The organism is Halarcobacter sp., from assembly GCF_963676935.1.
Lineage (GTDB): Bacteria > Campylobacterota > Campylobacteria > Campylobacterales > Arcobacteraceae > Halarcobacter.
Genome location: NZ_OY781470.1, coordinates 288,357 through 346,027, shown reverse-complemented (window position 1 = coordinate 346,027; position 57,671 = coordinate 288,357). Strand labels below are relative to the sequence as shown.

The 57,671-nt window shown below is 29.1% G+C and carries 60 protein-coding genes (2 of these 60 cut by a window edge); 28 read left to right on the top strand and 32 right to left on the bottom strand.

The genetic code is table 11. The features are described 5' to 3' along the window. Positions 1–308, bottom strand: partial view of a RecB-like helicase gene (locus ACKU4C_RS01725; RefSeq protein WP_321314113.1) — the 5' end (the start) only. It extends 2,431 nt beyond the left edge of the window; only the first 308 of its 2,739 coding nucleotides appear in the window; it begins with the start codon at positions 306–308; the stop codon falls past the left edge of the window. 114 nt (positions 309–422) lie between these two features. On the opposite strand from ACKU4C_RS01725, the gene ACKU4C_RS01720 reads away from it, so the two are divergent. The 7 genes from ACKU4C_RS01720 to ACKU4C_RS01690 all read left to right on the top strand — a co-directional run bounded on the left by ACKU4C_RS01720 (position 423) and on the right by ACKU4C_RS01690 (position 7,924). Further along, complete coding sequence (locus tag ACKU4C_RS01720) at positions 423–2,267, top strand: GGDEF domain-containing protein (RefSeq protein WP_321314112.1); 1,845 nt, start codon at positions 423–425, stop codon at positions 2,265–2,267. A 45-nt stretch (positions 2,268–2,312) separates the two neighbouring features. Further along, positions 2,313–3,212 (top strand): acetylglutamate kinase, encoded by a 900-nt coding sequence (gene argB, locus ACKU4C_RS01715; protein WP_321314111.1) that lies wholly within the window; start codon positions 2,313–2,315, stop codon positions 3,210–3,212. Between the two features lie 8 nt (positions 3,213–3,220). Then, complete coding sequence (gene thrC / locus ACKU4C_RS01710) at positions 3,221–4,699, top strand: threonine synthase (RefSeq protein WP_321314109.1); 1,479 nt, start codon at positions 3,221–3,223, stop codon at positions 4,697–4,699. 148 nt (positions 4,700–4,847) lie between these two features. Next, the gene (locus ACKU4C_RS01705; protein WP_321314107.1) at positions 4,848–5,348 is read left to right on the top strand and encodes a ubiquinol-cytochrome c reductase iron-sulfur subunit N-terminal domain-containing protein; all 501 of its coding nucleotides are present in this window, start codon (positions 4,848–4,850) and stop codon (positions 5,346–5,348) included. Between the two features lie 10 nt (positions 5,349–5,358). Beyond that, a complete protein-coding gene (locus ACKU4C_RS01700) occupies positions 5,359–6,606 on the top strand; it encodes a cytochrome bc complex cytochrome b subunit (protein WP_321314105.1) in 1,248 nt (415 codons plus the stop codon). Next, complete coding sequence (locus tag ACKU4C_RS01695) at positions 6,606–7,490, top strand: c-type cytochrome (RefSeq protein ID WP_321314103.1); 885 nt, start codon at positions 6,606–6,608, stop codon at positions 7,488–7,490. Before ACKU4C_RS01700 ends, ACKU4C_RS01695 begins: the two co-directional genes overlap by 1 nt. Positions 7,491–7,525: 35 nt before the next feature. Beyond that, on the top strand, positions 7,526–7,924 hold the full coding sequence (locus tag ACKU4C_RS01690) for a hypothetical protein (RefSeq protein WP_321314102.1): 399 nt from the start codon (positions 7,526–7,528) through the stop codon (positions 7,922–7,924). A 30-nt stretch (positions 7,925–7,954) separates the two neighbouring features. Here the strand turns inward: ACKU4C_RS01690 and ACKU4C_RS01685 are convergent, their stop codons facing one another. Together ACKU4C_RS01685 and ACKU4C_RS01680 are read right to left on the bottom strand one after the other, a co-directional pair. Beyond that, positions 7,955–8,626 (bottom strand): 16S rRNA (uracil(1498)-N(3))-methyltransferase, encoded by a 672-nt coding sequence (locus ACKU4C_RS01685; RefSeq protein ID WP_321314100.1) that lies wholly within the window; start codon positions 8,624–8,626, stop codon positions 7,955–7,957. After that, a complete protein-coding gene (locus ACKU4C_RS01680; RefSeq protein ID WP_321314099.1) occupies positions 8,626–9,030 on the bottom strand; it encodes a hypothetical protein in 405 nt (134 codons plus the stop codon). The genes ACKU4C_RS01685 and ACKU4C_RS01680 overlap by 1 nt, the downstream gene beginning before the upstream one ends. A gap of 70 nt (positions 9,031–9,100) precedes the next feature. Between ACKU4C_RS01680 and ACKU4C_RS01675 the strand changes: the two genes are divergently transcribed. The 8 genes from ACKU4C_RS01675 (at position 9,101) to accA (ending at position 15,714) form a co-directional block, all read left to right on the top strand. Next, complete coding sequence (locus ACKU4C_RS01675) at positions 9,101–10,327, top strand: molybdopterin molybdotransferase MoeA (RefSeq protein WP_321314097.1); 1,227 nt, start codon at positions 9,101–9,103, stop codon at positions 10,325–10,327. Beyond that, entirely contained in the window at positions 10,317–10,988 is a 672-nt protein-coding gene (gene queC / locus ACKU4C_RS01670) for a 7-cyano-7-deazaguanine synthase QueC (protein WP_321314096.1), read from the top strand. Before ACKU4C_RS01675 ends, queC begins: the two co-directional genes overlap by 11 nt. A gap of 2 nt (positions 10,989–10,990) precedes the next feature. Continuing rightward, positions 10,991–11,524 (top strand): 6-carboxytetrahydropterin synthase, encoded by a 534-nt coding sequence (locus ACKU4C_RS01665; RefSeq protein WP_321314095.1) that lies wholly within the window; start codon positions 10,991–10,993, stop codon positions 11,522–11,524. After that, complete coding sequence (locus tag ACKU4C_RS01660) at positions 11,517–12,266, top strand: 7-carboxy-7-deazaguanine synthase QueE (protein WP_321314093.1); 750 nt, start codon at positions 11,517–11,519, stop codon at positions 12,264–12,266. The genes ACKU4C_RS01665 and ACKU4C_RS01660 overlap by 8 nt, the downstream gene beginning before the upstream one ends. A 54-nt stretch (positions 12,267–12,320) precedes the next feature. Next, on the top strand, positions 12,321–13,064 hold the full coding sequence (gene fabG, locus ACKU4C_RS01655) for a 3-oxoacyl-ACP reductase FabG (RefSeq protein ID WP_321314092.1): 744 nt from the start codon (positions 12,321–12,323) through the stop codon (positions 13,062–13,064). Between the two features lie 62 nt (positions 13,065–13,126). After that, complete coding sequence (acpP, locus tag ACKU4C_RS01650) at positions 13,127–13,357, top strand: acyl carrier protein (RefSeq protein ID WP_129061150.1); 231 nt, start codon at positions 13,127–13,129, stop codon at positions 13,355–13,357. Positions 13,358–13,486: 129 nt separating this feature from the next. Beyond that, positions 13,487–14,746: a beta-ketoacyl-ACP synthase II gene (locus ACKU4C_RS01645; RefSeq protein ID WP_321314090.1), complete on the top strand. Its 1,260-nt coding sequence runs from the start codon at positions 13,487–13,489 to the stop codon at positions 14,744–14,746. A gap of 23 nt (positions 14,747–14,769) precedes the next feature. Then, entirely contained in the window at positions 14,770–15,714 is a 945-nt protein-coding gene (gene accA, locus ACKU4C_RS01640; RefSeq protein ID WP_321314088.1) for an acetyl-CoA carboxylase carboxyl transferase subunit alpha, read from the top strand. Positions 15,715–15,740: 26 nt separating this feature from the next. On the opposite strand, the gene ACKU4C_RS01635 is transcribed toward accA, so the two are convergent. Beyond that, a complete protein-coding gene (locus tag ACKU4C_RS01635; RefSeq protein WP_321314087.1) occupies positions 15,741–16,070 on the bottom strand; it encodes a histidine triad nucleotide-binding protein in 330 nt (109 codons plus the stop codon). Between the two features lie 115 nt (positions 16,071–16,185). On the opposite strand from ACKU4C_RS01635, the gene pheS reads away from it, so the two are divergent. The 7 genes from pheS (at position 16,186) to efp (ending at position 25,640) form a co-directional block, all read left to right on the top strand. Beyond that, complete coding sequence (pheS, locus tag ACKU4C_RS01630) at positions 16,186–17,178, top strand: phenylalanine--tRNA ligase subunit alpha (protein ID WP_321314085.1); 993 nt, start codon at positions 16,186–16,188, stop codon at positions 17,176–17,178. Next, positions 17,175–19,502, top strand: a complete 2,328-nt coding sequence (gene pheT, locus ACKU4C_RS01625; protein WP_321314084.1) for a phenylalanine--tRNA ligase subunit beta — start codon at positions 17,175–17,177, stop codon at positions 19,500–19,502. The genes pheS and pheT overlap by 4 nt, the downstream gene beginning before the upstream one ends. A gap of 9 nt (positions 19,503–19,511) precedes the next feature. Further along, positions 19,512–20,792 carry a 3-phosphoshikimate 1-carboxyvinyltransferase gene (aroA, locus tag ACKU4C_RS01620; RefSeq protein ID WP_321314082.1) on the top strand — a complete coding sequence of 427 codons (1,281 nt, stop codon included), beginning with the start codon at positions 19,512–19,514 and terminating at the stop codon, positions 20,790–20,792. A gap of 106 nt (positions 20,793–20,898) precedes the next feature. After that, the gene (locus ACKU4C_RS01615; protein ID WP_321314080.1) at positions 20,899–21,732 is read left to right on the top strand and encodes a 4-hydroxy-3-methylbut-2-enyl diphosphate reductase; all 834 of its coding nucleotides are present in this window, start codon (positions 20,899–20,901) and stop codon (positions 21,730–21,732) included. A gap of 73 nt (positions 21,733–21,805) precedes the next feature. Continuing rightward, positions 21,806–23,458 (top strand): 30S ribosomal protein S1, encoded by a 1,653-nt coding sequence (locus tag ACKU4C_RS01610; protein ID WP_321314079.1) that lies wholly within the window; start codon positions 21,806–21,808, stop codon positions 23,456–23,458. A gap of 19 nt (positions 23,459–23,477) precedes the next feature. Further along, positions 23,478–25,064 carry a phosphoglycerate dehydrogenase gene (serA, locus tag ACKU4C_RS01605; RefSeq protein WP_321314077.1) on the top strand — a complete coding sequence of 529 codons (1,587 nt, stop codon included), beginning with the start codon at positions 23,478–23,480 and terminating at the stop codon, positions 25,062–25,064. Positions 25,065–25,076: 12 nt separating this feature from the next. Next, positions 25,077–25,640: an elongation factor P gene (gene efp, locus ACKU4C_RS01600; protein WP_321314073.1), complete on the top strand. Its 564-nt coding sequence runs from the start codon at positions 25,077–25,079 to the stop codon at positions 25,638–25,640. A 139-nt stretch (positions 25,641–25,779) separates the two neighbouring features. Here efp and ribD read toward each other — a convergent pair whose 3' ends face one another. From ribD to nadA, 13 genes are read right to left on the bottom strand one after another with little or no spacing between them, the layout of a single operon-like run. After that, positions 25,780–26,784, bottom strand: a complete 1,005-nt coding sequence (ribD, locus tag ACKU4C_RS01595) for a bifunctional diaminohydroxyphosphoribosylaminopyrimidine deaminase/5-amino-6-(5-phosphoribosylamino)uracil reductase RibD (protein ID WP_321314069.1) — start codon at positions 26,782–26,784, stop codon at positions 25,780–25,782. After that, positions 26,784–27,410 (bottom strand): LysE family translocator, encoded by a 627-nt coding sequence (locus ACKU4C_RS01590; protein ID WP_321314067.1) that lies wholly within the window; start codon positions 27,408–27,410, stop codon positions 26,784–26,786. The genes ribD and ACKU4C_RS01590 overlap by 1 nt, the downstream gene beginning before the upstream one ends. A gap of 13 nt (positions 27,411–27,423) precedes the next feature. After that, a complete protein-coding gene (gene rimP / locus ACKU4C_RS01585) occupies positions 27,424–27,852 on the bottom strand; it encodes a ribosome maturation factor RimP (RefSeq protein WP_321314065.1) in 429 nt (142 codons plus the stop codon). Then, positions 27,849–28,202 (bottom strand): 30S ribosome-binding factor RbfA, encoded by a 354-nt coding sequence (gene rbfA, locus ACKU4C_RS01580; protein WP_321314063.1) that lies wholly within the window; start codon positions 28,200–28,202, stop codon positions 27,849–27,851. The genes rimP and rbfA overlap by 4 nt, the downstream gene beginning before the upstream one ends. A gap of 11 nt (positions 28,203–28,213) precedes the next feature. Further along, on the bottom strand, positions 28,214–30,880 hold the full coding sequence (gene infB, locus ACKU4C_RS01575; RefSeq protein ID WP_321314061.1) for a translation initiation factor IF-2: 2,667 nt from the start codon (positions 30,878–30,880) through the stop codon (positions 28,214–28,216). Then, positions 30,870–31,148, bottom strand: a complete 279-nt coding sequence (locus ACKU4C_RS01570) for a DUF448 domain-containing protein (protein WP_321314059.1) — start codon at positions 31,146–31,148, stop codon at positions 30,870–30,872. Before ACKU4C_RS01570 ends, infB begins: the two co-directional genes overlap by 11 nt. A gap of 35 nt (positions 31,149–31,183) precedes the next feature. Next, entirely contained in the window at positions 31,184–32,065 is an 882-nt protein-coding gene (gene thrB / locus ACKU4C_RS01565; protein WP_321314057.1) for a homoserine kinase, read from the bottom strand. A gap of 10 nt (positions 32,066–32,075) precedes the next feature. Continuing rightward, a complete protein-coding gene (locus ACKU4C_RS01560; RefSeq protein WP_321314055.1) occupies positions 32,076–32,528 on the bottom strand; it encodes a hypothetical protein in 453 nt (150 codons plus the stop codon). A 3-nt stretch (positions 32,529–32,531) separates the two neighbouring features. Further along, entirely contained in the window at positions 32,532–33,437 is a 906-nt protein-coding gene (gene lpxC / locus ACKU4C_RS01555; protein WP_321314053.1) for a UDP-3-O-acyl-N-acetylglucosamine deacetylase, read from the bottom strand. Then, the gene (locus ACKU4C_RS01550) at positions 33,434–34,810 is read right to left on the bottom strand and encodes a M23 family metallopeptidase (RefSeq protein ID WP_321314050.1); all 1,377 of its coding nucleotides are present in this window, start codon (positions 34,808–34,810) and stop codon (positions 33,434–33,436) included. Before ACKU4C_RS01550 ends, lpxC begins: the two co-directional genes overlap by 4 nt. After that, positions 34,791–35,780, bottom strand: a complete 990-nt coding sequence (locus ACKU4C_RS01545; protein ID WP_321314048.1) for a bifunctional oligoribonuclease/PAP phosphatase NrnA — start codon at positions 35,778–35,780, stop codon at positions 34,791–34,793. The genes ACKU4C_RS01550 and ACKU4C_RS01545 overlap by 20 nt, the downstream gene beginning before the upstream one ends. A gap of 38 nt (positions 35,781–35,818) precedes the next feature. Next, positions 35,819–36,640 (bottom strand): carboxylating nicotinate-nucleotide diphosphorylase, encoded by an 822-nt coding sequence (gene nadC, locus ACKU4C_RS01540; RefSeq protein ID WP_321314046.1) that lies wholly within the window; start codon positions 36,638–36,640, stop codon positions 35,819–35,821. Next, a complete protein-coding gene (gene nadA, locus ACKU4C_RS01535; protein WP_321314044.1) occupies positions 36,637–37,626 on the bottom strand; it encodes a quinolinate synthase NadA in 990 nt (329 codons plus the stop codon). Before nadA ends, nadC begins: the two co-directional genes overlap by 4 nt. Positions 37,627–37,746: 120 nt before the next feature. Between nadA and plsY the strand changes: the two genes are divergently transcribed. The 5 genes from plsY to prfB all read left to right on the top strand — a co-directional run bounded on the left by plsY (position 37,747) and on the right by prfB (position 42,112). Further along, positions 37,747–38,370 (top strand): glycerol-3-phosphate 1-O-acyltransferase PlsY, encoded by a 624-nt coding sequence (gene plsY, locus ACKU4C_RS01530; protein WP_321314043.1) that lies wholly within the window; start codon positions 37,747–37,749, stop codon positions 38,368–38,370. 50 nt (positions 38,371–38,420) lie between these two features. Further along, complete coding sequence (locus ACKU4C_RS01525; RefSeq protein WP_321314040.1) at positions 38,421–38,738, top strand: dihydroneopterin aldolase; 318 nt, start codon at positions 38,421–38,423, stop codon at positions 38,736–38,738. Between the two features lie 196 nt (positions 38,739–38,934). Then, positions 38,935–40,218: a major outer membrane protein gene (locus ACKU4C_RS01520; protein WP_321314039.1), complete on the top strand. Its 1,284-nt coding sequence runs from the start codon at positions 38,935–38,937 to the stop codon at positions 40,216–40,218. Positions 40,219–40,360: 142 nt separating this feature from the next. Further along, positions 40,361–41,014: a cytochrome c gene (locus tag ACKU4C_RS01515; RefSeq protein WP_321314037.1), complete on the top strand. Its 654-nt coding sequence runs from the start codon at positions 40,361–40,363 to the stop codon at positions 41,012–41,014. Between the two features lie 3 nt (positions 41,015–41,017). Next, complete coding sequence (gene prfB, locus ACKU4C_RS01510; protein WP_321314034.1) at positions 41,018–42,112, top strand: peptide chain release factor 2; 1,095 nt, start codon at positions 41,018–41,020, stop codon at positions 42,110–42,112. 34 nt (positions 42,113–42,146) lie between these two features. Here prfB and ACKU4C_RS01505 read toward each other — a convergent pair whose 3' ends face one another. The 12 genes from ACKU4C_RS01505 to ACKU4C_RS01450 form a co-directional block, all read right to left on the bottom strand. Beyond that, positions 42,147–44,495 carry a PD-(D/E)XK nuclease family protein gene (locus tag ACKU4C_RS01505; RefSeq protein WP_321314032.1) on the bottom strand — a complete coding sequence of 783 codons (2,349 nt, stop codon included), beginning with the start codon at positions 44,493–44,495 and terminating at the stop codon, positions 42,147–42,149. Further along, positions 44,485–45,048, bottom strand: a complete 564-nt coding sequence (locus tag ACKU4C_RS01500; protein WP_321314031.1) for a hypothetical protein — start codon at positions 45,046–45,048, stop codon at positions 44,485–44,487. The genes ACKU4C_RS01505 and ACKU4C_RS01500 overlap by 11 nt, the downstream gene beginning before the upstream one ends. A 12-nt stretch (positions 45,049–45,060) precedes the next feature. Then, positions 45,061–45,687 (bottom strand): hypothetical protein, encoded by a 627-nt coding sequence (locus ACKU4C_RS01495; protein WP_321314028.1) that lies wholly within the window; start codon positions 45,685–45,687, stop codon positions 45,061–45,063. 102 nt (positions 45,688–45,789) lie between these two features. Continuing rightward, complete coding sequence (locus tag ACKU4C_RS01490) at positions 45,790–46,029, bottom strand: DUF4006 family protein (RefSeq protein ID WP_321314026.1); 240 nt, start codon at positions 46,027–46,029, stop codon at positions 45,790–45,792. A gap of 2 nt (positions 46,030–46,031) precedes the next feature. After that, positions 46,032–46,922, bottom strand: a complete 891-nt coding sequence (locus tag ACKU4C_RS01485) for a c-type cytochrome (RefSeq protein ID WP_321314024.1) — start codon at positions 46,920–46,922, stop codon at positions 46,032–46,034. Between the two features lies 1 nt (position 46,923). After that, on the bottom strand, positions 46,924–47,148 hold the full coding sequence (locus tag ACKU4C_RS01480; RefSeq protein ID WP_321314022.1) for a CcoQ/FixQ family Cbb3-type cytochrome c oxidase assembly chaperone: 225 nt from the start codon (positions 47,146–47,148) through the stop codon (positions 46,924–46,926). Positions 47,149–47,157: 9 nt separating this feature from the next. Continuing rightward, positions 47,158–47,841, bottom strand: a complete 684-nt coding sequence (ccoO, locus tag ACKU4C_RS01475) for a cytochrome-c oxidase, cbb3-type subunit II (RefSeq protein WP_321314020.1) — start codon at positions 47,839–47,841, stop codon at positions 47,158–47,160. A 14-nt stretch (positions 47,842–47,855) separates the two neighbouring features. After that, positions 47,856–49,322, bottom strand: a complete 1,467-nt coding sequence (gene ccoN, locus ACKU4C_RS01470) for a cytochrome-c oxidase, cbb3-type subunit I (RefSeq protein ID WP_321314018.1) — start codon at positions 49,320–49,322, stop codon at positions 47,856–47,858. 144 nt (positions 49,323–49,466) lie between these two features. Next, positions 49,467–49,940, bottom strand: coding sequence for an SsrA-binding protein SmpB (smpB, locus tag ACKU4C_RS01465; protein ID WP_321314016.1), 474 nt, complete (start codon positions 49,938–49,940; stop codon positions 49,467–49,469). Then, a complete protein-coding gene (locus tag ACKU4C_RS01460) occupies positions 49,933–50,697 on the bottom strand; it encodes a 4-(cytidine 5'-diphospho)-2-C-methyl-D-erythritol kinase (RefSeq protein WP_321314015.1) in 765 nt (254 codons plus the stop codon). Before ACKU4C_RS01460 ends, smpB begins: the two co-directional genes overlap by 8 nt. Further along, positions 50,690–51,544: a tRNA pseudouridine(55) synthase TruB gene (gene truB / locus ACKU4C_RS01455; RefSeq protein WP_321314013.1), complete on the bottom strand. Its 855-nt coding sequence runs from the start codon at positions 51,542–51,544 to the stop codon at positions 50,690–50,692. Before truB ends, ACKU4C_RS01460 begins: the two co-directional genes overlap by 8 nt. 8 nt (positions 51,545–51,552) lie before the next feature. Further along, positions 51,553–53,607, bottom strand: a complete 2,055-nt coding sequence (locus tag ACKU4C_RS01450) for a UvrD-helicase domain-containing protein (protein WP_321314011.1) — start codon at positions 53,605–53,607, stop codon at positions 51,553–51,555. Between the two features lie 117 nt (positions 53,608–53,724). Between ACKU4C_RS01450 and ACKU4C_RS01445 the strand changes: the two genes are divergently transcribed. Further along, a complete protein-coding gene (locus tag ACKU4C_RS01445; protein ID WP_320035972.1) occupies positions 53,725–54,621 on the top strand; it encodes a LysR family transcriptional regulator in 897 nt (298 codons plus the stop codon). Positions 54,622–54,639: 18 nt separating this feature from the next. Here the strand turns inward: ACKU4C_RS01445 and ACKU4C_RS01440 are convergent, their stop codons facing one another. The 3 genes in view from ACKU4C_RS01440 to dapB are tightly spaced (at most 11 nt apart) and all read right to left on the bottom strand, a layout consistent with a single transcriptional unit that may run on beyond the window. Continuing rightward, entirely contained in the window at positions 54,640–55,632 is a 993-nt protein-coding gene (locus ACKU4C_RS01440; protein ID WP_321314008.1) for a TIGR01212 family radical SAM protein, read from the bottom strand. Further along, positions 55,607–56,953: an amidophosphoribosyltransferase gene (gene purF, locus ACKU4C_RS01435; RefSeq protein ID WP_321314007.1), complete on the bottom strand. Its 1,347-nt coding sequence runs from the start codon at positions 56,951–56,953 to the stop codon at positions 55,607–55,609. The genes ACKU4C_RS01440 and purF overlap by 26 nt, the downstream gene beginning before the upstream one ends. 11 nt (positions 56,954–56,964) lie before the next feature. Beyond that, on the bottom strand, positions 56,965–57,671 hold the 3' portion of the coding sequence (gene dapB / locus ACKU4C_RS01430; protein WP_321314005.1) for a 4-hydroxy-tetrahydrodipicolinate reductase. It continues 64 nt past the right edge of the window; 707 of the gene's 771 nt are visible here — the last part of the coding sequence; its start codon lies beyond the right edge, outside the window — the gene reads right to left on this strand; its stop codon occupies positions 56,965–56,967.

Sequence of the window (57,671 nt, the reverse complement as noted above, 5' to 3'; positions counted from 1 at the left end):
TCAATAGTAAAAATTGACAAACTTGCATTTGTATAATTATTTATTAATTTATCTTTTTTTTCTAAGATATTCTCTTTTGATAACCCAGACTCTCTTGAAATCTCTTCTAAATACGCTTTATCACTACCTAAATTAAGAAGAGTATTATAAATCCTCTCACTCATCTCATTAGCAGCTTTATTAGTAAAGGTAAGAGTTAGTATCTCTTTAGGTTTTGCGTTTAATAATAGTAGGGAAATATATCTTACTGTCAAGGCAAAAGTTTTCCCACTTCCTGCACTTGCTTTTAATGCTAAAAACTGTTTCATATTGAAATAATACATTATTAAAATTAATTTTTCCAATAAATTAACTTAAGATTAACTTTAATTAAATTTTTTATTGATATAATAAATCTATTTTTAAATTATGAGTAATATTCAATGAAAACAAAAAACAAAATTATCTTATTAGTTATTTCAATTATAAGTTTTATGTTTATCCTTATAATTGCAGATATGGTATATAACTTTAGAGAATATGGTATTAAATCCATTGATGATAAAGCACATGCCATTGCAAAAACTGTTGAACACTCTTTAACTTCACAAATGGTTTCTGGTGTTATCGATGATAGAGAATTATTTTTAAGCCAATTAAAAAACATTCCAAATATTGATAAAATCTGGTTAAGTAGAGGTCAAAAAGTTATTGAACTTTATGGTGTTGGTTTACTTAACGAACATGTAAAAGATAACATTGATGAAGAGGTATTACGTACAGGTAAAACAAAAAGAGTTATAGATGAAAATATTTTTTCTGAGAGTAATTATAGAATTACAATCCCTTATAATGCTACAAGCACAGGTAAAATCAATTGTATCTCATGTCATAGTAATGCTCAAGAAGGTGATACCTTAGGTGCAATTACTATTCAGATGTCAATTGATGAATCTAAGCAAGTAGGTATAAAAACTATGACAAATACCATTACAATTGCATTAATACTTATGATAGTAATTATTTTCATATTAAATATAATAATATCTCCATTTTTAAGTCTTTTTGATTCAATTAGAAAAGTTATGAATAAAGCTCAAAAAGGTGATTATTCATATCGTATTATTGGAGTTAAAGGTAAAGAATCAGAAGATGTATCTACTTGGATTAATGGATTTTTGGAAAAACTAGAGATTACTTTAGATTCTATTGATGCTAAGATATCTATTTTTCTTTCAGAAAACCAAAGAAAAATAGATAAAGATCATTTAATAAATGTAAAAAATACAGTTGAAAGACTTTCAGATGTTTATAAATTTAGAAAAACAATCGAATATGATGAAACTATAGACCAAGTTTATGATAGATTAGCCCAAATTATCAAAGATAAAACTGGTATAGAAAATTTTAACTTTTTTGAAGCAAATACAGTTAATGGTGAGATTACAGTAGTACATAAAGAAAAAAATATTTTTTGTAATATTTTTGAAGAGGGTTGTAGAGCAGATAGAACAAATACAATGATTGATTCTACGCAGTTTAAAGATATATGCCCAGCCTGTCACTCATGTGAAAAATACAACTACTTTTGTATTCCTTATTCTATTTCAAATGAGTTAGACCTTATTATCTCAATATTCACAGAGAGTGAAAAAGAGGTTAAAAGAGTACAAAATCTAACTCCATATATTCAAGATTATGTAGATGTTGCAAAAACTGTAATAGTAAGTAAAAAATTAATGCACATACTAGAAAAAAATGCACAAACAGATGCATTAACAGGACTTTTTAACAGAAAATATTTAGAAGATATAATTCCAAAAATAACTGCTCAAACAAATAGATTAAAAGTTGAATATGGTATTTTGATGTTAGATATTGATTTCTTTAAAATTATCAATGATACTTATGGGCATGAGATTGGAGATAATGCGATAAAAATAGTTGCTGAAATTTTAAATCAAAATATTAGGGAATCAGATATTGCTATAAGATATGGTGGAGAGGAATTTATGATTCTTCTATATAATTGTGATGAAAAATCGATTATAGAAGTAGCTCAAAAAATCAGAATGAATTTTTCAAAAGCAGAAATTCCAACTGGTGGAATAACCACAGTTAGAAAAACTTTAAGTATTGGTGTATCTATGTATCCTAAAGATACTGATGATATAAAAGAAGCAATTAGATTTGCTGATTTAGCCCTCTATAAAGCAAAAAACAATGGAAGAAATACAGTAGTTAGATTTACAAAATCTATATTTGTACTTCAAAATAAATCTAAGTAAATTTTAGATATAATCGCCCTTTCTAAAATAGTACTAGGATTTTCTATGCAAAAAAAACAACATAAAGTACAAACGTTACTAGACGCTATTCCACATATAAAAAAGTTTTATGGAAAAACTATTGTGATTAAATATGGTGGTTCGGCACAAACAAGCCCCGAATTAAAAGAAAAGTTTGCTGAAGATATTGTTCTTCTATCACTTGTAGGTATTAAACCTATTATTGTTCATGGTGGTGGAGCAAGAATTTCAGAACTTTTAGATAAATTAGAGATTCATTCTGAGTTTGTAGATGGACATAGAGTTACTTCTGAAGATACAATGAGAGTTGTTGAAATGGTTCTTTCTGGAGAAATAAATAAAAATATAACTTCTCTTTTAAATTATCATGGTGCAAAAGCCATTGGTATTTCTGGAAAAGATTCAGCAATAATAAAAGCAACTCCAAAAGAAAATGGTAAATTTGGTTACACAGGGGTTATCACTGAAGTAAATGGTGGAATGATTAACAATCTTATAAAAGAGGGTTTTATTCCAGTAATTGCTCCAATAGCAGATAGTGCAGAGCCAAATCATCCTGGATATAATATCAACGCAGATGTGGCTGCTTCAAAAATAGCCCAAGCTGTAAATGCACAAAAAGTTTTATTTTTAACTGATACTGTTGGTGTATTAGATAAAGAGGGAAATCTACTTAATTCATTGGATAAAAAAGATGTCCAAGGGTATAAAGATAATGGTACTATAGCTGGAGGTATGATCCCAAAAGTTGATTCATGTATAGATGCAATTTATAACGGTGTAAATAAAGCTCATATTATCGATGGAAGAGTTGAGCACTCTATTTTATTAGAACTATTTACTAGTGATGGTGTAGGAACACAATTTTTAAGAAAAGACAATCCAAACAATGGGATTGATATGGAAAAACTTTTAAACGACTAAGGAAAAAAATGAATTTTATTGAAACTAGAGGAAATGATAATAATAGAGCTCAAGAAGTTACTTTTAGTGAAGCAATTTTAAATCCAAGTGCTTCTTTTGGTGGTCTTTATGTACCAAAAGATTTACCTAAATTAGATGACAACTTCATTTTAAATCATCTTAACTCTTCATATAAAGAGTTAGCATATGATATTTTAAAAGCATTTGAGATTGATATTGATGAGGATGAGATAAATAAAGCTTTAGATTTATATGATAAATTTGATGACCCAACAAATCCATGTCCAGTCGTAAAAGTAAAAGATGATCTTTTTGTACATGAACAATATCATGGACCAACAAGAGCTTTCAAAGATATGGCATTACAACCATTTGGTTCTATATTAAGTTCAATAGCAAAAAAGAAAAATGAAAAATATTTAATTCTTGCTGCAACTTCTGGGGATACAGGTCCAGCTGCACTTAATACTTTTAAAAATAAAGAAAATATTCAAGTTGTGTGTCTTTATCCAGATGGTGGTACATCAGATGTACAAAGACTACAAATGGTTTGTGAAGATGGAGAAAATCTAAAAGTAATTGGTATCAAAGGGAACTTTGATGATGCACAAACTGCATTAAAAAATCTACTTGCATCAGAAAGCTTTAAAAAAGAATTAGAAAATGATGGAATAAAACTAAGTGCTGCAAACTCAGTTAACTTTGGAAGAATTATATTTCAAATTATTTATCATTTTTGGTCATATATACAACTTCTAAAACAAGAAGAGATTAAATATGGTGAAAAAATATATTTAGTAGTTCCAAGTGGAAACTTTGGAAATGTTTTAGGTGGTTTTTATGCCATGCAAATGGGAGTACCAGTAGAAAAACTACTTGTTGCTTCAAATGAAAATGATATTCTAACACAATGGATAAATACAGGTATTTATGATATTAGAGATAAAGAATTGAAACTTACGAAATCTCCTGCAATGGATATTTTAAAATCATCAAATATTGAAAGAGTAATATTTTCTATTTGTGGTGCTACTAGAACAAAACAATTAATGGAAGATTTAAATAATAATAAAATATTTAAAATGAATGAAGAAGAAACAGAAAAACTTCAAAAATATTTTTCTGCGATAAACTCTGATGATAAATATGGCGCACAAATTATAAAAGAATTCTTAGATTTAAAATATTTAATGGATCCACATACAGCAACTTGTATAAAAGCTTATCAAAATTTAAAAGAAAAAGATTTAAAAGTGGTTATTTATTCTACAGCTGAGTGGACAAAATTCTCACCAACAGTTCTTCAAGCGTTGCATGAAAATAGCATTTCACACCCAGATAAAGAGGCTTTAGATATTATTTCTAAAGAATATAATGCTAAACTTCCTGAATCAATTAAGGGGTTATTTTCTTCTGAAATAAGACATAAAGTTATTGTTGAAAAAGAAAACATTGAAGAAGAAATTGTGAAATTTATTAGAGATTAATAAATCTCTAATAAGCTCAGCTTATAATTATTGTGTGTAGATAATCTACATTTGCTCTCATAAATTGGCACTTTTTGACCAATATCATTATCTTTTAAGAAAATTATCAATATAATTAACAGATTTAAATTTAAAATAAGGAAGCTAAATGTCTAACGAAACTAATAGACGAGATTTTCTAGGTTATACATTTGCAGCTGTTGCAGCTGTCGGTGGTGCAGCTTCGCTTGTAGGTATGAAACAAGCATGGGATCCACTTCCAAGTGTATTAGCTGGAGGTTTTACGACTGTTGAACTTAGTGGAATAAAAGCTGGTGAGCCGATTGTAGTTACATGGAGAGGTAAGCCAATATTTATTCTTAAAAAAACTCCTGAAATGGAAGATAACAAAAGAGATCTAGTTGTTAATGGTGAAAGATTTACTGTTGCAATTGGATTATGTACTCACTTAGGTTGTATTCCTGCATGGAAAAAAGATAAATGGAAATGTGCATGTCACGGTGGTGAATTTAACCCTAGTGCAGAGCAAGTATTTGGTCCTCCTCCAAGACCGCTTGATTTACCACCTTTCAGTGTAAAAGGTACAGAAATTGTTCTTGGGGAAGAGGGTCCTGAGTACAAAAAAATCGCAACAGCGATGATGGCATAAGGAGAAGAGTATGGCAAAGATTACTAAAGCTAACTCTGTTGGAGAGTGGTTAGACCAAAGATTAAACACTACTACATTTAATAAAGTAATGATGACAGAATACTGGATTCCAAAAGATATTAACTTCTTATGGGCGATGGGTGTTCTTTTAGCAACTACTTTTGGTATCCTTATTATTTCTGGTATCTTCTTAATGATGTATTATAAACCAGATGTAAATTTAGCATTTGATTCTGTTAACTATACAATTATGCAAGAGGTTGCATTTGGATGGTTATTTAGACATATGCATGGTGTAGCAGCTTCGGTTGTATTCTTAATTATCTATATTCACATGTTTACAGGTATCTATTATGGTTCTTATAAACAAGGTAGAGAGATGATTTGGATTTCTGGTATGTTATTATTTATGACATTCTCAGCTGCTGGATTCTCAGGATATATGTTACCATGGGGACAAATGTCTTACTGGGCTGCTATGGTAATTACTAACCTTTTTGGTGGTGTTCCAGTTATTGGTGATGCACTTGTTGTGTGGATTAGAGGTGACTTTAACGTTGCTGATGCTACATTAACAAGATTCTTTATGTTACACGTATTCTTATTACCAATTGTAATTATGGGTCTTATAGGATTACATTTCTATACATTAAGAATTCCTCATGTTAATAACCAAACTTCTGAAGATATAGATTATGATGCAGAAGCAGAAAAATATCTAAGTGGAAATAAAAAAGAGTCAAAAGTTATTCCTTTCTGGCCAATTTTTATCTCTAAAGATTTAGCTGTATTAGGTATCTTCTTAATTTTCTATTTCTATTTAGTATTCTTCCATTATAATTTTGCAATGGATCCAGTTAACTTCGATCCAGCTGATAACATGGTTACTCCTGCACATATTTATCCAGAATGGTATTTCTTATGGTCGTATGAAGTGTTAAGAGGATTCTTCTTTGATGTTGGTCCAATTAAAGCATTTGATATTGGTCTTGCTGCATTTGGATTTGCAAATGCAATTTTCCTAGTATTACCTTGGTTAGATAGAGATACAAAAATTTTACCAGCACACAAAAGACCTGCTTTCTTTGTATGGTTCTGGATTTTAATGGTTGACTTAATAATATTAACAATTTGGGGTAAATTACCTCCAACAGGAACAAACGCATGGATTGGATTCTTTGCTGCTACGGCATTTATCCTATTATTTGTGATACTTCCAATTGTTACAAAAATTGACGTTAAAAAGAGAGGTGAGTAATGAGAGAATTAAAAATATTAGCTGTAGTAGTTGTATTAACACTTGTTACTTACTGGGGTGTTGAACCATTTGCACACTCACAAATGCACCCACATGTTGAGGCACCTGATTATACATTTGAAGATGTACAAGCAGATATTACTGATGTAAAAGCCTTAACAGGGAATGCTGAAAATGGTGCTATATTAGTACAAACAAACTGTACAGCTTGTCACTCAATTGAAGCACAAGGGTTTCCTCAAATTATGGATGATGCTAGTTCAGCTGCAGCTTATGGCGTAGTTCCACCTGATTTAGGAACATCAGGTAAACTTTATAATCCTGATTATCTAGCTGCATTTATTAAAGATCCAGCAAAAGCTTCTAAAACTTCGCATAAATTTGTTGATGGGAAAGTTCATCCAATGCCAGGTTATGGTTGGATGCAACCTCAAGAGATTGCTGATATGGTAGCTTACTTACAATCTATTGCTCCAAAAGAGATGACAGACAAAGAAGTATTCAAAGATGCTTGTCAAAGATGTCATGGTATTAAATATGGAGATATGAAAAATGGTACAATGAGTGCAAAAACTCCAGTTGAAAATATCAAAGCATATATGGGGAAAATTCCACCAGATTTATCTCAATACATTAGATCTAGAGGTGCAGAATATATTCATGAATTTGTAAATGATCCACAAAAACATTTAGAGGGTACAGCTATGCCTAGAGTTGGTTTAACTCATGATGCTGAAAAACAAGTTGTATCTTATATGGAAAAAGTTGGAGATTCTAAGAAACAAGAAAGAGAAGAATTAGGACCAAAATTCTTAATTTACTTAGTAATTTTTGCAATCTTTGCATGGTTATGGAAAGCAAGTAAATGGAGAGAAGTTCATTAAGAACTTCTTCTCTTAAAAAATATCTAGGGGAAAAAATGAAATTTATAAATATTTTAACTGCTGCAGCTTTAACGATTTCAGTTGCATCTGCTCAAGATGATGTTATGCAAAAATCTATGTCAATTATGGAAGAGGGAATGACTCAAATCCAAAAAGGATTTTTAAATAACAATGTTGAATTAATTAAAAGTGGTGCTAAGTTAGTAAAAGAAGGTAATAAACTATTCTCTAACAAAAACATTATCACTGTATATTTACCAGAAAATAAAAAACATATGGTTAATGTTGCTGAAAATGCTGCAAAAAGAATTGAACTTGATGTAAGTGTTTTAGAACTTAACTTAGAAGAAAAAGCATATATTAATGCTGCAAATGCATACTCAGATGTATTAAATGCATGTGCTAGATGCCACTCTATTGTTAGAAGTTGGTAACTAAATTAAAAGTAGAGATTAACTCTACTTTTATATCAATATTTTTGAAACTGCTGAGATTGCAGCTGTTTCACTTTTTAAAATCAAATTAGATTTAAAACCAATTACTTTTTCTCTATTAAACTTATCTCTTTCAAAATTTGAAAAACCACCTTCACAACCAAGTATTATTGTCTCTATATTTCCACTCACTTCATCAATTGATTTTTTTGAAAAATCTAAAATATAAGATTCTGGATTCTCATTTAAAAATTCATCTAATGAAGATTTTTCCTCTAATTTTATAATTGAACTTCTTCCACATTGAGAAGATGAATTTATTAATATTTTGTTTAATTTATCAAAATTGATTTTAAAATTCTTTTGAGAATATTCACAATATATAAAAGTGATTTTATCAAGACCTAATTCGTTTAAAGAAGCTATAGATTTTTCAATAGTTTTAGGGTCAACAACACACCAAGCAAGATGAAGTTTATTACTATTCTCGACGATTTTTTCTTCACTAGATTCTAAAGTTAAAAAAGCCTTTTTTCTATCAATAGAAATAATTTTGTAAAAATAGATAATATTGTCTAATAGATTTCTAAAAGGTATAGTTTCATCTACTTTATGTCTTCTAGCTTTTATTAAATATTTATATAAATCATCTATTATTTCAATATTTTGTTCCCCTGCTTTTTCATGAAAAGAAAACTGCATTAAAATACCTTACTTATTATATATACTAAAATTAAAACTGCAATCTCAATAGTATAAATCTTTTTAGCATAAGTTCTAAATTCTTCTTGAAGCTTTGTATCAGTAGATTTAATAACTCTCATCTTTTTATATCTTTTAATCTCAATTACCATCAAAAATATTGAAGTAGGTATCATAAGAGCTATTGTTACTGAAAAAGTATTTGCATAAGCTGCAATAATAGCTCCTGTATACATAACAATAGCATTTGAAAGATGATAAATAGGAGTCATAAACTTTAATCTTTTTGCTAATTTAATATGTTTATTTATACTTAAAACAGAATATAAATTAAAAAACATAATTAATAAAAAAACATATATAGCATAAACGTGTGTTACTACAGCACTGCCCATCAATTCCATGTTAATCTCACTTTTAAAAAATTTTGGTATTATACCTCAAATGTCATAAGGTGTTAGTAAAAGGATTATTATGGCCATAAATATGGACGAAGTAATAAATATAATAAATAATTTAGAAATAAAAACAAATTTTGAAATACTACCTATTGAAAACTCTATTGGAAGAATATTAGCTCAAACTATTAAAGCCAAAGTATGTTTACCAAAGTTTAATAATTCAGCAATGGATGGATATGCTGTTTTATATGAAGATGGGGGAGAAATACTAGAGATAAAAGATACAATCTTTGCAGGTGATGATAATAAATCACTTTTAGAAAAAGGTACCACTGTAAAAATAATGACAGGTGCACCTACACCAAAAAATTGTACAGCTGTAATTCCCAAAGAAGATTGCAAAATAATTAATGAAACCCAAGTTAAAATCCCAACTAACATTAAAAAGAATCAACATATCAGATTTATAGGTGAAGATATAAATCAAGATGAAATTTTAATCCATAAATATGATGAAATTGATTTTTCAAAAATCACTCTATTAGCTAGCCAAGGTATAAGCCATATAAAAGTTTTTAAAAAACCAAAAATTATAGTTTTTGCTAGTGGTGAAGAGTTAAAACTCCATTATGAAAAAGTTGAAGATTATCAAATATTCAACTCAAATACTCCAACTTTAATAAGTAGATGTTTAGAATTAGGCTGTCAAGTTGACTTTATTGGACAAGCTCATGACTCAATTGATTCAATAAAAGAATTAATTGAAAACTCTACTGATGCTGATTTGATTATAACCTCAGGTGGTGTATCAGTTGGAGATGCAGATTTTACAAAAGATGCTTTTAAAGAATTAAACTGTGAAAATATTTTTGATGGAATAAAAATTAAACCAGGAAAACCTACAGTTTTAGGAAAAATCAAAAATACTTATATATTAAACCTACCAGGTAATCCTTTGGCTAGTGCACTTATTTTTGAACTTTTTGGAAAACTAATTATTCAAAAGCTATTAGGTTCAAATAGAACTTATCATAATTTTATTTTTGCAAAAATAGGTGAAGAATTAAGAAATAAAAAAGGAAGAATCACTATAATTCCAGGCTTTTTTGATGGTGAATATTTTATAAGTGAACAAAAAAGAAGTCCAGGTATGGTTTCTACCCTTTCAAAATGTAATTCAATTATTGTATTAGATGAAAACGTTTCTTTATTAAAAAAAGATTCACCAGTAAAAGTTCTTCCAATTTCATGGAAGTTTTTTGAAAAATATAATAAGGATTTTTTAACAAATGAACAATAAAAAAGCAGTTTGTATATTAAGTGGTGGAATGGACTCAACTTTAGCATCATATATAGCCAAAAATGAAGGTTATGATATTATTGCAGTTCATTTTAACTACGGACAAAGAACAGAAAAAAGAGAGCTTCAAGCTTTTAGAAATATCTGTGAAGATTTAGAAATAAAAGAAAAATATGAGATTGATATTCCATTTTTTTCTCAAATTGGAGCTAGTGCATTAACTGACAAAACTATAGATGTACCAACAGAAGGTGTAAAGCCAGGTGTTCCTATAACATATGTGCCTTTTAGAAATGGTATTTTCTTATCAATTGCTAGTGCAATTGCAGAAAAAGAGGAAGCCCAAGCTCTTTTTATAGGTGTTGTTGAAGAGGATAGTTCAGGGTATCCAGATTGTACAGATTCATTTATATCAAAAATGACAAATGCAATAAATGAAGGTACAAAAGAATCAACAAAACTAGAGATAAAAACACCTTTAGTAAAACTGATGAAAAGTGATATTGTAAAAGAAGCTATAAAGTTAAATGTTCCTTTAGAACACACTTGGTCATGCTATAAAGAAGAGGAAGAAGCTTGTGGAGTTTGTGATTCTTGTAGATTAAGACTTAATGGCTTTAAAGAAGCAAATACAACTGATCCTATACCATATAAGGCATAATTTTGACTTGGAAAATATCTAAATCATTTGACTTTTGTTATGGTCATAGAGTTTGGTCGCAAGAGTTAAATCCAGACTATTCCCTTGACCCATGTTTAAAGTGTCGACATCTACACGGACATCAAGGTAAAATTAAAATATTCCTTGAAGCTAGTGAATTAAAAAATGGTATGGTAACAGATTTCAAACATCTAAATTGGTTTAAACAATTTTTAGATGACGTTTTAGACCATAAATTTATTATTGATATCAATGATCCACTATTTGAAACTTTACTTCCACACTATAAAAAAGATGAGTTATTAGAGTTTGAAGAGGGTTATAAGTTGGTTGATTTAACAAAAATTAAAGATGAGCCAATACATATAAAAGAGATGTATGAGGGTTATGTATTAGTTGATTTTGTACCAACAAGTGAAAATCTTTCAGCATGGTTTTTACAAATAGCCTCAAATAAAATGGAAAAAATTGGTATAAAAGTTGCTAGTGTAGAGTTTGCTGAAACACCAAAAAGCAAAAGCCACGTATATGCTTGAGATAAATGAAATATTTGGACCTACTATTCAAGGTGAAGGAAAACTAGTAGGGACACCTTCAATATTTATACGTTTTGGTAAATGTAATATGAAATGTGTTGGGTTTAATGTTGAATATGAAACTCCAAGTGGTATAAAAAAATGTTCTTGTGATTCATATTATGCAGTTGATACTGCTTTTAAAGAACAATGGCACAAAATGTCAACACAAGATATTATAAAAAAAGTAGAAGAACTAAAGCCTAATTACAATGTTGATATTGTTATTACAGGTGGAGAACCTCTTCTTTATTGGAATAACATAGAATTTCAAAACCTATTAAAATATTACATTGAAAACAATTATAAAATTACAATTGAAACTAATGCTTCTTTGGATATTGAGTTCACAAAAGAGTATCAAAAAAAGATTCTTTTTTCTATGAGTGTGAAACTATCTAACTCTTTGGAACCACTAAAAAAAAGAATAAATAACAATACATTAACAAAAATATTAGAAAATACAAGGGATTCGTATTTAAAATTTGTTATTGACAAAAAATTTATAAAAGAAGATACAAAAGAGATTGACTCTATATTAAATCAAATCCCTAAATCGGAAGTTTATCTTATGCCTAGGGGAGACACTGCTGCACAAATAAATGAAAATAGTGAGTCAGTAATCAATATGGCTATTCAAAAAGGTTTTAAATACTGTGACAGGCTTCATATAAGGGTTTGGGACAATAAAAGAGGTGTTTAGCTAATTGTAGCTATAATGTCTCTTTAAAAGATTATAATTATCAAAAGGATTTAAATGAAATTTACTGGATCTAATGTATTAGTAACAGGTGCAAGTAGAGGAATTGGTGCAGAGATTGCAAAAACTCTTGCTGATTTTGGACTAAAAGTTTGGATTAATTATAGAAGTGGTGCAGAGGCTGCTGAAGCTATTAAAGCTGAGATTGAAGCTAAAGGTGGGAAAGCTGCAATTATAAAAGCCGATGTGACTAAGGAAGATGAATTTAATAATGCAATAAAAACAATCATTGATGCAGATGGTGAAATCTCATACTTAGTAAATAATGCAGGTATCACAAGAGATAAATTAGCTTTAAGAATGTCTGTAGAGGATTTCAATGATGTAATTTCTGCAAACTTAACATCAGCATTTATAGGTTGTAAAGCTGCTCTAAAAAATATGGGTAAAAAAAGATTTGGTTCTATAGTAAATATCTCTTCAATTGTTGGAGAGATGGGAAACCCTGGTCAAACAAACTATTCAGCTAGTAAAGGTGGTTTAAATGCAATGACTAAATCATTTGCAAAAGAGGCAGCTGCAAGAGGTATTAGATATAATGCAGTAACTCCTGGTTTTATTCAAACAGATATGACTGATGAATTAAAAGATGAAGTTAAAGCAGAATATGAAAAAAATATTCCTTTAAGTAGATTTGGTCAACCAAAAGAGATAGCCGATGCTGTAGCTTTTTTATTGAGTGATCATTCATCATATATTACTGGTGAAATCTTAAAAGTAAATGGTGGATTATACGTTTAAAAAAGATTAATTAAATCTTTTTGTGATATAATTTGGCGATAATTTTATTAAAGGAAAAAAATATGGCATTATTAGATGATGTAAAAGAAGTAGTAGTTGAGCAACTTGATTGTGATCCAGCTGAAGTTAAAGAGGAATCAAAATTCATCGAGGACTTAGGTGCTGACTCTTTAGACGTTGTTGAATTAGTTATGGCTTTAGAAGAAAAGTTCGATATTGAGATCCCTGATGAAGACGCAGAAGGTATTTTAACTGTAGCTGATGCTATTAAATACATCGAAGATAACGCGTAATTTAACGCTTTATTAAAAACAATAAGCCAGTATTTTTTACTGGCTTTTTTTCTATCTTTTTTTTATTTATATTATTGAATTTTTTTTTAAAAATTGAATTATATAAATATTTATTTTGGAGCATATGTGATGAAAAGAGTTGTAATAACTGGTCTTGGTACGATTAATTCTGTAGGACATTGTGTAGAAGATTCTTTTAAAGCTGTTGTTGCAGGTGAATGTGGTGTTGATAAAATTTCACTTTTTGATGCAAGCAATTATTCTGTACAAATAGCAGCTGAAGTTAAAGATTTCGATCCTACTACAGTTATGGATAAAAAAGAGGTAAAAAAAGCTGATAGATTTATTCAATTAGGAATTAAAGCAGCATTAGAAGCAATGATTGACTCTGGATATGTAACAGGTGAAAATAAAAAAGTTGAAGACTCTATAGCAGATAGATTCGGTATCATTTCAGCGTCAGGTATTGGTGGACTATCAACAATTGAAAAAAACTCAGTAGTTTGTGAAACAAGAGGACCAAAAAGAATTTCACCATTTTTTATTCCATCTTCGTTAGTAAATATGCTTGGTGGATTTATTTCAATTGAACATGGTTTAAAAGGACCATCTTTATCTCATGTTACTGCTTGTGCAGCATCAACTCATGCATTAGCTGATGCTGTAAAAACTATTATGACTAATGGTGCAGATAGAATATTAGTTGTAGGTGCAGAAAGTGCTATTTGTGGTGCTGGAGTTGGTGGTTTTGCTGCAATGAAAGCATTATCTACTAGAAATGATGACCCAAAAACTGCTTCTAGACCATTTGATAAAGACAGAGATGGTTTTGTAATGGGAGAAGGTGCTGGAGCATTAGTTGTTGAAGATTTAGATTCTGCATTAGCAAGAGGTGCAAAAATTTATTGTGAGATTATTGGTATTGGTGAGAGTGCAGATGCAAACCATATTACAGCTCCAGTTATGAATGGTCCATTAAGAGCTATGAAAGCTGCTTTAAATATGGCAAAAAATGTAATGGGTGGAGATATTAAAGTTGATTATATAAATACTCATGGTACTTCTACTCCAGTTGGAGATGTAAATGAATCAAAAGCAATAGTTGAACTATTTAATGGAATTGAAAACTGTCCTCCTGTTACTTCAACTAAAGGTCAAATTGGACACTGCTTAGGTGCAGCTGGTGCAATTGAAGCGATATTTGCAATAAAAGCATTAAATGAAGGAATTATTCCTCCAACAATAAACATTAAAAACCAAGATGAAGAGTGTATTTTAAATTATGTACCTGATACAGCAATAGAAGCTGAATTAGACATTGTTATGAGTAACAATTTTGGTTTTGGTGGAACAAATGGCTCAATAATTTTTAAAAAATATAGTAAATAATAGAGCCTAAAAGGGATATTAATTTGGCAACATATTTAGACTTTGAAGATAAAATCAAAAAACTAGAAGAGGATATTACAATTGCAAGGACAAAATCAGATGACCATGCAGCTGAAATATTAGAAAAAAAACTAGAAAAAGAAGTTGAAAAAACATTTAAAAATTTAAACGATTATCAAAAGCTTCAACTTGCACGTCATCCAGATAGACCATATGCTTTAGACTACATTAGAGGTCTAATGACAGATTATTATGAGATTCATGGTGATAGACATTTCAATGATGATAGTGCAATAGTTTGTTATCTAGGTTATATTGGTAAAGAAAAGGTAATGGTTATTGGTGAACAAAAAGGTAGAGGTACAAAGAATAAATTAAAAAGAAACTTTGGTATGCCTAATCCTGAAGGTTATAGAAAAGCTTTAAGAGCAGCAAAAATGGCTGAAAAGTTCAATATTCCAATTTTAATGTTAGTTGACACTCCCGGTGCATATCCAGGTTTAGGAGCGGAAGAGAGAAACCAATCTGAAGCAATTGCTAGAAACCTTTATGAATTTTCTGATTTAACTACACCAACAATCTCTGTTGTTATTGGAGAGGGTGGTTCAGGTGGAGCATTAGCAATATCTGTTGCTGATAAATTAGCAATGATGAGATACTCTGTTTATGCAGTTATTTCACCAGAGGGTTGTAGTGCAATTTTATGGAATGACCCAGCAAAAGTTGAAACTGCTGCTAATGCTTTAAAGATTACAGCTGAAGCTTTAAAAGAACTAGAACTAATTGATGATGTAATAAATGAGCCACTAATTGGTGGTCATAGAAAAAAAGAAGAAGCAATTAAAGCTTTAGGAGATTATTTTTTAACTACTTTAGAGCAATTAAAACAATTAACACCTGCTCAAAGACTTCAAATGAAATATGAAAAACTAATGAATTTAGGAAACTTTCAAGAAGATAAAAAATAAGAGATTTGTAGTTTAACTACAATCTCCTATCTAACTAATTTGCCTACTGGCTCTCCACCCAATATATGAAAATGTAAATGAGGTACTTCTTGTCCTCCATCACTACCAATATTTGTAATCAGTCTATATCCAGATTCTCTTATTCCAAGTTTTGAAACAACTTTATGAATAAATTCAGTCATATTACTCATCACTTTTGGAGGGATTACATCAAAAGAATCATAATGTTCTTTAGGAATAACTAATACATGAATTTTTCTAGCTGGATTAATATCATTAAATGCTAAAAAATTTTCATCTTCAAGTACAGTTTGATTAGGAATTTCACCTTTTACAATTTTACAAAAAATACACATCTATTTTCCTTTACCTAGTTTAAAAAAAATTATAACCAAACTCTAATAAATTTTTAAGTATAATCCCCAAAATTAACAACAAATAAACATATAAAAATCAGGGGAGAAACTAGTAGTGACTGAATGGCTAGAAAAAATAGATAACGCTGATTCACTCCAAGTTTTAGAAAACTTAAGAGTGGAAACATTAGGGAAAAAAGGTGTAATTACTGCACAATTTGCAAAAATGAAGGATATTCCAGGTCCTGAAAAAAAAGATTTTGCAGCAAATTTAAATAAACAAAAAGCACAAATTACAGAAGCTTTAGAGAATAAAAAAATTGTTCTGGAAAAAGAAGCTTTAGAAGCAAAATTAAAAAATGATAAAATAGATGTTACAAGATTTAATAATGAAATAACATCAGGTGCGGTTCACCCTGTAATTGATACAATGGATAGAATTGTTACATATTTTCAAAATCTAAACTTCTCTGTTGAAGAGGGACCATTAGTAGAAGATGATTTTCATAACTTTGAAGCATTAAATCTTCCAAAATACCATCCAGCTAGAGATATGCAAGATACTTTTTATAACAAAGACTTTTCACTTTTAAGAACACATACTTCACCTGTGCAAATTAGAACTATGTTATCGCAGCCAACTCCAATTAGAATGATTGCTCCAGGAACAGTTTTTAGAAGAGATTATGATATTACTCACACTCCAATGTTCCATCAAATTGAAGCATTAGTGGTTGACGATGCAGATAAAATCTCTTTTGCTAACTTAAAACATGTATTAGTAGAATTTTTACATCATATGTTTGGAGAAGTAGATGTTAGATTTAGACCATCTTTTTTCCCTTTTACAGAACCTTCAGCTGAAGTAGATATCTCATGTGTATTTTGTGGTGGAGATGGATGTAGAGTTTGTTCACATACAGGATGGTTAGAGATACTTGGTTGTGGAGTTGTAGACCAAAATGTATTTGATGCAGTTGGATACGAAAATAAATCAGGATACGCATTTGGTCTAGGGATAGAAAGAGTTGCAATGTTAACGCACAATATTGGAGACTTAAGATCTTTATTTGAAAGTGATTTAAGATTATTAGGACAGTTTAAATGATAGTTACAAGAAATTGGTTACAAGAATACGTTGATATTTCCAAAATATCTACAGATGATATCTGTAAAACATTAAACTCTATTGGATTAGAGGTTGATAGTTTAGAACTTCAAAGAGTACCTGCTAAAGTAGTAGTTGGAAAAGTTTTAGAAAAAGAGAAACATCCTGATGCAGATAAACTAAATATCTGCCAAGTTGATATTGGTGGAGAAACTGTTCAAATTGTTTGTGGTGCTAAAAATGTTGATGCTGGACAGTTTGTACCAGTTGCTGTTGTAGGATGTAAACTAGGTGATGATTTTAAAATCAAAAAAGCAAAACTAAGAGGAGTTGAATCAAATGGTATGATTTGTTCATCTACTGAGATTGGTTTAGCTAAATTAAATGATGGAATTTTAGAACTAGATTCTTCAATAGGTGAACTTGTAATTGGTAGAGAATTAAAAGATTACCCACTTTTCAATGATGATGTAATCGAGATAGAATTAACTGCTAATAGAGGTGACTGTTTAAGTATACATGGTGTTGCAAGAGAATTATCTGCATTTTATAATATTCCATTAACGGAACAAGAGTATGGCTTAGAATTAAACAATTTAGGTATAGGTCAAACTTTAGAAGTTGAAAGTACAAATGAAATTGATAGCAAATATATTTATAAAGTTGCTGCACTAGAAGATTTCAAACTTCCTTTAGTATATAAACTAAGAGTTGGTATTATAGATAAATTTGAAGAGTGTGATTTAAGAGATATAGTAAATTATGTTACACACGCTACAGGTGTAATTTTAAATGCTTATGCAAAATCTGACTTAAAAACTAAAGATGATAATATCTCAGTTTTAAGTATTAAAAAAGATCCTCAAGGTTTTGATATAGTTGAGGGTGAAGAGCAATTAAGTACGATCTCTATTAATCAAGAAAAAACAAATGATGACAAAAACAGTGAATATATTATTGAGGCAACTTATATTGATCCTGAATTTTTATCAAAAAAAGTTTTTGAAACAAAAAAGAAAACTGGAGATATATATTACAGATCTTCAAGAGGGAGTGAACCATGCCTAGAGTTTGGTATAGATGTTTTCTGTTCACTGATTTCAAAAGCTGGTGGAAAACTTTATAATGGTACAGAAGCTTACAATGATTATAATGAAAAACATACTTTAGATGTAAATGTAAATAAAATCAATTCAATTATTGGGCAAGAGATAGAAAAAGCAACAATTGAAAAAATCTTAAGTTCATTAGGTTTTATTGTTAAAGATGTTGCAAATGGTGTACTATCATTACAAATTCCTACATTTAGACATGATATTAAAAATATTGCTGATGTTACAGAAGAGATTGTAAGAATAATTGGTATTGATAATATTAAAGCTAAACCTTTAGCTATTGATGAAGCAAGCAGAGCAAATACTACTTCAATCAATCTAATTAAAAGAAATAAGTTAAGATTTAAAGCTATTGAAAATGGTTTTTATGAAACTGTAACTTATGTATTTGCAGATAAAGAAAAACTTCAAAAATACTCAATTGCTACAGTAAAAGAATCATTAGATATTTTAAATCCTATTGTAAAAGAGTTAGATACATTTAGAACTACAATAAGTTTAAATCTTATAGAAGCATGTTCAAATAATATGAAACTTGGATTTAAATCAGCAGCATTTTTTGAAATTGGAAAAGTGTTTGATATAAATAGAGTTGAAAAGAGCGTAATATCTTTTATCTTTAGTGGACAAAAAGAACTTGAGTCTTTCTTTAATGCAGGTAAACCACAAAATATTGAATTTTTTGAATTTGCAAAAAAAGTTTTAAATACAGTTGGAAAGTTTGATTTAGAACCAATGACAAAATTACCAAATGATTTAGTTCATCCATATCAAAATGCTTCAGTTATAATTGATGGTGAAAAGGTAGGATTTATCTCTAAACTACACCCTAGTGTCGCAGATGATTATGATTTAAGTGATACTTTTATTGCAGAGATTGAATTTGATAAGATTTGTAACGAATTAACAAAAGTTGATGCATACTCTAAATTTCAAGCATCAAAAAAAGATTTAAGTATAATTGTTCCTAAAAATATGGAATATAGTGAAATCAAAAAAACAATAAACTCAATTGGTGATAAAAATATAAAACAATTTAATCTAATTGATATTTATAGTGATGAAAAACTTAGAGATAAAGAGAGTTTAACAATTAGATTTGTTTTACAAAACAATGATAAGACATTAGAAGAAGAAGATATAACTTCTTCTATGAATAATATTTTAGAAGCATTAAATGAAAAACTTGGAATTGGATTAAGAGACTAAGAGGATAAAATGGAAAATTTCAACATAGAAAAATTAGTTAAGCCCTTTGATATAGAGATAGATTCTATTGCAAGTGATAAATCTATTTCTCATAGATGTGCAATGTTTTCGATATTTTCAGACAAAACATCACACATAAACAACTTTTTAACAGCTGAAGATACTTTAAACTCTTTAAGTATTGTAGAGCAACTTGGAGCGAAAGTTGTTAGAGATGGAAAATATGTTGAAATTACTCCAACAAAAGAATTAAAAGAACCAAAAGATGTTTTAGACTGTGGAAATGCAGGAACTGGAATGAGATTGTTTTGTGGACTTTTAGCTTCTATAGATGGAGCTTTTACTTTAACAGGTGATAAATACCTTAGAGAAAGACCAATGAAAAGAGTAGCTGTTCCTTTAAGAAGTATTGGTGCAAATATTGATGGTCGAGATAATGGAAATAAAGCTCCACTTTTTATACGAGGAGTTAAAGAACTCAAACCTTTTGTATATACTTCTCCTGTAGATTCTGCCCAAGTTAAATCAGCTATGATTTTAGCAGCATTAAGAGCTACAGGAGTATCAAAATATAAAGAGAATGAACTTACACGTGACCATACAGAAAGAATGCTAAAAGGTATGGGAGCAAAAATCGAAACTGATAAAGAGGGATTTATAAATATTCATCCTCTAAAGGGACATTTAAAACCTCTAAATATTACAGTTCCCACTGATCCTAGTTCTGCATTTTTCTTTGCTGTTGCAGCTGCAATTACACCTAATAGTAGAGTATTACTAAAAAATGTAAGTTTAAATCCTACAAGAATTGGTGCATATAAAATTTTACAAAAAATGGGTACCCAGATAAACTTTATTGAAAAAGAAAATATTTATGAACCTATTGGGGATATTGAAGTTAAATACAATGAGTTAAAAGGTGTAGTTGTTGAAGAACATATCTCTTGGTTAATTGATGAGTTACCTGCTTTATCTATTGCAATGAGCTTAGCAAAAGGTAAATCAATAGTTAAAAATGCTGCCGAATTAAGAGTAAAAGAATCAGATAGAATTAAATCTGTCGTGTCAAATTTAGAAAAATGTGGTGTAGAATATACTGAGTTTGAAGATGGTTATGAAATAATTGGTGGGAGTTTAAATAGAGCAAGTATAAACTCTCATGGTGACCATAGAATTGCAATGAGTTTTTCAATTGCAGGATTGATTTGTGGAATGGATATCGAAGATGTAGATTGTATTTTAACTTCATTTCCAAACTTTAAAGAGATTCTAGACTCACTTAGAAATTAAAAGTAATATAGATTATTTATTTTTAAATTTACTTCTTTAAATAGAATCAGATTTTAAAAAAGTAAATATAAATACCCAAAATATTGGGACTAGTTAAGGATAAGGAATGAAAGTAAAATTAGCTTCTAGCTATGGCTTTTGCTTTGGAGTAAAAAGAGCAATAAAAATTGCAGAAGGTTATGAAAACTCTGCAACAATGGGACCATTAATACATAATCAAAATGAGATAGATAGATTAAAAAATGATTATAATGTTGGTTTATATGAAAATCTTTCTGATGTAAAACCTGATGATACTGTAATTATTAGAACACATGGTATTCCCAAAAATGATTTAAAAGAATTAAAAAAAAGAAGTGAAAAAGTTATTAATGCAACTTGTCCTTTTGTTACAACTCCTCAACAAAATGTTAAAAAAATGTCTGAAGAAAACTATTCAATTTTAATCTTTGGAGATGAAAATCATCCTGAAGTAAAAGGTGTGAAATCTTATGGAAAAGATGAAGGTGATGTTCATGTTGTTTTATCTAAAGATGAATTAAAAAATATAAAATTTAAATATGACAAAATTGCTACAGTTGCTCAAACAACAAGAAAAAAAGAGATTTATTTAGAGATTGTAAATGAACTTATTTTAAAAAATAAAGAAGTTAGAGTATTTAATACCATTTGTGATGCAACATTTGAAAATCAGGATGCCGCAAGAGAGCTATCAAAAGAGGTTGATGTAATGGTTGTTATTGGTGGGAAAAACTCTTCAAATACAAAACAACTTCATTCAATCTGCTTAGAAAATTGTAAGGATTCTTACCTAATAGAAAATGTAAGCGAAATAGAATCAAAATGGTTTCAAAATAAAAATTTATGCGGTATAACAGCCGGTGCTTCAACCCCTGATTGGATTATTCAACAAGTAGTAGAAAGTATAGAAAAAATATAAACTTTCTACTTTAAGTAAACTTTCGATATAATCATCACCATTTAATAAAAAACGGTTAATACGAAGGAATAAAATGGGTATCGATGATATAGAACTAGGTGAAGACTTTGATTTTGCACAAATGCTAGAAGAGTCTTTTGAGAATGCTGAAAATAACTCTGTAGTTGATGGTGTAATTGTTGAAATTACTGGTGATAGTGTACTTGTTGACGTTGGTCAAAAGATTGAAGGAAAACTAAACATCTCTGAAATAACAATCGGTGGTGAAGTTCAATTCAAAGCAGGAGATACAATCCCTGTTATGTTAATGGGTAACAAAGGTGAAAGACCATCTATCTCTTACAAAAAAGTACTTCAAAAAGAAAAATTTGACGCATTTGTAAAAGAGCACGGTGAAAATGTAGAAGACATTACAATTGAAGGTAAAATTATTTCTGTAAAAAACAGAGGTGGTTTCATTATTGAAGATGAAAGTGGCTTAGAGTATTTCATGCCTATGGCTCAATCTTACTTAAAATCTCATGGTGCTGTTGGTAAAAAAGTAAAAGCAAAAGTTTTAAAAGTTAATTCTGCACAAAACTCTATTATAGTTTCAAGAAAAAAACTTATTGAAGAATCTAAGTTACAAAAAGATTCAAAAGTAAATGAAATCTTAGAAAAAAATGAGCCAGTAAATGGTATCGTTAAAAAAATCACATCTTATGGTATGTTTATTGATTTAGGTGGAATTGATGGTTTAGTAAACTACAATGAAATCTCTTACAAAGGGCCTGTTAACCCTGCAAACTATTATAACGAAGGTGATGAAGTTTCTGTTGTAGTACTATCTTATGACAAAACTAAACAACATTTATCTTTATCAATTAAAGCTGCTCTTGCTAATCCATGGGAAGAGATTAAAGATGAATTAGAAGTTGGTGATACAATTACTGTTACAGTTTCTAACTTTGAATCTTATGGTGCATTTGTTGACTTAGGAAATGATATTGAAGGTTTATTACATATTTCTGAAATTTCATGGAACAAAAATCTTAAAAATCCAAAAGACCTATTAACTTTAGGTGAAGAGATTAATGTTGAAGTTATTGAACTAGATGTAAATAAAAAAAGATTAAGAGTTTCTCTTAAAAACTTACAAGAAAAACCATTTGCTAAATTTATGAAAGAAAACAAAGTTGGTGATGTTGTAAAAGGAAAAGTTGCAACATTAACTGATTTTGGTGCATTCGTAACTATTGGTGATGTAGATGGTTTATTACATAACGAAGAAGCATCTTGGGAATCAAATGCAAAATGTAAATCACTTTATAAAAAAGGTGATGAAGTAGAAGTTAAAATTATTAAAATTGATAGAGAGAAAGAAAATATCTCATTATCAGTAAAAGAGATTTCTGATTCACCAGCAAAAAGCTTCCAAAATGAACATAAAATGGGTGATATTGTAAAAGGGCCTGTTAAAGATAAAAAAGATTTCGGAATCTTTATAAAACTAGATGATAACTTAGATGGTTTAATTAGAAATGAAGACTTTGGTCCATTAAATGCTGAAGAAGTAAATATTGGAGATGAACTTGAAGCTGTAGTTATCAATATTGATACTAAAAAGAATAGAGTTAGATTATCAGTAAAAAGATTAGAGCAACAACAAGAAAGAGAAGTTTTAAAAGCTGTTAATGATGATAGTTCTATGACTTTAGGTGATCTTTTAAAAGACCAAATGAAATAATTTTAAGGATTAAGAAAAAATGAGTAAACATACAATTGTTGTTTGTGACCATATCCATGAAGATGGACTAAATATTTTACAAAATACAGAAGATGTAAACTATGTATATGCAGCTGACATCGACAAAGTATCTTTATTAGACGTAATTAAAGATGCTGATGTTGCTATTACTAGATCTTCAACAGATGTAGATGAGAAGTTTTTATCTGCTGCAACAAATTTGAAAGCAATTATCAGAGCTGGTGTTGGTTATGATAATGTTGATATGGAAGGTTGTAGCAAAAGAGGTATTATTGCTATGAATGTTCCAACTGCTAATACTATTGCAGCTGTTGAATTAACTATGGCTCACATGCTCTCTTGTATGAGAAAATTTCCTTATGCTCATAACCAACTTAAAAATGATAGAATCTGGAAAAGAGAAGATTGGTATGGTAATGAACTTTATGGTAAAAAATTAGGTATTATTGGATTTGGTAATATTGGTCATAGAGTTGGATTAAGAGCTAAAAGTTTTGAGATGGATGTAGTTGCATATGACCCTTATATTCCATCAACTAAAGCTACAGACTTAGGAATTTCTTATACAACTAATTTTGATGATATTTTATCTTGTGACATTATTACAATACACACACCAAAAAATAAAGAAACTATCGATATGATTGGTGAAGAAGAGATTGCAAAAATGAAAGATGGTGTGATTTTAATAAACTGCGCAAGAGGTGGTTTATATAATGAAGATGCACTATATAACAATCTAAAATCTGGAAAAATTGCAATGGCAGGTATTGATGTTTTCAAAAAAGAACCTGCAATAGATAATAAACTATTAGATTTACCAAACATAACTGTAACAGCTCACTTAGGAGCAAATACAAAAGAGTCTCAGAAAAAAATCGCAGTACAAGCTGCTGAAAATGCAATAGAATCTGCAAGAGGAATTTCATATCCAAATGCCTTAAATCTACCAATTGATGAAACAAAAATTCCTTCTTTTGTTAAACCATATATAGAATTAACTCAAAAAATTGCATTCCTTTCAGCACAATTAGATAAATCTCCAATAAGATCTATCTCTGTATGTGCTCAAGGTGATATAACTGAATATTTAGATTCATTAACAACATTTGCAACTGTTGGAGCATTAAGTGTTGCAGCAGGCGATGAAGTTAACTATGTAAATGCTAAATTCTTAGCTGAAGAAAAAGGTATAACTTTTGAAACTTCTGAGATAAAACATACTGTTGGATATAGCAATAAAGTTACTATAAAAATTACAACTGAAAAAAGAGTTAATACAATCTCTGGTACAGTTTTTGATGACAATGTACAAAGAATTGTTGACTTAGATGGTTTTGATTTTGACATTGAACCTAAAGGTAAAATGATTATGATGAGAAATAACGACGTTCCAGGTGTAATTGGTACAGTTGGAAAACTTCTAGGTGACAGAGGAATAAATATCTCTGACTTTAGACTTGCTCGTGGAAAAAACAATGATGCTTTAGCAATTATCTTAGTTGATGATACAATTAAAAGTGATACATTAAAAGAAATTAGTGATATTGAAGCTGCTATTGCAGTTTCTTATGCAGAAATTTAAGGAGTAATTGAAATGGCAAATATTTCAATGAGTGAATTAAAAAAAGGTCTTAAAATTGAGATCGATGGTGTTCCTTATAAAATTACTGAATACCAACATGTAAAGCCTGGGAAAGGTGCAGCATTTGTTAGATGTAAAATCAAATCATTCCTTAATGGAAAAGTTATTGAAAAAACTTTTCATGCAGGGGATAAATGTACTACACCAGATTTACAACAAAAAACTATGCAATATCTATATGATGATGGTGAAATGTTACAATTTATGGATAATGTATCTTATGAACAAATTGGTTTAACTTATGATCAAGTTGGTGATGCAGAAAAATGGATTATTGATGGGATGAACGTTGATATGATGTTCTTTAACGGTAATGCTATAACTGTTGAGCCACCTGCAGTAGTTGAACTTAAAATTGTTGAAACTCCACCAAACTTTAAAGGTGATTCTCAAGGTGGTAAAAAACCTGCTACTTTAGAATCAGGTGCAGTTGTACAAATTCCATTTCACTTAGTTGAAGATGATGTTATTAAAGTTGATACTAAAACTGGTGAATATCTAGAAAAAGTAAAATAAAACTATAAATCTTTGTCGCTATAAACTGCGATAAAGATTTATTTTCCTCAGTCACTTACACTTGTAAGCTCCATCGTCAAATAAACCTTTCTCTTGTTTCTAACAACAAATATTTATAGTTTTGAAATTTTTAAATACATTATTTTCTTTTTAAGTAAACTATTTTTTCTTTACCTAGTTTATTTTCATGTATAATTTCGAAGTCTTGATCTATCTCATTTAAAGCATTAAGCCCTTTTCTAATCTTTGGACTTATTAGTAGTATAATATAATCTATTCTCTCTTTTAATGTTTCCATTAAAGTGTAAGTTCCCTCAACCATAATAAACTTATAATCTAACAATTTAAATAAATCATCACTTATAATTACATCTCTATTAGGTACTTTAAATAATGGAATATTGTTATCAAATATTTTGTTTTTAGAATAAATAAAGATATTTGGTGCACGACCTACAATATATCTAGCATCTAATGTTGGTTTATCTATTCTTACTGTATTTCCACCTATTAACATTAAATCAATTTTATCTCTTAATGTATGTGTATAAGCCAAGGTCTGATTGGATGATATTTTTCCATCAATACAACCATTTAGCGTCATAGCCATTTTAAAAAATATAAATGACCCACTTGTCCACTTAATAAATGGATATAAAAGCTCATAAGCCTCTTTTTCCATACAACCAATAATTACCTCTATATTTTCATTTATTAAGACTTCTATGCCCCCACTGGCTTCTTTATTAATGTCCTTATGAGCTATGATTACTCTTTTAGGTTTTAACTCTTTTAATAAATTTGCGCAAGCTGGTGTTTTACCTATATGATTACAAGGTTCTAAAGTAACATATACTTCACAATCTTTAAAAAAATTATCATGATTGTTAATTAAATATTCATGAATTTCATGACTTGTTTTTTTCATTTTAATTAAATCATTGGGATACTTTTTCAAATATGCTGCTTTTAATGCATTTACTTCAGCATGAGCAAGTCCTGCCTCTTTATGAGCTTCTATTGAAAGTATTTCACCATTTTTCACCACAACACAACCAACAGCAGGGTTAGGATATGTTAAAAGTTGATATTTCCAAGCTTCATCTATAGCTAATTTCATATAAAAGCTATCATCAATTTTCATTAAGACTGCTTATTAAATAAAAGAAAACTACCAGCTGCAACCATTATAGAACCTGCAGTGTAATTTAATCTTTTTAGAGATTTTTTAGATCTCAATAGTTTTTTAGCTTTATTAGCTAAAATTGATACAAACATCAATCCTATCATTAATGCAATAATTGTTAAAAAAGATACCCAAATAATATCCCTAGCATCTAATGATTTTATATCTAAGAATGTTGGTAAAAAAGCTATATAAAAAAGTATCACTTTTGGATTTGAAGCTGATATAAGAAAACCTTGAATAAAAGCCAATACAAAATCTTTTTTTACGGTCTCATTTTTCTGTGTATCTTCAATCTCTATTGGTGCTGTAAACATTTTATATCCAAGATAAAATAGATATAAAGCACCTAAAATTCTTATTACTTCAAATAAAAAAGCATAGTTGTGTGCAATTGTAGCTAATCCTAGACAGGCAAAAATTAAATAGATTACATCACTTATTGTCATTCCAAAAGCTAAGGGGATACATTGTTTAGAACCAAGTGTCATACCTCTTGCAAGAAGAGCAAATACACCTGGTCCTGGAGTTATTCCAAATATTAATATTGCTAGAAAAAATGTTAAAGAGCTTTCTAAACTCAATTTTTAACCTTTATTACCACTCAAAATAAGTTGAAGCACTAGAGATTTCGTCATAAGTTACAATCTCTTCACCATGTTCAGTTTTAATTTTTACTTCGTTATCATCAGCGGCTATTAATTCACCCTTGATTGTATTTTTCTCAAAATCTTTTAATTTTATTTTCTCACCAAGAGATGATTTAAAATGTTGAGGATTTTTCAGTTTTCTTTCAATTCCTGGAGAACTAACTTCAAGATTGTATTTTCCTTGCATAGGTTCTTCAATATCTAAAATAGGCGAAATCATTCTAGATATTTCAGCACATTTATCCAAAGATATTCCACCTGGCTGTGTTACATATACTCTAAAGATATTGCTATCATTCTCTTTTAAAGAAACTATATCATAAAGTTCAGCGCCACATCCCTTTACAGCTATTTCAATTGATTCTTCTAAATTCATGATTTCTTCTCTTTTTCTATTTGTCTAAATAAATCTTCAATACTTTTTGATGACTCTAAAGATTTATCATTTACAAACTTAAATGTAGGACATTTATACCAACCAGTAGAACTTAAGACATATGATTTTATTCTTCCATTAGCTTTTGTTAGAGCAGATATTATACCTGGCATCTCTTTATCACTAAAATCACTACCATCAAAATATACTGTTGCATCATATTTACCATTTTTACAGTTAACTCCTGTAATAGGTAAAGAACAAATTCTTTCATCACTAAGTGTTGATAATGCTTCAGGAACCAACTCCATAAGAAGTGATTCCGTTCTTTGTAGATTAATACTTTTCAAGATAAGCTCTTTTAGTCGTCAATATGTACTTTCTCTTCAATTTGAATGAATGTTTCAATAAAGTCACCAACTTTAATATCATTGAATTTATCAAACATAATACCACATTCATAACCATTTGCAACCTCTTTAACATCATCTTTAAATCTTTTTAGAGATGAGATTTTACCAGTATAAGTTACAACACCATCTCTAATGATTCTAGCATGTCCACCTCTTACAACTTTACCATCAGTTACAATACAACCAGCAACTGTTCCTACTTTAGGTACTACGAATGTATCCCTAACTTCAGCTTGTCCTGTATTTTCTTCTCTTATAACTGCGCTCATCATACCAGAAAGTGCATCTTTAACATCATCAATTAAGTCATAAATAATTGAATACGTATTAATAGTAATACCATCTGCTTTTGCTTTACTTTTAACTGATCCAGTAGGTCTTACATTAAATCCTAAGATAATACAACCTTCACTAGCACTTGCTAATACTAAATCTGATTCAGTAATTCCACCAACAGCTGCGTGTACAACTTTTACTTTTACTTCTTCATTTTGAATTTTTTCTAATGAACCTTTAATAGCTTCTAAAGAACCAGCCACGTCAGTTTTAATAATTACTGGTAATTGTTTAATTTTACCTTCTGCAATTAATCCACTCATCTCTTCCAGTGAAACTTTAGTAGATTTAGATAGTTCTTTTGCTCTTGCATGCTCTGCTCTTGTTGTAGCAATCTCTCTTGCTTCTTTATCAGAATCCTGTACAACCATAATTGCACCAGCAGCTGGAACATCATTTAATCCTAAGATTGAACCAGTTTCAGAAAGGCCTAACTCTTTTACTGGTTTTCCTAAATCATTTGTTATAGCTTTTACTCTACCGTAAGTTGTATCACAAACAATATTGTCTCCAACTCTTAAAGTACCATTTTGAACAATAACAGTTGCAACAGGACCTCTACCTTTTTCTAAAGAAGATTCAACTACTGATGCCTTTGCTTTTGCTTTTGGATCAGCTTCAAGCTCTAAAATTTCTGCTTGAAGTAAAATATTTTCTAATAAATCATCTATTCCCATACCAGTATGTGCTGATACTCCAATAAACTCAATATCTCCACCCCAATCTACAGGAGTCATTTCTCTTTCTGCCATTTGAGCTTTAACCATATCCATATTTGCAGTTTCTTTATCCATTTTGTTAACTGCAACTATTATAGGACACCCTGAAGCTTTTGCATGTGAGATTACTTCTTCAGTCTGTGGCATTACACCATCATCTGCTGCAACAACTATAATAACAACATCAGTAACATCTGCACCTCTTGCTCTCATAGCTGAGAAAGCGGCATGTCCTGGAGTATCTACAAAAGTGATTTTTTGACCATTTTGTTCAATTGTATATGCTGAAATATGTTGAGTAATTCCACCAGCTTCTGCTGATGCAACTTTCGAACTTCTGATTTTATCTAATAACGAAGTTTTACCATGGTCAACATGTCCCATAATAGTAACCACTGGTGGTCTAGTTACAAAGTTTGATTTATCAATCTCTTCATCTTGATAATCTTCTACATAATTTACATCTTCAAGGGCATCTTTAACAGTAACTTCAATACCAAATTCTTCTCCAAGAATCTCTAATTCATCTTGTTTTAAGAAGTCATTTTTAGTAACCATCATACCTAAACTAAACAATACAGTAATTACTTCTGCTGGAGATTTTCCACAAGCTTCTGCAAATTCATATACTCTGATATCTTCAGGTATAGTTACTTCCGTAATTGTTACCTCTTCTCTAACTTGTTTAATTCTTTTCTTTCTTTTACCTCTTTTTAAACCTTGAGGTCTATTTCCAAAGGCTGCTGGTTTAGAAGCTCTTGATTGGTTTTTATTTTTATCATTATTTTTGTTGTTATTTTGATCTTCAAAAAGTTTTGAAGTATCACTTAATCCCATATCAAGCAATACAACCTCTTCACCAAGTAAAGACTCATCACTTGAAGATTTAAACTCTTCTGTTGATTTTCCATCAAATTCAATAACTTTTCCATGATCATGCGATTTTGCAGGATGTTTTTTCTTTTCTTTTTTCTTTGCTTGTATTTTAGCTTGCTCGGCAGCTGTAGTATTAGATTTTTTTTCTTCTGTTTCATTGCCACCTAAAATTTCACTAAGTGATTTCATCGCTTTTTTAGGTTGAGGACCACCCGAATTAATCTCATTATTTACAGATTTAGAAACTTCCTCTTTAGGTTTTTTCTTTTTAACAATTTTTAAACCTCTTCTTTTTGGAACAATTTTATTTGGAGTTACGCTTTTAACTGGTTTGTCTTTTTTTACTTCAGTCTCATTTTCTGAATTTTCTTCAGCCTTAGAAACTGTATCTGTTGTTTTTGTAACAGGTTCTTCAGAAGCTTCAACTTCTTTTTCTTCTGTTTTAGCAGGCTCTTCATTGCTCTGTTTTTTTACTACTACTTTTTTTGCTTTTACTGGTTTCTTTTTTAACTTACTACTTTTACCAGTCATTATATAGTTTGCTATCTCTTCAGCATCTTCGAATGAAACTGCACTTTGAGGTGATTTAAGTTCAATCCCTAAATCCTTGGCTTTTGTAATTACTTCATTACTACTAGCTCCAGCCTCTTCAGCTATCTCATAAACTCTTACATTATCTGACATGCGTTAATATCTCCTTAAGTTGTCCTAAATAGTCATCTTTGTTTTTACACACTCTGTATAGTGTTTTTTCAAATCTTTTCAAATCTTTTTGATTGTTTTGTGAATTTTCAAAAATAGAAAGACAATCACTACAGATATAAAAACTTCTGCCATTATTATCAAATGGTACAAGTTTCTTATCCTCACATTTTAAACGAAACAAGTCATTTTGAGCAAATTTTCCTCTACAAATGACACAAGTTCGAATGGGTCTTTTTAAAATAGTCAATATTATACCTAAATTTTACTTAATTTAATAGTTTTTTAATATTCCACTGTCACACCAGCATTATCAAAGTCTCTAGTTAAAACTTTGAAGTGTGGAAATCTTTTCTTTAGTTCTTTTTCAATTCTATGTGCATCATCATTAAATGCTATTGAAAATAGTGTTGAACCAGAACCTGATAACGTACTCATTAAGGCACCATTTTTCAATGCAGTTTTTTGAACATCGAAAAGTTCTGGCATCTGTTTCATTCTATATTTTTGATGAACTTTATCTTGAGAAGCTACTTTTAACATTTTCCAATCTTCACTAATAAATGCAGAAGCTAATAAAGATGAGTGTGATATATTAAAAATTGTATCCTCTTTTGAATATTTATACGGCAATGCTTTTCTAGCTAATTGTGTTGATATAGGTCTATTTGGTATAACAACTATAGCTTTTAAAGATTTAGGCATATTTTTATTTATAAATTTTACTTCATTATCTTGAACTGTAGCAACATTAAAACCACCCATCACAGCTGGTGTAATATTATCAGGATGGCTTTCATAAGCTAATGCCAAATTCAATAATTTTTCTTTTTCAATCTGTATACCTTCAATTGCATATGCACTTGCAATTGCTGAAACAATAACTGCTGAAGAACTACCTAAACCTCTTGATAAAGGTATCTCATTTGTAAATTCAAATCTAAAGTGTCTTTTTCTATTTGATAAATTATGATAAAAATCATTAAATATTGCAATAAACATATTATTGTCTTTAAGTACAGGATTATTTGACCCTTCACCTTTTAATGATACACTATGAAATTTTGACGGTTTTATACTTACTTGATTATGTAATGATATAGCTAATCCTAAAGTATCAAAACCAGGTCCTAAATTAGCACTAGTAGCAGGCACACATATTTTCAAACTTCTTCCTTTAAACAGCAGGTAAATTGTATATTGGCAAAGTTTCAGCTGATATATTAATATTTTCTAAAACCTCTGGCAATTCAAAGGGTGACATTTTACAGTTATTTTCTAAAAAGTCAACTTTAACACCATCTTTTGAATTAATAAAATATTTTTTACCTAAAGCTTTTATTGGAGTATTATCATTAAACTCAAAGCCACTGCAGGCTTTTAGCTTGATATTATGAGAAATAGAAACTGTTTTTAAAAATACATATGCAACTTTTATAGCCATATATGAACCAGGTGTATTTACATAAATTAAACTATCAATAGTATATTTATCTAAAATCTCTTTAAAAAGTACAGGTAAAACATCAGAGGTCATGCCCTCTTCTTCATACACTTTTATTAATTTTTTATTTTCATAAATTCCAATTAATAAAGGTTTTGAAATACTTATAACTAACACTTCAATCATATATTATGCTTCAACCTTTGAATAAGCTAACTCAAATACTTGAGCTTCATCTTGTGCCTCTTCTAAATCTATAATTTCATAATTTGCTTCATTTTCATAAAGTTTTTTTGTTAGTAAATGATTTAAATGATGACTTCCCGCATGAGCATTATATTCTCCAACTAATGTATAACCTAAAAGTGCCATATCACCAATTGCATCTAAAATTTTATGTCTGACAAATTCATCTTCATATCTTAATCCATCAGGATTTAATACTTTACTATGGTCTAATACAATTGCATTTTCCATACTTCCACCCTGAGCTAATCCAATACTTCTTAGATATTGAACTTCATGTAAAAATCCAAATGTCCTAGCACGGCTAATATTCTCTTTATATTCAGCAATTGAATAATCAAAATGAAATTGTTGTTCACCAATAACAGGATGCTCAAAATCAATAGAAAAATCATATATAATATGATTTGAAGGTTTTAAAGCAACTTTTTTACCATCTTCTGTAGTAATCTCAACATCTTGTTTAATCTTTATTGCTTTTTTTGATTTATTTAACTCTTTAATACCTGCTTCATCAATTAACATACAATATCCAGATGAACTTCCATCAAGAACAGGAACCTCATCATTATCAATTACAACTCTTAAGTTATCAATTCCATAAGCATATACAGCAGATAAAAGATGCTCTATTGTTGAAACAACTACCCCATCTTTCCCAATAACTGTAGCCATTTTTGTATCTACAACATTTTCGATTTTTAAAGGTATTGTAACACCAGCATCAACCCTATAAAATATAATACCCATGTCAGCATCAAGTGGTTCAAGTTTCATCTTAACAGGAACTCCTTTATGAAGCCCTATTCCAATAATCTCTACACTTTTTTCTATAGTTCTTTGTCTCATTTACTACTTCTTATTTCTTGTTTTGCTTCAGCTAATATATTTGAGATTCTTGTTCTAATCCAATTTTTATCCATCCACTCTACAGGATTTACTTCTATACCTTGTACTAAAACACCAAAATGTAAGTGATCTCCAAATACTGCTCCTGTGCTACCTGTATTAGCTATTATTTGCCCTGCTCTTACTTCATCATTTTTTGCAACTTGAAATTGACTAGTATGTGCATATAATGTTTGTAATCCAAACCCATGGTCAACAATAAGGGTATTTCCATAAATTCCTAAATAATTGTTGAATATTACTTTCCCATTATTTGATATTTTAACTTGTGCATGCTTTATACTTGCCCAATCCATCCCTAAATGCCAAGCTTCATCAATCTTTTGCCCATTATATGAATATTCCCTTTTTTCTGCAAATCCAGCAAATGTTTTTGAACCACTTAATCTTCTAAATGGTTTTAAATTAAAACTTGTAATCATCTCTTTTGACATATTATTAAGAGATTGTTCTTTTATAGTATTTACATTGTTAGCTCTTAGTTCTCTATTTTGTTTTATAAATATCTCTTCGTTTGTATTTGGTACTTCATAATCACTTTTTTGAAGTACAGGAATAGATACTTTATTAATAAAGTTATCACTAATTGTTAATTTATCATTTTTGATTTTTAAATCTTTTATATAAAAAGGTACTTTTGTTGTTGTTTCATTATTTGCTTGATCAATAGCAACTAAGTTTACTCTACTAAATTCATCAAACTTTATATCAATTGGCCAAGCAATAATTGCAGCATAATACCCCTCTTTTAAATATGGAATTAATTCAAATCTATATTCATTGTTAAAAGTGATATATTTATCTTTTAAATTTTCATCCCTAACTTCAACAACTAAAGCGGCACTTCCACCCCTTTTAATATTGTAAGAATTAGAAATAACTCTAGCTAAGGGTCTTTTTTTATCTATACTTAATTTGTATTCTTTATAAGATTTATTTCCTTGGAAAAAATTCCAAAAAGAATTATCATAAACCTCTATTGCAATAGTTACCTCTTTTATATTTGGTCTAAGAGGTAAAGGTTTAATATTTAATACAACTTTTTCTTGTTTTGCAGAGATAGTATTCTCAGAAAGTTTTTCTATATTATTTCCAGACTTATAATATATTTTATAAGATTTAATTCCACTTTTATCAAAAAGATCAACAGATAATGAATCTTTTAGATTCCAAAATCCTGAACTATTCAGAACTATTTTTGCAGGTTGCTTTTCAAATAATGGAGAAAAATAAACAAATCCTCCTCCAGCTATTATTAAAATTAAAACTAATCCGAAAACTATATTTAATAAACTATTCTTTTGTCGTCTCAAGTATTTCCTTTAAAACTCTTTTTCTTACACTTTCTATATCTATTGAATCTATTGAAAACCCAGCCGCATTTGTATGACCTCCGCCACCAAATATTGAGGCTACCTTATTTACATCAATTTTATCCTTTGATCTAAGACTTATTCTACTGACTCCATTTACTACTCTAACAAATAAAGCAACTTTTACAATTTGAATTCTCATAATCATATTTAATGCTTCTTCACAATCTCTATTATGAGCTCCTGTTTGTTTAAACCATTCATCTTTTGCATATATTGTTGCAACTTTCCCCTCATTATAAAGTTCTAAACTTTCTAAGACTTTTGGGATTATTCTATATTTTGCTAAAGAATCTCTTCTTTTTATTTTATTAGCGATATCTGATGGACTTGCTCCAAACTCTACTAAATGATTAACTTTTTCAAAAGTCAATTCATCACATCTATTTAAAGAAAAAGCTAAGGAATCATCATAAATACCTACATATAATGCAGTAGCACTATTTTTTGTAATATAAAGACCATTGAATCTAAAAAAATCGTATACAATCTCTGCCGTTGAGCTTTTCATAGGATCAACTAAATTTATTGTTCCAAAATTATCATTTGAAGCATGATGATCAAAGTTTATTAAAGGGATTGAATCATCAATCTCAAAACCAAATCTTTTTTTAGATGCACAATCACAAGATATAACCAAATCATAAAATTTTGGTAATTGATCTGTCATTTTGTCAAACCTACTGATAAAATCTAAATTTCTAGGTAAATCTGAACTTACATTAAAAACTTTATGTTTAATCTTATTTTCATACAATAGATTTGATAAAGCTAAAGCTGAAGAGATAGAATCTGCATCAGGATTAACATGTGTTATAATCAAAATATATCTACTACTTTCAATTAATTGTAAAGCTTTTGAAAAGTTTGTCATATTTATCTTGTTATTTAGAATAAAATCTTTTTTCATATTTTTAGTATGCCTAACTTTTATTAACCAATTGTAAATTAGTCAAATTTCATTGAAAAATCTAACCAAGTTGCCTGATGAATTATACTTCCACTACTAATAGCATCAACTCCTGTTAAAGCAAAATCCCTAACAGTATTTAATGATATATTCCCAGATGCTTCTAATAAAACATGAGGATGTACATCATTTCTAAACTTAACTACCTCTTTTATTTCTAGTGGAGTCATATTATCACACATTATAATATCAGCACCAGCTTCCATAGCTTCTTTTACTTGCTCAAAAGTTTCACACTCAATCTCAATTTTTGTTACCCAAGAGATTCTTTTTCTAGCATCTCTTATAAATGATTTTAAATCTGTAATTGTTCTTAAGTGAGTATCTTTTAACATTAAACAATCATCAAGTCCAAGTCTATGATTTATAGCACCACCTACTCTACTTGCATATTTTTCAAAATCTCTTAACTGAGGTCTTGTTTTTCTAGTATCAAGTAAAGCAACATCTAAATCTTCAATCTTAGATGCAAATTTATTTGCCATAGTAGCAATTCCACTTGCATGTTGTAACATATTTAAAAATGTTCTTTCACTAGATAAAAGGATTGAAGCTTTCCCTTCTAATATAGCAATAACATCACCTTTTTTTAATATTTGGCCATCATGCTTTAAAAACTTACAATCAAATTTTTCAGTTTTTGCCAAAGCTTTAGCATAAAGTTCACCTGCTAAAATACCATCATCTTTTGCAATTGCTTTTGCTTTAAATCTTCCCTTTGGAGCCACATCATAAAAAAGGTCTCCTCTACCATTATCTTCAATAATGGCATTTTTAACAAATTTCTTAATATTAATCATATCTCAAGCATCCTCTCTAGTGCAACTTTTGCCCATTTGATTACATCATCATTTACTTTTATTAATGTTTCTTCACTAATATTATTATCTTCAATCGATTTTAAAGTTTTATATACATCTTCTAATGTTGTTTCGTTCATTGTTGGACATTCAGGTTTTGTAGAACTTAATATATATGTATTTTTATCTCTTAATCTATTTACCATATTAAATTCAGTTCCAACTGCAACTTTTTGTTCAAGTGGCAACTCTTTTATATATTTTATAAGTTGAGAAGTTGAACCAACAAAATCAGCTGCATCACAAACAGCAGGATCGCATTCTGGATGAACTGCTACTAATATGTCTGGATACTTTTCTTTGTAAAACTCAACATCATCTACTGTAAAAAGTTGATGTACAGAACAAAAACCATTATAACATATAACATCTGCTTCATTTAAATCACTTCCATCTCCAACAACTGCTGATTTTAGGTTTAATGATTTTGCAAAATTTTGTCCTAAACATCTATCAGGAACAAAAAATATTTTTTTGCCAGATTCTAAACCTTTTTCAATAATCTTATAAGCATTTGAAGAGGTACAAACCATACCACCCATTTGTCCAACTTTTGCTTTTACTGCTGCACTTGAGTTTATATATGTTATTGGAAGTATATTTTCGTTTGGTATTCCCGCATCATTTATCATCTTAAGGTTTTGTTCATAATAACCTTCATCAATCATTCGTGCCATTGCACAACAGGCAACTTTTGGCATTAAAACTGTTTTTTCAGGGCTTAAAACTTTTACACTTTCACCCATAAAACCAACTCCACAAAATACAATATATTTTGAAGTTGTCTCTTTTGCTTTTTTTGCTAATTCAAGTGAGTCACCAGTAATATCTGCTAACTCAAAAACTTCGTCTCTTTGGTAGAAGTGTGCTACAAGTGTAACATCTAACTCTTCTTTTAATCTATAAATCTCTTCTTTTAAGTTCAATTTTTATACCTTGAGTTAAAAATTTATCAAATCATATTATTTAAATTAAATGGGAATATAACAAAATTTTAGTTATAATCCACTTACTAAAATTAAATACAAAAAAATACAAGGTTTTATATGGATTTTCTTTTTAACTTTAATATTCTGTTTTATCTTTTTGCATATCTTGCTGGTTCAATCCCTTTTGGTCTTCTTTTAGCAAATATTTTTGCAGGTGTAAATATAAAAGAGAGTGGAAGTAAATCAATTGGAGCTACAAATGTTTTAAGAGTTGTAAAAGAGACAAATCCCTCTTTAGCAAAAAAATTAAGTATTGCTACTGTTATCCTTGATGCTTTTAAAGGTGCAATTGTTTTACTTATAGCTATGACTTTAGATGCAAGTGCTTCAACTCTTTGGGCAATTGCAGTATTATCTGTACTAGGTCACTGTTATTCAGTATTTTTAGGACTTGAAGGTGGGAAAGGTGTAGCGACAGGCCTTGGAGTTTTTCTAGTTTTAATTCCAATACCAACATTAATCGGCGCAATTGTTTGGATTGTATTTGGGAAAATTTTAAAAATCTCATCTTTATCTTCACTATTAGGATTAACAGGTGTAGTTTTAGCAGCTATAATTTTAAATAATGGCTTAAATGTAGGTAGCAATGCACCTATTTATATAATCGCTTTTATTATCTACTATAAACATTTTCCAAATATTGTAAGATTAATCAAAGGCGAAGAAAAAAAAGTTATATAAATTTAACTTTTTTTTCAAAACTTATATAAAAATGAAAATAATTTTATAATATGAAAATATCTATCAACAACTTATCCTTTTATTGTATTATTGGGATACTTGACTTTGAAAGAAAAAAAGAACAAAAAGTTTTAATTAATCTCTCTTTTAAATACAAATTTAAAGATTCTTCTACTTTTATTGATTATGCTGAAGTTGCTAAAAATATAGAAGACATAATGAAAAAGGAAAAATTTGCTCTTATCGAAGATGCTATACTTTATTTGAAAACTTTTTTAAAAAATAAATATAAATTAAAAAAACTTAAGATAAATATTTCAAAACCTAATATTTTAACAAATTGTATAGTTTCTATTTCAAACAAATAAATAATTTTCTATTTTATGTTAAATTTAGCTTAAAAAACCCATCTTTCCTAATCTTTTAAACCACTTTAAGAAAACTTTTATTTTTACTTCTGTAAAATTTGTCCAACGGTCATCCGGAAAAGTATCTAAGTATATTTACTATAGATTGTTCGCGCGTCCGGTTAACTGATTAAAATTTCGAAATTTAGGAGAACAAATGAAAAAATTCGCAAAAATGAGTTTAGTAGCTGCTGTTGCAGTAGCTGGTATGACTTCTGCAAACGCTGCTTCTTTAACTGAAGCTATCAAAGGTGTTGAAATTTCTGGTATGGCAAGATACAGATTTGATGACATCAACGCAACTACTACTATTGGTGGAGTTAAATCAAACGTTACTACTGCTAATGATCAATTAAATGATTATGATGTTGAAGTTAATGCTGTAGTTCCAGTAAATGATATTACTACTTTCAATGCAAAAATTGATATTGCTGCTAATTTAACTGATTCAACTGGTGATGCAAAAGCTAATATCCAATTAGAAGATGCTTACTTTACATTCAAATTACCATATGCTACAATCATGGCTGGTAAACAAGATATCCCTGGACCAATGGTTGATGATGCTGAAGGTACTGGTATCGTTGCTTTAGTTCCAGTTGGAGATATGTTTACATTCGCTGCTGGTTACTTCAATAACCATGATGTAACTTCTGGTGGTGTAGCTACAACTGTTGCAAATGCACAAGGTACTGTTCAATATATCGATCCAGATTGGTTAGATGGTAAAGATGCAATTGAAGCTGCTATTTTAGCTTCTTTAGGACCAGTTAACGCTGAATTATGGTATGCAGATGTTGAAGATGCATTAGATGGTTACTCATTAAAATTAGCAGGTTCTTTAGGACCAGTTAATATTTCTTTTATGCACACAGATTTAGAAGTTGATTCTCATATTCAAAATGCTACAGTACCGTTAACTGTAGGAGCGGCTGCACCAATATTTGGAGCAGATAATGATGCTGAGTTAACTAAACTTGACTTAGATGCTACATTTGGAATGTTCACTGTTAAAGCTGGTTATGCTGTAACTGGTGATAACAATGACTTCGGATTAAACAGAGTTTCTATTGATAACGCTACTGGTGATGCTGCTTCTGAGTGGTTCTTTGAGCAAATCGAAATCGGTGATGATTCTGATGCTAGTGCATACTACTTAGGTGGTGAAGTTGCAATTGATAAATATACTTTCGGTTTAACTTATGCTAACTCTGATTCTGATGAAAGAGCAGTTGATACAACAACATTACCATTCAACTATATGGTAAAAGCTGCTGACGAAGAAAAAGAAGAAATCTTAGTTGAAGCTGCTTACCAAATGAGTTCAAACTTCAAAATCTCTTCTTACTACTCAATGTATGAAAGAGAATTAAAAACTTTTGGTGCTACTGCTAAACAAGAAAGTGACAAATTTAGAATTGAGTTAAAATACTCTTTCTAATTTGAAACTTAGTAGATATACTAAACTCATAAAGAGTTAGAAGCGAAAGCTTCTAACTCTTTTTTTTTGCCTTTTTTATTTTTAAAAATCATTAGTAAGTAATTTTATGATAAAATATCTTTTTTAATTTAAAAGGATAATAATGAGACTTCTAAAAACTATTACTGCTTTAAGCTTAATAACATCAACTTTTGCATTAGCCCAAACAACAATGTGTTTTAAAGAAAATTTTTCTTCAATGTCACAAATTGAATCAACACCTCTTGATGGTGGACTATGTTCATCAAGTAAATCAGTTATTGATATGAAAAGTGAAGGATGGAGTGTAGAAGATATAAATATACAAAAAAGTGAAAATGGTAATAATTTTATCTATATTTTTAAAAAAGATGAACCTGCTGTATCAGCTACAATAAGTGAAGAAAAATTAGAACAAAGAATACTAAAAAAACTTGAAGAAAGAAAAAAGAAAGAGATAATTGTTAAAAAACAAGAAGCTATTCAAAGAATGTCAAAAAGTGGTAAAAAACTTTATATAAGTACTTGTCAAAAATGTCACGGAGAAAAGGCTGATAAAAAAGCTTATAATACTTCAAGACCACTGATTGAGCTATCTTTACAAGATATGCAATTATCAATTAGAGATTATGTTATTGGAGAATATGATAGAGGTAGAGCAATTCTTATGAGACCTTATGCTAAAAGTATGACTAGTACTGATATAAAAAATGTTTATTCTTATATAAAATCTTTAAAACCAAAAGAAGATAAAAAAGAGCAAGAGGAATCTAAGTAACTTATGGATGCTTACGAATACTCTGAACTTCTTAAACTTTTAAATAAGAAACTAGAAAATATTGAAAATATATTAAAGCCTAAAGAGCTTTCTTCAAGACTAAAAGAGATTGAAAAGCTTGAGGCTGATCAAAATTTTTGGAATGATGTCGATACTGCTACAAAAGTTGGTATTGAAAAGAATAGATTACTTTCAAAGTTTACAAAATTTAATAAAGCAAATGATGCTTTAAGTGGTACAAATGAACTATACCAAATGGCTACAGAAGAGAATGATGAAGAGACTATTGAGATGTTATATGAGGAAGCACCTGATTTAGAAGAACTAATTAGAAGCACTGAAATATCTGTTATGTTAAGTAATCCAGATGATGCTTCAAATGCAATTGTTTCTATACACCCAGGAGCTGGTGGAACAGAATCTCAAGATTGGGCTTCAATGTTATATAGAATGTATCTTAGATGGGCTGAAAGACAAAACTTTAAAGTTGAACTTTTAGATTATCAAGATGGTGAAGAAGCAGGAATAAAAGATGTTTCGTTTATCATAAAAGGTGAAAATGCCTATGGATATTTAAAAGCAGAAAATGGAATCCATAGACTTGTTAGAATATCTCCATTTGACTCAAATGCAAAAAGACACACCTCTTTTGCATCAGTAATGGTAAGTCCAGAGATAGACGATAATATTGATATAGAAATAGAAGATAAAGATATTAGAATTGATACATATAGAGCAAGTGGAGCTGGTGGTCAACATGTTAATAAAACAGAATCTGCAATTAGAATCACTCATATAGAAAGTGGCATAGTTGTACAATGTCAAAATGATAGATCTCAACATAAAAATAAAGCTAGTGCAATGAAAATGTTAAAATCTAGACTTTATGAACTTGAATTAGAAAAGCAAAAAGCACAAGCAGATGGTATAGAAAAGAGTGAAATAGGTTGGGGTCATCAAATTAGATCTTATGTTTTACAGCCATATCAACAAGTAAAAGATACTAGAAGCAATATTGGATATTCAAATGTTGATGCAATATTGGATGGTGATATCACTAAAGTCATTGAGGATGTTTTAATAGCTACAAGTAAGTAAAATAAGGTTTAACAACCTGTTTTACTTATATTCATTAATTATTACAGATAGTTTTAAATTGGCAATATTGACACAACTGTGAATTATTGCATTTTTCAAAATTTACTGTTTTTGTTTTTAATTTTGTAAAAATCTCATTTAATAAATTTAACTTTTCATCTAAGACAATCTCTTCTTTTAATTGCATTTCATACAAATCATAATAGTAAGCGTTAATTTTGTCAGTATTATAAAGTTTATTTACTGCAACATAATAAAACTCCAACTGAAAATCTGTTGATTTTTCAAATCCTCTTTTTGAGTCCACTTTTAAATTGCTACTAGTTTTATAATCTATTACATAGTAATTATCTTCAACTTTATCGATTCTATCAATTGTACCTCTTAGTTTAATCCCTTCGTATTCAATTAAAAAGCTCTCTTCCAAAGATACAATATTTAAGCCAAAATCAAATCTTTTTTTCTCTTTTTCTACAAACTCTTTTAGCCTTCTTTTCCATATCTCTAAGTCAAGATTTAAAAAACTATTATTTGTTCTATATTTATTAAATATATTAATTAGCACTTCATAAGTTTGGATATCTTGTTTATAATACTCTTCTAAGGTATTATGAACAATATTTCCTAACTCGTAAGCTTTTGGTTTAAGTGAAATATCGTGCTCTTTTATCTTTAAAATATGATTTAGATAATATTTCCTTTTACACTCTAAAAACTCTTTTAAAGAGCTTGCACTCCACGTAAGTAATGATAAATCTATTTCAAGTTCAAGATCATCATTAAAATGTTCTATTTTAGAATTATTATATAATATATGCTTGTAACTATTATCAAACAAGACATCTTCTATTTTTTCAGGGAAAATCATGTTTGCAAATCTTGATATTTGTTCATTATCATTTTTTAAATAAGAAATATACACATTTTTTGTATTTGAAATTAGTTTTTCATAATAGTATTTTTGTAAATTTTCTCTATCTAAAGATGTTGGTAAGTTAGCTTTTCTTTTTAGATTAGTAGATAGAAACTTATCTTTTAAACTTCTTTTTGGAATTAGACTTTCATTGAAGTCACATATTATAATTGCTTCAAAACTAATCATACGGCTTTCTAATAGCCCCATTACTGTTATTTTACCAGAATTAATATCATCCAAGGTTATCTTAGCTAAACGTTGATATATTAGCTTATATGCTTCTTTTAAAATGATTTTATCTTCATACGAAAATATTATCTTATATAATTTATATACTAATTCATTGAACTTTTCTATTAATTCTTTGTTTATCTCTACTGATAAAAAATAAGCTACTATCTCTTCAAATATTTCTATTGTGATATTATTATTCCAATTAGATTTAAATAGTTTGTCTATATAAGCCTTATCGCACTCTAAAAATTCTAAATTTCTTATATTCTTTATCTCATCTTCATTTAGATAATTATAGATTGCATCAGCAATTTTATACATACTAGTTGTGTAAATATTAAGTCCCATCGCATAATTAAAATATTTCTCATTATCAAAAAGTGAAATAGATTTAGTAAAAGTTTCATCTGGTAGAATTACAGCTATTTTTGAAGCATCTACACCATTAGTAATCAAATCACTTAGAGATTTTTTTATAAAAGCTATTTGGTTTACTCTAGAACTAAAACCTTTAACTACTAGATTTTCAGTTTTTGCTTTAATTATTTTTTTAAATAAAATACTTTTATTTGAAAAATCTATTCTGTATTTGTTATTTATTTCTAAATTAAAACCTTGCTCAATAAATTTTTCTATCGATTTTTGATTATATTCATTATAGATAAATTCAATAATCAATTTACTATTTTTTGAGATTTCTTTTATTATCTCAAATTCAAATTTTGTAAAATAACCTTCAAAATACAATTCAATCTCATCATATCTATTTATAAACTTATTATTGATTTTGTAATATTTATGAAAATTTATTCTATCAACAAAATTTTCTCTATCTAATATATTTAAAAAATTGATTTTTATTTGTTTTAATATCTCCAAATGTTCACTGTAAAAACCATAAGTATCAATACTATCTAAAGTGTTTATATCTACGTTTTCACTAGCTAATTCTAAAAAAAATCTATATATATAATCACTTTGTTTTATAAAATATGTAAAACTAGAAGATATACCTAAAGCACCTAGATCTAAACCTTTTACAGCTTCTTTTAGATACAAAAATCTCTCATCTTCATCTAAATATTTTTTATTTTCAAAAAGAAGTGATTTTTTAAAAAGTTCATCAATTGTTATTATAGATGGTAAGAGAATATTTTCCTCTTTTTGTGAGTTTACATATTCTCTTATTGCTCTTGAAGTTGGAAAAACTAATAATTTAGTTCTAGATTGCATTTGATTTTATATAAAAATATCCTGAATCTGAGTTAATTTTTACACTACCTGTTATATTCCAATTACCTTTATATGGTAATTCAAATGTAGTTTTGTAACCATCTTGTGAATAATTAAAATCTTGAGAATTTAAATTTATAGTATGACTGTCATTTGTTGGTACAGTTACCATAAGTTTTATATCTAAATTTTTTAAAACTATATCACTATTTTTATCTGATATAGTTATTTTTATACTATTTTTACCAAATTTAAATAAATCTTTATGTTTTGATTTTAACTCAATCGCTCTTTGAGCTAAAAACATATCTGAATAAGTTAAAGGAAAAACTTTCCCATTGATTGTTAAATTAAAATCGTATTTCTTTTCAAAATCAATATTAGATTCTGCAATTTTATTATAATCCCTATCAATATCATGATATGAACTTAAAAAACTTTTATCATTGTGTACAGGAACTTTTCTTGCTGAATTAATTGTCCAAATAATCATTGAAAATGCAAATGAAAATATACCAATAAAAAAAAGTGGCCAGTAATTTCTTTTCTTCATAATTTTAACGTCCTATTTTTTTCTTTTTAGCACAGCAAAAGTATAAAGCAAAATCCCTACTACAACAAGTGTATACATAAATACTTTCCAAATAGTTCCTGCAACTTTTCCTGAGTTACCTATGCTACTTTCAAGTTTTACATTTTTTGATTCTGCTACAATATCTGCAATTGCAGCATAACCATTTAATATAGCTGCACTAGCTTTTGCAAATAAAGAGTTTTTATCTTTTGAAGCAAGTAATGGTACTACATAGTCGTTTAAAATATCATTTTTGTCAACAACATCTTTTAGTTCTGAAGATACAATTAAATTTACATGAGTGTCCTCTAACGCAATTGTAAAAAGAACATAAGGTTTAACTAAATCTTTAGTAATTTTAGTTTCATACTCTTTTATATATTTAATTTTATCTTGTGTTGGGATATCTTCATCTAAATTAAGAGATTTGTTAGCATAAACATAAATATTTACACCCAGTTTAGCTTGAGATTCATTACCAATTTGTTCAATTTTTTCTATTGCTCTTTGGTCAATTATTCCTCCATCATTTAAGATGAATTTGCTTGCATATATATTTGTAGACAAAAAAAGTAGCAGTGAAAATACTGCTACTTTTAAAAAGTTATAATTTCTCATTAACCAACAAACACTCTTGCAGAATCAAAGAAACCTAAATATACAGATACTACTGCCATAACACCCATTAATACCCAAATAATTTTATCCATAATCTACTCCTTATTTTCCAACTAACTCATATTGTTTATGGTTATCAGGACTATTAGCTTTTAAACCACTTAGGTCTTGATTAATTTTATAAAAATTTTGAGCCTCATTTTGTTGTACAATTACAGCATAGTAGCCTAATACAACTAAGATTGTTAGAAGTAAAACTACTGCAATTAACATACCTGTAATACCATGCATAAAAGAAAACAATCCTCTTTCATTATCATTCATTTCTGTATTTCCAGCCATAATTACTCTCCTATACTTCTAATGTAAGCAGCAAGTGCTTTTTCTTGTGTTGGATTAAGTCTACCTTTGAAACTTGGCATTGAACCAATATGACCTTTTTTACCATTAGTTAATACAGATAATACTAATGCATCATCATATTCTCTAATATTTGGACCTACATAAGCCATACCTTTACCATCTGCACCATGACATCCAGCACAAACTGCAAATGCAGCAGGTTGTTCACCTTGGAATCCACCAGCAACATATGAAGAAACTGCATCAATATCAGCTTGTTCAGTTAACATCATTGGAGGCATACCTGCTGGATATGCATCAACTAAGTTGTTTGAACCATTTTTAATAACATACTCAACAGATTCTTTTGAAATTCTTTGAGTTAAGTTTTGAGCTTTTCCATTAATACCTTCAGCATCTACACCATGACAAGGTGCACATTGTACTAAAAATACTGATTGACCCATAGAAATTAAAGTATCTTCAGATGGGTTTTCCCATTTTGAAGCGAATTTTGCATTGTATTCATTTACTTCTTCATTCCATTGTCCAATTTGAGAGAAACCATTTGTTGGATAACCCACAGTCCAGTACCATAATAACCAAACCATTGTTCCAATAAATGCAAGTCCCCATCCAGTTGGAATTGGATTTTTGTACTCACCAATACCATCCCATTTTTCTTCAGCTAATTCACCACTAGCTGTGTCATTTTTAATTTGATTTACATATTTAAGTGCAACAAATACAGTAATAACAATAATTGCTAAGGCACCTAACATTGTTAAACTATTAATATAATCATCGCTGTCAAAAGCATCACCTGCAACAAAGTAAGTTCCTGCCATTAAAGCGATGATAAGAATAATTCCACCTATAACCATAGACTTCATCTTATTTCTCCTTCTCTTTATTCTCTTTTTCTTCTTTTCTTTTTTCGAGAGGATCAGAAGAAGCTGTATCATCATGTACTATATTAGAATATTTTTCAAAATCTCTTTCACCTTTTTTATCTCTCTTATAAATAGAGTAAGCATAAGAGTAAAATATTATAAATACTGCCAAGATTAGGAAAAATTTCGCATAACCTTGAAATGTAAGTAAAGCTTCTTGATCCATTTTAACCTCTTATTTTAAAGAATTTAAATATGCAATTAATGCAACTATTTCAGGAACTTGACCGTTAGCTACGGCATCTTTTACAGCTTGATTTTTCATATCAGCAGCAATAACTTTAGCTTCTTCTTTAGCTTTAGCAATAGCTGTTTCATAATCACCTAACGCAACATCAACTTTTCCATCACCATCTAAATCTACATCATATGGTGTATTAAATACAGTTTTAACTGTATAAGCTTCAGCATATGCAGTATCTAAGTCTGCCATGTTTGAGAACATGTGCGGATATGCTGGCATAATTGATCCAGGAACAACTGATGCTGGTTCCATCATGTGATTTTCATGCCAATCTGTAGTTCTATAATTACCAACTCTCATTAAATCTGGACCAGTTCTTTTTGATCCCCATAAGAATGGTCTATCATATGCGTATTCACCAGATAATGAATACATACCATATCTGTCAGTTTCTGACTTGAATGGTCTAATTAATTGTGAGTGACAAGCATTACAAGAATCTTTAATATAAACATGTCTACCCGCTAACTCTAGTAAACTGTATGGTTTTGTACCAACAGTAGGTCTTGATTGTTTTGCAAAATCAGGAATCACTTCAACAATACCTGCAAATGCAACGAATATAAATAACAGTACCGAAAAGAAAAACGGTCTTTGTTCAAACCAATGAAACATAATAAACCTCCTTCTTATGCTGCTACTGGCGAAGCATTTACTGGTTCTTTATCAAGCACTCTACCTGCAGTTGCAGTTTTGTACATGTTGTATGCGAACATAAAGAATCCAATTAGGTATAATAACCCACCAACAGCTCTAATAGTATAGTATGGATGTAAAACAGTTACTGTATCAATGAAAGAGTAAACTAATGAACCATATTCGTCATAAGCTCTCCACATCATACCTTGTGTAATACCTGCAATCCACATTGACGTAAAGTATAATACAATACCAGTTGTTTGTAACCAGAATTGTGTATCTAATAATGATTTAGAATAAATCTCTCTTCCATACATTCTTGGTGCCATATGGAATAATGCTGACATAATCATAAATACAACCCATCCTAAAACACCATCATGAACGTGACCTGGAATCCAATCAGTAAAGTGAGCAATTGCATTAACTGATTTAATTGATTGAATAGGACCTTCAATTGTTGATAACATATAGAATGTTGAAGCTAATACCATAAATTTAATTAGTGTATTAGTTTGTAATTGTTGCCACTCACCTTTCATAGTTAAAAGCATATTAATAGCAGATCCCCATGATGGTAAAATTAAAACAACAGACATTACAGAACCCATAGTTTGCATCCAATCTGGAACAGTAGAGTAAATCAAGTGATGTCCACCAGCCCATAAATATACAAACATTAATCCCCAGAATGCTAAGATAGATAACTTATAAGAGTATACATTTTGTCCAGACTCTTTTGGTAAGAAATAATAAATCATAGCGATAATTGGTGTAGTAAATACGAATGCAACAGCATTGTGTCCATACCACCATTGAACTAAGGCATCATTTGTACCTGCATACATAGATACAGAGTGAATCCATGAACCATAACCAGATACTAACATAGTTGGAACTTCTAAGTTATTAAATAGGTGTAACATTGCAACAGCAATAAAACATGCAATGTAATACCATAAAGAGATATATAATGTTCTCTCTCTTCTAATACCAATTAGTCCAAATATTCCAATACCCCATAATACCCAGAAAACAACAATAAGAATATCTAAAGGCCACTCTAACTCAGCATATTCTTTTGAAGTAGTAATACCTGCGAATAGTGTAACTACTGCTAAAAGAATAGTAATAAAATAAACTAAAAAGTGTAGTTTACCTATTGCTAATAAAAATGGTGACTCTTTTAGAGATACTTTTAATACTCTTTGACCTACATAATACCATGTAGCAAAGATACCACTAAGAGTAAAACCAAACGCAACACCATTTGTGTGTAAAGGTCTTAATCTACTGAAAGTACCATACTCCCCAGCTAAATGATTTAACTCAGGAAATGCTAGTTGAAACGCAAGTACAACACCTAACGTTAAACCAATGATACCAAACAGAATTGTTGCAAATGTAAACGCTTTTGCAATTGAGTAATCATACTCGATTCGTGCACCGTTTTGCATCAATCTCCTCCTACTAATTTTTTTACAAGTCACTTTTCTGTCACTTATCAAACTAATCATATCCAACAGAAACTTAAAATTAACAAAAAATTAACACATATTTTTAACTAATATAACAAATATTTTTTTTTAAGTTTAAGTTAATTATTTGAAGTTTTTTAAGGCTTGCTGAGCCTCTCTTTGGAGTGTCTTCTGCTTTAAGTCTTCTCTCTTATCGTGAAGTTTTTTCCCTTTTGCAGTTGCAATTTGCATTTTTATCATATTTCTAGAATTAAAATATAGTTTAAGAGGAACTAAAGTTATTCCATCTTTTGTTACTTTAGAATACAACTTTTCTATCTCTTTTTTATGTAACAATAGTTTTCTATCTCTTCTCTCGTTAGGCCTAAAAGTTGTATGAGCAGTACTAAGGTGTGTTATATGCATATTTAATACAAAAACTTCATTTTTTATTATTCTTACAAATGAATCTTTTAAGTTAACTCTTCCATCTCTTGCAGCTTTAACTTCGCTACCTTCAAGAACTATTCCAACTTCCATAGTATCTAAAATTTCATAATCATGAAAAGCTTTTTTATTTTTAAATACTAAATTTTTTTTTACTTCTTTTTTACTCATATTTTACCTTGAAAAATGAACTTCCACTTCCACTAAAAAAATACCCATTTTTAGCAAATTCTTTTAACTCTTCATAAATATCCGAAGCTGGTTCATACAAATCATTTGCATCTTTTATATTATATATTGATAAAATCTCTTTTGACTTTAAATTTAATAATTTATATTTTAATTGATTATCTATCTCTTTATAAAATTTATCTCTAAATCTTGTAAAAATCTTTCCTGTGTTACACTCAATTTTTGGCGTAATTATTTCAAAATCTAAAATTTCTTCATCAAATTTTTCTACAATTTCACCAATTCCTGTGACATTTGCACTATCATATTCATATATAAAAAAAGGAACATCAGCACCAATTTGAACTCCGATATTAGCTAATTCATCTTTTGATAAGTTTAAAGAACAGACTTCATTTACCATAAGCATAAATGTTGCGGCATTTGAACTTCCACCACCCAGACCTGCAAATTCAGGAATATTTTTATTAACTATTACACAAAATTTTTTAAAATACTCTTCAACTTTTGGTGAAATATCTTTTAACTTTTCGTAAGCTTTATATATTGTATTTTTTTTAGTTTCACAACCAAAATTTCCTACAAGTGTAAAATCTTCAAATCTACCTTCATCAAAACTTATTACATCATATAAAGAAGGCACCCTTACAAATCTTGATACAATTTCATGGTAATTATCTCTTTTACCTGAGATTTTTAAAAATATATTAACTTTTGCATAAGACTTTTTAATCATTTAATAAAACCTTGTTTAATAAATATTTTACCTCATCATTTTCTATCTGGATTATACTAAAAAATGTATCAAATTTTATTAGATACTTCCCATTATCCTGATATTTAAAATATTTTTTTTGAATCTTTTTACCATTTTCAAAGTAACTTTTATCTCCAAAATAGATATTTTCTTTTAAATCTATATAATCAATAGGATTTAAATCTTTTTCATCCTCAAATTTAAACTCACCCTCATTTAATCTATTTAAAAATGAAAGTGTTCCCTCTCTTTCTAATCTTTGAAGTAAAATCTGAGCCAAACTTCTTATATATGAACCTTCACTTACACTTGCTTCAAAAGTAATAAAAGGGTGTCTATAAGAGATAAATTTTGTGTTGGATATATTCATAATCGATTTTTTCATCTCAACATCTTTACCTTCTCTGGCCATTTCATATGCTCTTTTTCCATCAATTTTTTTTGCTGAATATTTAGGAGGATAATATTCATGTGTACCAATTAGATTTGCAATCTCTTTTTTTATTAATTCTTTATCAACTCTCTTTTCATCTTTTATACCTATAATATTTTCTATATCTAAAGATTCAGATGTTGCTCCTAACCAAACTACTGCTTTATATGTTTTAGGTGTTTTTTTTAAAAACTGAAAAAGTTTTGAGTATTGTCCAAATGCTACAATTAAACAACCACAAGCAAAAGGATCAAGTGTTCCACTAAAGCCTGCTTTTTTGTTTCTATATTTTCTTTTTATCTCATTTAAATATGAGTTTGAACTTCTAAATATTGGTTTATTTACAACAATTAATTTATTTAATTGTTTATTATCATAAAGTTTTTTTTGCATCTATATTTTTATATTTTCTCTACAAATGATGAAAGGATATCTCTTCTTTGTCCACCAAAATTAATTGTTAGTTTATAGTCTTTTCCAGCTTTAGAAGCTTTTTGAACTCTTCCCATCCCAAATATTTTGTGTTGAACTAAATCACCTTTTTTATATGCAGAGTTCTTTTCAATAGTAAGACTACCTTTAATAAGTCCTGATTCACTTAAGAATCTACTTTTTAATAAGTTTGCCCTTTTACCTTTGTAAAATCTAGAATGTACAAAAGATAATGTAAGTGTGTCCATAGCTCTAGTTAAAGCTACATAACCCAATCTTCTTTCCTCTTCTATATCACTTCCATCACCAATAATTGGGAAAAATCCCTCTTCTAAACCTATTACAAATATATGCTTATACTCTAAGCCCTTTGAAGAGTGAATACTCATCATTGATACAGCTTGTTCTGTTAGTTCACTTTGTTCTGATTCTAAAGCTATTTCATTTAAAAAATCTTCTAAATTTAAATGTGGATTTTGTATAAAAAAGTCTCTAATATATCCATAGAACTCATCTATATTTGCTTGTCTATCAAATCCATCTGGTACAGAATCAAATGAAGCTCTATAATCAAAGGTATCTTCAAAAGTATCTAAAAATCTCATTTTTGATTCATCTAAAATATCTCTTAAATCCATAATTGAAGCAATAAATACTTTTAATGTTCTAGAATTTTTCTTTCCGACAATTGTTGCAAGCTCTTCAGGCGTACTTTCTTCAATAATCGTGAAAATTGGTTTTTTAGTTTCTATTGATTTTGCTTCAAGTTTATCAATAGTTGTTTTTCCAATTCCTCTTTTTGGTTTATTGACAATTCTTTTAAAAGAGAAATTATCAGTTGAATTAGTTAGAATTCTAAAGTATGCAATTAAATCTTTTATTTCTGCTCTTTCATAGAACTTCATACCACCAATAAGTCTATAATTGATTCCTGCTTTATTAAACCCCTCTTCTAAAGATCTAGACAAAGCATTTACTCTAAATAAAATAGCAATATCTTTTGCAGATTCACCTCTAGCCACTAATTTAGTAATATCATCAATAAGTTTTCTTGTTTCCTCATTTTCATCATGGGATTCATAAACTTTTACACTCTCACCTTTTTCTCTAGTTCCAATAAGTTTTTTTCCTAATCTATCCCTATTATGTTCAATAAGTTGATTAGCATGTTCTAATATTGTATTTGTGGATCTATAATTCTCTTCTAATTTTACAACTTTTGTATCTTTAAAGTTATCAGCAAAATTTAATATATTTTTGATTGTTGCACCACGCCAACCATAAATAGATTGATCATCATCCCCAACAACACAAAGGTTATTATGAGTGTGGCAAAGTTTTCTTAATAGTTTATATTGTAATTCATTTGTATCTTGGTACTCATCAACCATTACATATTGATACTTTTGACTAACCTCTTTTGCTAAATTATCATTTTTTTCTAATATAAGATAAGGCAATAATAATAGGTCATCAAAATCAACTAAATTATTTTTTAAAAGGTATGCTTCATATTTCTCATAAATATCTGCAATCTGTTGATAAATTTTTAATTGTGCTGCACTTTTTGCTTCACTTGGTGTTAATAATGTATTTTTATATTTTGAAATTTCTGAAACTAAAAGTGAAGTTGTAATCTCTTTATCTATTGATTTTAATATTCTTTTTTTGTCATCATTATCTATAATTATAAACGAATTTTTTCTTCCTAATTCACTCATATGAAACTTTAAAAAAAGTAGTCCAAATTTGTGAAAAGTACACAATAAAGGTGGAGTATTGACTGTAGTCGAATCTATCATAGAGTAAGCTCTTTCTCTCATCTCTGTTGCAGCTTTATTTGTAAATGTTAAAGTTAATATTGAACTAGGATCAATCCCTATTGAAATAAGATAAGCAAGTCTTGTTGTAATAGTTTTTGTTTTACCTGAACCTGCACCTGCTAAAATTAAAAGTGCACCATCAATATGTTTTGCTGCTGTTTGCTGAGATTCATTAAGTGAGTTTAAAAAATTTTCCGACATTTTCTCTCCATTAAATATAAATTATATCATAAATTCAATAAATTAACTCTTCTTTAATATTTTTATTTATAAACAAATGTTATTATTATCATTACAAATTATAAAAGGTAACCAAAGATGTTAACAGATTTTGCAAAATTAGAGACTTTTTTAACAGTAGTAAGAGAGAAATCTTTTTCTAAAGCATCTGCAAAACTAGGTATTTCTCAGCCTGCAGTAACACAACAAATGAAATTTATTGAAGACTATCTTGATGTTCAAGTAGTTGATAGAAAGAAAAATGGTATTAGACTTACAAAAGAGGGTCAGATGCTATACTCTATCGCCCAAAAAATCGAAAGATGTGTTAATAATGGTGAAAAAGAATTACTTAAAATAATGAATAAAGATGTTACTTTTGTATTTGGTGCTTCATTTATTATCGGAAATTATATTTTACCTAGATTTTTAAACAATCTAAAAGAGAATATCAATAACGATGTATCTATTAATGTATCTGTATCTCATAAAGCAATCGAAGACTTATTAGACAAGAAAATTGATATGGCTTTAGTTGAGAACTATATTCCTGATGAAGATATAATTTATAGAGAATGGATGGATGATGAGATTGTAATTTTCTCAAATCAAGAGCTACCAGCAAAAGCAAAAGCAGATGATTTATTATCTTATAAATGGGTATGTAGAAACCCTGATTCTCATACAAGACTGATTTTTAAAGAATCTTTAGATAAAGCTAATTATCCAGATTGTGACACTTTTGATGTAACAAGTGAAGTAACAAGTGCTACTACTATTGTTCAAACAGTTTTACATTCTGATAAAAGTGAAAGACCAACAGTATCTATTGTATCAAGAAATGCAATTGAATCATTACTTAAAGCGGGAGCTTTATTTGAGTCAAGAATTGGTAATCACAAAATGTCAAGAAAACTATATATTGCATATAGAAAAGATAGAAAGCATGATGCATTTATTGAAAATGTAGTTGATTATCTATTAAAAATTAAATAGTATTAAGAGAATTTTCTCTTAATATTTTAATCCCTCTTTTAACAAAGCTTCTCTTATTTTTTTAATTTGTCTATGCTTATTCTTACACCATAATGGCGATAGTAATGTATTATCATCTATTCCAGCTGTTACTCTTTGAACAGATACATTTTGAGGTAAATTTTTAATTGATTTAACCACTGTATCAACATACAATTCTTCACTTATAGGAGTAAAATTTCCTTTTTTAAACTCTTTAGTAAGTAGTGTATTTTTTACTACATATAAAGGATGAAATTTAATTGAATCAACTTTTAATTCAAGTGTCTTTTTAAAAGAGTTTAGCATCATCTCCTGTGTCTCATCAGGAAGACCATATATCAAATGACCACAAACTTTTAATCCTCTTTGTTTAGTCTTTTCAATCCATTTGACCATGTTAGCTGAATCATCGCCTCTATTGATTTTATCTAAGGTTTTATCATAAAATGATTGTATTCCATACTCTACCCAAATCTCTTTTTCTTTTGCTAACTCTTCTAAATAGTCTAATATCTCATCAGTCATACAATCAGTTCTAGTACCAATAGAAAGTCCTATTACATTTTCAAAGCTAAGTGCTTTTGAATATAAAGCCTTTAACGTTTCAAAAGGAGCATAAGTATTTGTAAATGATTGAAAATAAACAATATATTTCTTAGCACCAAACTTATTTTCAAGTCTTTGTTTTGTTGCATTAAATTGCATCTCTAACTGCATTAATTGCTTATCTAAAAAAGGATTCTCATTTACTCTTGGATTTAATTTAAACTTCGGTTTCTTTTCTTGAAGGTTTGGAGAAAATGAATCATTTTCGCAAAAAGTACATCCACCTTTTGCAACACTTCCATCTATATTTGGACAAGTAAAGCCTGAGATTGATATGGGAGTTTTATAAACTTTTTCTTTAAACTTTTTTTTGAAGTACCTACCTATAGTAAGTACTTCTTTTGTTTGATTTTTAGTTTTATTTTGTAACGAAATAGTCACCATCAAAACTTTCTAATGCGTAGTTTCTACCATTTCCAATTGAGCTTACTAAGTCATCAATTGATAAATACTCTAAAGAATCTGCTTCAATATACTCACAAATCTCATCTTTTGTCATTCTATGTGAAATTAATTCCTCTTTTGAAGGTGTATCAATTCCATAAAAATTAGGAAACTTAATCTCTGGACTTGCAACTCTAAAATGAACCTCTTTTGCACCAGCTTCTTTAAGCATTCTAACTATTCTTTTTGATGTTGTACCTCTAACAATAGAATCATCTATTACTAGTAATGATTTTCCTTTTATTAAAGATCTCATTGGTGAAAGTTTCATTTTAACTTTCATATTTCTCATCTCTTGTGTTGGTTCAATAAATGTTCTTCCAACATAATGGTTTCTAATAATTCCATATTTAAAATCTATTCCACTCTCTTGTGCATATCCAAGAGCAGCTGGAACACCCGAATCAGGTACAGGAATTACCATATCTGCTTTAATATTGTTAGATTTATCATTTTGAGCAAGTGTTTTACCCATATTTTCTCTTGTATTATATACATTTTTACCATCGATCTCTGAATCTGGTCTTGCAAAATATACATATTCAAAGGCACAAGGTCTAAATTCTGGTTCAAATAGTTGAATTGATTCTGGTTCAGCTTTTTTAGAGAAAATTAACATTTCACCAGGGTTTATATCCCTTACAAACTCTGCATCAACTAATTCAAATGCACAAGTTTCACTAGCAACAATATATCCACCCGTTTTCAATTTTCCTAAAGATAAAGGTCTAATACCATATCTATCTCTAATAACAAATTGTTTATTTCTTGATTGAATAATAAAACAATAAGCACCAATAGTTTTTTCTAAAGCACTTGTAATTCTATCTCTTAATCTTCCTTCTTTACATTTTGCTATTAAATGTATAAGGTTTTCTGTATCCATTCCTGTTTGAAAGATTGCACCATTGTCGATTAGTTCTTGTCTTACTTCTTCTTTATTTATTAGGTTTCCATTGTGAACAATTGATATTTCACCTAAACTATATTTAGCAAATACAGGTTGTGCATCTAAAATAGAATCACTTCCTGCAGTTGAATATCTATTATGACCAATAGCCATATCACCTTTTAAATATTTTAATGCCTCATCTGTAAAAACTTCAGAAACTAATCCACTATTTTTCTTAGTATAGATTTTTCCTTCGCAAGATGAAGAGATACCAGTTGCTTCTTGACCTCTATGTTGCATTGAAAATAGAGCTAAAGAAGCTAACCTTGCAGCGTTATCATTACCATAAATACCAACTATTGCACACATACCAAACCTTCTTATAGACCTAAACAGTCATTAATTGAATATAAACCAGCTTCTTGATTAACTAGCCATTTTGCAGCTTTAATTGCACCTTTTGAAAAAGTGTTTCTTGATGTTGCAGTATGGTGTAGTTCAATAAACTCTCCATCATTGTATAGACCCACTGTGTGTCTTCCAACAATATCTCCACCTCTTAAACTCATTACACCAATTTCGTCTTTAGTTCTTGCACCAATTACTCCATCTCTTCCTGAAACTCTTACTGCATCCAAATCTAAATCTCTAGCCTTTGCAGCATGTTCAGCCAGTGTTAAAGCAGTTCCAGATGGAGAATCAACTTTATATCTATGGTGTTGTTCAACAATTTCGCAATCAAAATCACTTAGTGCTTTACTAGCTAATGAAACAAGTTTATTTAATACAGCAACTCCTAAACTCATATTTGTTGCATATAATACTGGAACTTTTTTAGAAGCTTCAATAAGTAAGTTTTGTTGATGTTTATTAAATCCAGTTGTAGCTATTACTAATGGTTTACCACCATTTTCTACAACCTCTTCAAGTAGGCTTTGAGTAGCTACAGGAGCTGAAAAATCAATAACAACATCACTTGAATCTAATAATGTTCTCATATCATTTGTTACAACTGTTCCCTCTGGAACACTCTTCTTTAATTCATCAAAAACATGACAAGCTTTTAAATTTGTATTTTCATCTAATG

Excerpts from the sequence above, each read along its gene's own strand:
- ACKU4C_RS01515 (WP_321314037.1), top strand. The coding sequence starts at position 40,361 with ATGAGACTTCTAAAAACTATTACTGCTTTAAGCTTAATAACATCAACT.
- pheT (WP_321314084.1), top strand. The coding sequence starts at position 17,175 with ATGATAGTTACAAGAAATTGGTTACAAGAATACGTTGATATTTCCAAA.
- ACKU4C_RS01720 (WP_321314112.1), top strand. The coding sequence starts at position 423 with ATGAAAACAAAAAACAAAATTATCTTATTAGTTATTTCAATTATAAGT.
- rimP (WP_321314065.1), bottom strand. The coding sequence starts at position 27,852 with ATGAATTTAGAAGAATCAATTGAAATAGCTGTAAAGGGATGTGGCGCT.
- ACKU4C_RS01675 (WP_321314097.1), top strand. The coding sequence starts at position 9,101 with ATGGCCATAAATATGGACGAAGTAATAAATATAATAAATAATTTAGAA.
- ACKU4C_RS01610 (WP_321314079.1), top strand. The coding sequence starts at position 21,806 with ATGGGTATCGATGATATAGAACTAGGTGAAGACTTTGATTTTGCACAA.
- truB (WP_321314013.1), bottom strand. The coding sequence starts at position 51,544 with ATGCAAAAAAAACTTTATGATAATAAACAATTAAATAAATTAATTGTT.
- acpP (WP_129061150.1), top strand. The coding sequence starts at position 13,127 with ATGGCATTATTAGATGATGTAAAAGAAGTAGTAGTTGAGCAACTTGAT.
- ACKU4C_RS01480 (WP_321314022.1), bottom strand. The coding sequence starts at position 47,148 with ATGGATCAAGAAGCTTTACTTACATTTCAAGGTTATGCGAAATTTTTC.
- ACKU4C_RS01560 (WP_321314055.1), bottom strand. The coding sequence starts at position 32,528 with ATGATTGAAGTGTTAGTTATAAGTATTTCAAAACCTTTATTAATTGGA.
- ACKU4C_RS01440 (WP_321314008.1), bottom strand. The coding sequence starts at position 55,632 with ATGGTGACTATTTCGTTACAAAATAAAACTAAAAATCAAACAAAAGAA.
- ACKU4C_RS01525 (WP_321314040.1), top strand. The coding sequence starts at position 38,421 with ATGAAAATATCTATCAACAACTTATCCTTTTATTGTATTATTGGGATA.
- ACKU4C_RS01685 (WP_321314100.1), bottom strand. The coding sequence starts at position 8,626 with ATGCAGTTTTCTTTTCATGAAAAAGCAGGGGAACAAAATATTGAAATA.
- ACKU4C_RS01520 (WP_321314039.1), top strand. The coding sequence starts at position 38,935 with ATGAAAAAATTCGCAAAAATGAGTTTAGTAGCTGCTGTTGCAGTAGCT.
- ACKU4C_RS01660 (WP_321314093.1), top strand. The coding sequence starts at position 11,517 with ATGCTTGAGATAAATGAAATATTTGGACCTACTATTCAAGGTGAAGGA.
- ccoN (WP_321314018.1), bottom strand. The coding sequence starts at position 49,322 with ATGCAAAACGGTGCACGAATCGAGTATGATTACTCAATTGCAAAAGCG.
- ACKU4C_RS01500 (WP_321314031.1), bottom strand. The coding sequence starts at position 45,048 with ATGAAGAAAAGAAATTACTGGCCACTTTTTTTTATTGGTATATTTTCA.
- infB (WP_321314061.1), bottom strand. The coding sequence starts at position 30,880 with ATGTCAGATAATGTAAGAGTTTATGAGATAGCTGAAGAGGCTGGAGCT.
- serA (WP_321314077.1), top strand. The coding sequence starts at position 23,478 with ATGAGTAAACATACAATTGTTGTTTGTGACCATATCCATGAAGATGGA.
- prfB (WP_321314034.1), top strand. The coding sequence starts at position 41,018 with ATGGATGCTTACGAATACTCTGAACTTCTTAAACTTTTAAATAAGAAA.
- ACKU4C_RS01460 (WP_321314015.1), bottom strand. The coding sequence starts at position 50,697 with ATGATTAAAAAGTCTTATGCAAAAGTTAATATATTTTTAAAAATCTCA.
- efp (WP_321314073.1), top strand. The coding sequence starts at position 25,077 with ATGGCAAATATTTCAATGAGTGAATTAAAAAAAGGTCTTAAAATTGAG.
- thrC (WP_321314109.1), top strand. The coding sequence starts at position 3,221 with ATGAATTTTATTGAAACTAGAGGAAATGATAATAATAGAGCTCAAGAA.
- ACKU4C_RS01545 (WP_321314048.1), bottom strand. The coding sequence starts at position 35,780 with ATGAAAAAAGATTTTATTCTAAATAACAAGATAAATATGACAAACTTT.
- argB (WP_321314111.1), top strand. The coding sequence starts at position 2,313 with ATGCAAAAAAAACAACATAAAGTACAAACGTTACTAGACGCTATTCCA.
- ACKU4C_RS01645 (WP_321314090.1), top strand. The coding sequence starts at position 13,487 with ATGAAAAGAGTTGTAATAACTGGTCTTGGTACGATTAATTCTGTAGGA.
- ACKU4C_RS01680 (WP_321314099.1), bottom strand. The coding sequence starts at position 9,030 with ATGGAATTGATGGGCAGTGCTGTAGTAACACACGTTTATGCTATATAT.
- ACKU4C_RS01705 (WP_321314107.1), top strand. The coding sequence starts at position 4,848 with ATGTCTAACGAAACTAATAGACGAGATTTTCTAGGTTATACATTTGCA.
- ACKU4C_RS01700 (WP_321314105.1), top strand. The coding sequence starts at position 5,359 with ATGGCAAAGATTACTAAAGCTAACTCTGTTGGAGAGTGGTTAGACCAA.
- purF (WP_321314007.1), bottom strand. The coding sequence starts at position 56,953 with ATGTGTGCAATAGTTGGTATTTATGGTAATGATAACGCTGCAAGGTTA.
- queC (WP_321314096.1), top strand. The coding sequence starts at position 10,317 with ATGAACAATAAAAAAGCAGTTTGTATATTAAGTGGTGGAATGGACTCA.
- ACKU4C_RS01615 (WP_321314080.1), top strand. The coding sequence starts at position 20,899 with ATGAAAGTAAAATTAGCTTCTAGCTATGGCTTTTGCTTTGGAGTAAAA.
- ACKU4C_RS01450 (WP_321314011.1), bottom strand. The coding sequence starts at position 53,607 with ATGTCGGAAAATTTTTTAAACTCACTTAATGAATCTCAGCAAACAGCA.
- nadC (WP_321314046.1), bottom strand. The coding sequence starts at position 36,640 with ATGATTAATATTAAGAAATTTGTTAAAAATGCCATTATTGAAGATAAT.
- plsY (WP_321314043.1), top strand. The coding sequence starts at position 37,747 with ATGGATTTTCTTTTTAACTTTAATATTCTGTTTTATCTTTTTGCATAT.
- ACKU4C_RS01505 (WP_321314032.1), bottom strand. The coding sequence starts at position 44,495 with ATGCAATCTAGAACTAAATTATTAGTTTTTCCAACTTCAAGAGCAATA.
- ccoO (WP_321314020.1), bottom strand. The coding sequence starts at position 47,841 with ATGTTTCATTGGTTTGAACAAAGACCGTTTTTCTTTTCGGTACTGTTA.
- ACKU4C_RS01635 (WP_321314087.1), bottom strand. The coding sequence starts at position 16,070 with ATGTGTATTTTTTGTAAAATTGTAAAAGGTGAAATTCCTAATCAAACT.
- aroA (WP_321314082.1), top strand. The coding sequence starts at position 19,512 with ATGGAAAATTTCAACATAGAAAAATTAGTTAAGCCCTTTGATATAGAG.
- ACKU4C_RS01690 (WP_321314102.1), top strand. The coding sequence starts at position 7,526 with ATGAAATTTATAAATATTTTAACTGCTGCAGCTTTAACGATTTCAGTT.
- lpxC (WP_321314053.1), bottom strand. The coding sequence starts at position 33,437 with ATGAGACAAAGAACTATAGAAAAAAGTGTAGAGATTATTGGAATAGGG.
- ACKU4C_RS01495 (WP_321314028.1), bottom strand. The coding sequence starts at position 45,687 with ATGAGAAATTATAACTTTTTAAAAGTAGCAGTATTTTCACTGCTACTT.
- ACKU4C_RS01485 (WP_321314024.1), bottom strand. The coding sequence starts at position 46,922 with ATGAAGTCTATGGTTATAGGTGGAATTATTCTTATCATCGCTTTAATG.
- smpB (WP_321314016.1), bottom strand. The coding sequence starts at position 49,940 with ATGAGTAAAAAAGAAGTAAAAAAAAATTTAGTATTTAAAAATAAAAAA.
- ribD (WP_321314069.1), bottom strand. The coding sequence starts at position 26,784 with ATGAAAATTGATGATAGCTTTTATATGAAATTAGCTATAGATGAAGCT.
- ACKU4C_RS01445 (WP_320035972.1), top strand. The coding sequence starts at position 53,725 with ATGTTAACAGATTTTGCAAAATTAGAGACTTTTTTAACAGTAGTAAGA.
- fabG (WP_321314092.1), top strand. The coding sequence starts at position 12,321 with ATGAAATTTACTGGATCTAATGTATTAGTAACAGGTGCAAGTAGAGGA.
- ACKU4C_RS01490 (WP_321314026.1), bottom strand. The coding sequence starts at position 46,029 with ATGGCTGGAAATACAGAAATGAATGATAATGAAAGAGGATTGTTTTCT.
- ACKU4C_RS01695 (WP_321314103.1), top strand. The coding sequence starts at position 6,606 with ATGAGAGAATTAAAAATATTAGCTGTAGTAGTTGTATTAACACTTGTT.